At 65.8% G+C, this 41479-nt stretch carries 32 protein-coding genes and 2 tRNA genes; 15 read left to right on the forward strand and 19 right to left on the reverse strand.

What is annotated here, in order from left to right:
• From Q319_RS27875 to trpD, 4 genes are all read left to right on the forward strand, one after another.
• Positions 1-267: hypothetical protein (locus tag Q319_RS27875; protein ID WP_162178643.1), on the forward strand; the 267-nt coding region annotated here is incomplete at its 5' end.
• A 257-nt stretch (positions 268-524) separates the two neighbouring features.
• A complete protein-coding gene (gene trpE / locus Q319_RS0110610) occupies positions 525-1964 on the forward strand; it encodes an anthranilate synthase component I (RefSeq protein ID WP_029482440.1) in 1440 nt (479 codons plus the stop codon).
• Positions 1965-2067: 103 nt separating this feature from the next.
• A complete protein-coding gene (locus Q319_RS0110615; RefSeq protein WP_029482442.1) occupies positions 2068-2685 on the forward strand; it encodes an anthranilate synthase component II in 618 nt (205 codons plus the stop codon).
• Positions 2682-3692 carry an anthranilate phosphoribosyltransferase gene (gene trpD, locus Q319_RS0110620; RefSeq protein ID WP_281173835.1) on the forward strand — a complete coding sequence of 337 codons (1011 nt, stop codon included), beginning with the start codon at positions 2682-2684 and terminating at the stop codon, positions 3690-3692. Before Q319_RS0110615 ends, trpD begins: the two co-directional genes overlap by 4 nt.
• Positions 3693-3776: 84 nt before the next feature.
• On the opposite strand, the gene Q319_RS0110625 is transcribed toward trpD, so the two are convergent.
• Positions 3777-5261, reverse strand: a complete 1485-nt coding sequence (locus Q319_RS0110625; RefSeq protein WP_051655284.1) for an NADP-dependent isocitrate dehydrogenase — start codon at positions 5259-5261, stop codon at positions 3777-3779.
• A 152-nt stretch (positions 5262-5413) separates the two neighbouring features.
• Between Q319_RS0110625 and Q319_RS0110630 the strand changes: the two genes are divergently transcribed.
• Positions 5414-5725 (forward strand): helix-turn-helix transcriptional regulator, encoded by a 312-nt coding sequence (locus Q319_RS0110630; RefSeq protein WP_029482448.1) that lies wholly within the window; start codon positions 5414-5416, stop codon positions 5723-5725.
• Here the strand turns inward: Q319_RS0110630 and Q319_RS0110635 are convergent.
• Genes Q319_RS0110635 through Q319_RS0110645 form a run of 3 tightly spaced genes read right to left on the reverse strand, consistent with a single transcriptional unit; the run spans position 5722 to position 7219 of the window.
• Positions 5722-6126: a DUF6915 family protein gene (locus Q319_RS0110635; RefSeq protein ID WP_029482449.1), complete on the reverse strand. Its 405-nt coding sequence runs from the start codon at positions 6124-6126 to the stop codon at positions 5722-5724. The genes Q319_RS0110630 and Q319_RS0110635 overlap by 4 nt on opposite strands.
• Before the next feature lie 11 nt (positions 6127-6137).
• Positions 6138-6734: a hypothetical protein gene (locus Q319_RS0110640; protein ID WP_029482451.1), complete on the reverse strand. Its 597-nt coding sequence runs from the start codon at positions 6732-6734 to the stop codon at positions 6138-6140.
• Positions 6731-7219, reverse strand: coding sequence for an Lrp/AsnC family transcriptional regulator (locus Q319_RS0110645; RefSeq protein ID WP_029482453.1), 489 nt, complete (start codon positions 7217-7219; stop codon positions 6731-6733). The genes Q319_RS0110640 and Q319_RS0110645 overlap by 4 nt, the downstream gene beginning before the upstream one ends.
• Positions 7220-7390: 171 nt before the next feature.
• On the opposite strand from Q319_RS0110645, the gene Q319_RS0110650 reads away from it, so the two are divergent.
• From Q319_RS0110650 to Q319_RS0110660, 3 genes are read left to right on the forward strand one after another with little or no spacing between them, the layout of a single operon-like run.
• Positions 7391-8827, forward strand: a complete 1437-nt coding sequence (locus tag Q319_RS0110650; RefSeq protein WP_029482455.1) for a KamA family radical SAM protein — start codon at positions 7391-7393, stop codon at positions 8825-8827.
• 8 nt (positions 8828-8835) lie between these two features.
• A complete protein-coding gene (locus Q319_RS0110655; RefSeq protein ID WP_029482456.1) occupies positions 8836-9369 on the forward strand; it encodes a DUF4274 domain-containing protein in 534 nt (177 codons plus the stop codon).
• 18 nt (positions 9370-9387) lie between these two features.
• Complete coding sequence (locus tag Q319_RS0110660) at positions 9388-10776, forward strand: acetyl ornithine aminotransferase family protein (protein WP_029482457.1); 1389 nt, start codon at positions 9388-9390, stop codon at positions 10774-10776.
• 76 nt (positions 10777-10852) lie between these two features.
• On the opposite strand, the gene Q319_RS0110665 is transcribed toward Q319_RS0110660, so the two are convergent.
• From Q319_RS0110665 to Q319_RS0110685, 5 genes are read right to left on the reverse strand one after another with little or no spacing between them, the layout of a single operon-like run.
• Entirely contained in the window at positions 10853-11437 is a 585-nt protein-coding gene (locus Q319_RS0110665; RefSeq protein WP_029482458.1) for a Uma2 family endonuclease, read from the reverse strand.
• A 19-nt stretch (positions 11438-11456) separates the two neighbouring features.
• On the reverse strand, positions 11457-11942 hold the full coding sequence (gene rraA / locus Q319_RS0110670; protein ID WP_029482459.1) for a ribonuclease E activity regulator RraA: 486 nt from the start codon (positions 11940-11942) through the stop codon (positions 11457-11459).
• A 35-nt stretch (positions 11943-11977) separates the two neighbouring features.
• Positions 11978-13108 (reverse strand): XdhC family protein, encoded by a 1131-nt coding sequence (locus Q319_RS0110675; RefSeq protein WP_029482460.1) that lies wholly within the window; start codon positions 13106-13108, stop codon positions 11978-11980.
• Entirely contained in the window at positions 13105-14319 is a 1215-nt protein-coding gene (locus tag Q319_RS0110680; RefSeq protein WP_029482461.1) for an MFS transporter, read from the reverse strand. The genes Q319_RS0110675 and Q319_RS0110680 overlap by 4 nt, the downstream gene beginning before the upstream one ends.
• 33 nt (positions 14320-14352) lie before the next feature.
• Positions 14353-14775 carry a cobalamin B12-binding domain-containing protein gene (locus tag Q319_RS0110685; RefSeq protein ID WP_029482462.1) on the reverse strand — a complete coding sequence of 141 codons (423 nt, stop codon included), beginning with the start codon at positions 14773-14775 and terminating at the stop codon, positions 14353-14355.
• A gap of 203 nt (positions 14776-14978) precedes the next feature.
• Between Q319_RS0110685 and cmk the strand changes: the two genes are divergently transcribed.
• Positions 14979-15614: a (d)CMP kinase gene (gene cmk / locus Q319_RS0110690; protein ID WP_029482464.1), complete on the forward strand. Its 636-nt coding sequence runs from the start codon at positions 14979-14981 to the stop codon at positions 15612-15614.
• Positions 15615-15795: 181 nt separating this feature from the next.
• On the opposite strand, the gene Q319_RS0110700 is transcribed toward cmk, so the two are convergent.
• From Q319_RS0110700 to Q319_RS24450, 4 genes are all read right to left on the reverse strand, one after another.
• The gene (locus tag Q319_RS0110700) at positions 15796-18495 is read right to left on the reverse strand and encodes a S8 family serine peptidase (protein WP_029482466.1); all 2700 of its coding nucleotides are present in this window, start codon (positions 18493-18495) and stop codon (positions 15796-15798) included.
• Positions 18492-18977, reverse strand: coding sequence for a PPC domain-containing protein (locus Q319_RS24445; RefSeq protein WP_029482469.1), 486 nt, complete (start codon positions 18975-18977; stop codon positions 18492-18494). The genes Q319_RS0110700 and Q319_RS24445 overlap by 4 nt, the downstream gene beginning before the upstream one ends.
• Before the next feature lie 112 nt (positions 18978-19089).
• Positions 19090-21210 (reverse strand): S8 family serine peptidase, encoded by a 2121-nt coding sequence (locus Q319_RS0110710; protein WP_029482471.1) that lies wholly within the window; start codon positions 21208-21210, stop codon positions 19090-19092.
• 164 nt (positions 21211-21374) lie between these two features.
• The gene (locus Q319_RS24450) at positions 21375-23414 is read right to left on the reverse strand and encodes a carboxypeptidase regulatory-like domain-containing protein (protein ID WP_051655285.1); all 2040 of its coding nucleotides are present in this window, start codon (positions 23412-23414) and stop codon (positions 21375-21377) included.
• Positions 23415-23764: 350 nt separating this feature from the next.
• Here Q319_RS24450 and Q319_RS0110720 point away from each other — a divergent pair, with 350 nt between their 5' ends.
• From Q319_RS0110720 to Q319_RS0110740, 5 genes are all read left to right on the forward strand, one after another.
• The gene (locus tag Q319_RS0110720; RefSeq protein ID WP_029482474.1) at positions 23765-24310 is read left to right on the forward strand and encodes a hypothetical protein; all 546 of its coding nucleotides are present in this window, start codon (positions 23765-23767) and stop codon (positions 24308-24310) included.
• Between the two features lie 88 nt (positions 24311-24398).
• Complete coding sequence (locus tag Q319_RS0110725; RefSeq protein WP_029482476.1) at positions 24399-25388, forward strand: alpha/beta hydrolase family protein; 990 nt, start codon at positions 24399-24401, stop codon at positions 25386-25388.
• A 4-nt stretch (positions 25389-25392) separates the two neighbouring features.
• A complete protein-coding gene (locus Q319_RS0110730) occupies positions 25393-26460 on the forward strand; it encodes an alpha/beta hydrolase family protein (protein ID WP_029482477.1) in 1068 nt (355 codons plus the stop codon).
• Positions 26461-26697: 237 nt separating this feature from the next.
• Positions 26698-26772: transfer RNA gene (locus tag Q319_RS0110735), tRNA-Glu, on the forward strand.
• Between the two features lie 159 nt (positions 26773-26931).
• Positions 26932-27008, forward strand: a tRNA-Ile gene (locus Q319_RS0110740).
• Positions 27009-27172: 164 nt separating this feature from the next.
• Here the strand turns inward: Q319_RS0110740 and Q319_RS0110745 are convergent.
• The 5 genes from Q319_RS0110745 to Q319_RS0110765 form a co-directional block, all read right to left on the reverse strand.
• A complete protein-coding gene (locus Q319_RS0110745) occupies positions 27173-28639 on the reverse strand; it encodes a glutamate synthase subunit beta (RefSeq protein WP_029482478.1) in 1467 nt (488 codons plus the stop codon).
• Positions 28640-28776: 137 nt separating this feature from the next.
• Complete coding sequence (locus Q319_RS0110750; protein WP_081845987.1) at positions 28777-33621, reverse strand: glutamate synthase-related protein; 4845 nt, start codon at positions 33619-33621, stop codon at positions 28777-28779.
• Between the two features lie 307 nt (positions 33622-33928).
• Complete coding sequence (locus tag Q319_RS0110755) at positions 33929-35050, reverse strand: hypothetical protein (protein ID WP_051655286.1); 1122 nt, start codon at positions 35048-35050, stop codon at positions 33929-33931.
• A gap of 159 nt (positions 35051-35209) precedes the next feature.
• The gene (locus Q319_RS0110760) at positions 35210-38080 is read right to left on the reverse strand and encodes an LPS-assembly protein LptD (RefSeq protein WP_342667886.1); all 2871 of its coding nucleotides are present in this window, start codon (positions 38078-38080) and stop codon (positions 35210-35212) included.
• Positions 38077-39858, reverse strand: coding sequence for a SpoIID/LytB domain-containing protein (locus Q319_RS0110765; RefSeq protein WP_342667887.1), 1782 nt, complete (start codon positions 39856-39858; stop codon positions 38077-38079). Before Q319_RS0110765 ends, Q319_RS0110760 begins: the two co-directional genes overlap by 4 nt.
• Positions 39859-39948: 90 nt before the next feature.
• Here Q319_RS0110765 and Q319_RS0110770 point away from each other — a divergent pair, with 90 nt between their 5' ends.
• Complete coding sequence (locus Q319_RS0110770; RefSeq protein ID WP_029482484.1) at positions 39949-41154, forward strand: FAD-dependent oxidoreductase; 1206 nt, start codon at positions 39949-39951, stop codon at positions 41152-41154.
• A gap of 20 nt (positions 41155-41174) precedes the next feature.
• Here the strand turns inward: Q319_RS0110770 and Q319_RS27880 are convergent.
• Positions 41175-41479 (reverse strand): hypothetical protein (locus tag Q319_RS27880; protein ID WP_211252346.1); only part of this gene is annotated, 305 nt, incomplete at its 5' end.

The following is a 41479-nucleotide window of genomic DNA, read 5'->3' on the forward strand; positions in this document are numbered from 1 at the left end:
CGGGCTTGGAAAGCCCGCTGGGGGATCGAAGTCATTCACCGCCTTGTTAAACAGAACTTGAGTTTCGGCCAGTGCCGTTACCGTGACATCCAGGCACACCGAAACTGGGCCTTTCTGGTGGTTCAAGCCTTTCATGCCGTCCTGGAGGTCAGAAAACGAGATCCCGAACTCACATGGCGTGCTGCACAGCATCTGGCGGCCCAAGAACACCGTAAGTTCGTCCTGACCGCACTTTTTCCTGGTTCACCACTGTTGGAGGCTGTTTGAGACGCAGTGTGGCACAGGACTGGAAACTCTTGGTTAACCGTGGGAGCCGTTCATCAAACAGGACGTCTGTTCTCCACTCACTTTCCCCCCGCCTCCCGCGCTATGCTTTTGCCCATGACCGTTCCCCGCGCGTGGTGGTGGCCCAGTTTCGCCTGGGTCTAACGCGCTGCTATTCTTTTTTTGCCGTGTCCGACGCGCCCAGGTGGTTTCCAGACCGCCGGGCGCTTTTTTTGGCCCCGTTCCCCAGCAGGAGTGCAATGACCCAGACTGCCCAACCCAGACCGATGTCCGCCGTGGCCGTGCAGGAGCTGAACGCTGACCTGGACACCCCGGTCAGCGCCTACCTGAAAGTGACCGACGGCGCGAAGAAACTCAGCTTCCTGCTGGAAAGCGTGGAGGGCGGCGAGCGGCAGGCCCGCTACTCGTTCATCGGCGTGGGCGAGGTGGGACGATTCACCCTGCATGGACGCACCGCCACCCTGAGCGGCGTGCTGGGCGATGAGATACTGGAAACCGACGATCCGCTGGACGTACTTTACAGCCGGGTTTTGCGGCCTGTGAAGCTGCCCGCCGAGAAATTCAACGGCCTGCCCCCCTTCTTCGGCGGCGCGGTGGGTTACGCGGCTTACGACATCATTCGCGTGTACGAGAAGTTGCCCGACAACAACCCCGACGAGCTGAACATCCCTGACGCCCTGTTTATCGTCCCCGAAGGCCTCGTCATTTTTGACCATCTGCGGCACAAGCTCTATGCCGTCGCCATCTCTGAAACGCAGGCGGAGGCCGAGCGCATCGTGGCCGCGCTGGAGGCTGATCTGCGCGGCCCGTTGCCGGATGTACCGGGGCGCGAGAAGGCCGAGCCGATGACCTTTTCCAGCAACTTCACGCCCCAGGGGTATCAGGCTGCCGTGAGCCGCTGCATTGAATACATCCATGCCGGGGACGTCTTTCAGGTGGTGCCGTCCCAGCGCTTCTCGGCAGACCTGACCGTGGAGCCGTTCGCGCTGTACCGGGCGCTGCGTGGCATCAACCCCAGTCCGTATCTGGGTTTCCTGAATCTGGGCGAGGTGACGCTGGTGGCCAGCAGCCCAGAGAGTCTGCTGCGAAGCGACGGCGTGAGCATCGTGACCCGCCCAATCGCCGGCACCCGTCCGCGCGGCAAGACCCCCGCCGAGGACAATGCGCTGGCCGCCGAACTGCTGGCCGACGAGAAGGAACGCGCCGAACACCTGATGCTGGTGGACCTGGGCCGCAATGACATTGGCCGGGTGGCCGAGTACGGCAGCGTGACCGTGGAGGACGCCTTCACCATTGAGCGCTACAGCCATGTCATGCACATCGTCAGCGGCGTGCGCGGCAAGTTGCGCGGGGGGCAGACGCCACTGCACGCCCTCGCCAGCGCCCTCCCGATGGGAACTGTATCGGGCGCACCCAAAATCCGCGCGATGGAAATTATTGACGAGGTGGAACCCGTGCGGCGCGGGCCTTATGGCGGCAGCTTTGGCTATATCGCTTTTGATGGCAGTTTGGATATGGCCCTGACCCTGCGGACAATGGTGATCGCGGGCGGCAGACTGCACATTCAGGCCGGGGCAGGCATCGTGGCCGACTCTGATCCGGTGGCAGAAGAAGAGGAGACGCGGAATAAGGCGGCGGCATTGATGCGGGCGGCGGAAAAGGCGGCGGCGGGACTGTGACGGGGCGCAAGAGCCAGATTGAAGCCATGCTTGCCTCTGAAAATCCTCTGCTTCACCTGAGTGTCGGAATCGCCTCCCAATCTGCGCTGCCTGGAGACCACCAATGACGCACATCCTCCTGATCGATAACTACGACTCCTTCACCTACAACCTCGTTCAGTACTTCGGTGAGCTGGGCTGTGAACTGACGGTGTGGCGCAACGACGCCTTTACCTTGGAAGAAGTGGAGAAGCTCAATCCCGATGCCATCGTCGTTTCTCCCGGCCCCTGCACGCCGCTGGAAGCGGGAATGAGCGTAGAAGTGATTCAAGCCTTCGCGCCCAGATACCCGCTGCTGGGCGTCTGCCTGGGTCACCAGAGCATCGGGGAGGCATTTGGGGCCACCGTCAAACGTGCGCCGATCCCGGTGCATGGCAAGACGAGCAAGGTGGCGCACGATGGCCAGGACCTGTTCGCCGGAATCGTGGGAGACGCCAGTGTGACCCGCTACCACAGCCTGATCGTGGAGGACCTGCCGCCTGAACTCGTGGCTACAGCGTGGACAACAGACCAGACCCCGGCAGGCGAATACCGCGCCCTGATGGCCCTGCGCCACCGCGATTACCCGGTCTTTGGCGTGCAATTCCACCCCGAGAGCATCGCCACCGAGGACGGCAAAACGATGATCCGCAACTTCGTGGACTTGGTGCGCGAGGGTCAGGCCGTGCGGGAGAGCGCGTGACCCCTCCCATTCATGCCCGGTTGATGAACGGTGAAATCCTGTCCCAGTCGGAAGCAGCGGCGTTTATGCGCGAGGTCATGGCCGGGGAGATGAGCGGTGTGCGGATGGCGGCGGCGCTGGCTGCATTGCGCGTGCGCGGCGAGACGGCGGACGAGATTGCCGGATTTGCCCAGGCCATGCGCGAGAACGCCGTGCGCGTCAATGTCCGCCCACGCGAGGTCCTGCTGGATGTGGTGGGAACCGGGGGCGACGGGGCGCACACCTTCAACATCAGCACCACGACGGCGTTTGTGGTGGCCGGGGCGGGCGTGCCTGTCGCCAAGCACGGCAACCGCGCTGCCAGCAGCCGCGCTGGAAGTGCGGACGTGCTGGAAGCGCTGGGAGTGAATCTGGACGCCCCCCCGGAAGTGATTGAAAACGCTGTGAACACGCTGGGGGTGGGCTTTATGTTTGCCCGCAACTACCACCCGGCGCTGCGCCACGCCGCCCCTGTCCGCTCCGATCTGGCGGCCCGCACGGTCTTTAACATCCTGGGGCCATTGAGCAATCCGGCGGGGGCCACGCATCTGGTGGTGGGCGTGTTCAAGCCGGGGCTGACGCGCACGCTGGCCGAGGTGCTGCGGCTGCTGGGTGCCAAGGGAGCCACCGTGGTCTATGGCGATGGTCTGGACGAGTTCACCGTCTGCGGCGTCAACACGGTGTCTGGCCTGCGGGGCGGCGAGATCATTGACCGCACCCTCCACCCGGAGGAGGTGGGGCTGGCCCTGCACCCGCGCGAATCCCTCGTGGGGGGCACGCCTGCCGACAACGCTGAGATCACTCGCGCCCTGCTGACGGGCGGCGGCACGGAGGCCCAGCGCGACATCGTGGCCCTCAACTCTGGGGCGGCACTGCGGACGGCGGGCCGCGTGGACAGCATTCGCGAAGGCGTGGCCCAGGCCCGCGAGGTCATGAATGCGGGCCTGGGCTGGGACGTGTTGCAAAAGTACGCGGCGCTGACGCGGTAGCCAAAGAACCCCTCTACCCTTGCAGGAGAGGGGCCTTGCGAAAGCTTGGGGGTGGCTGGTACAGCTCGGTATGAGAGGGGTCCCTTACTGCCCCTGCCCCAGCGAATACCCTGGCTCGCCGTCAAAGGTGTAGAGGTGTTCGGTTTTAATAAAGTCCAGCCCCTTGTCGTGAACGCGAATCAGTAGGGCCAGCAGATCGCCGTGCTTGACCGGGGTGTCGGACTGGAAGCGGCAGCGCCAGTGATCGGATTTGAAGGTCTCGGGTAGGCCGCCGGGCCAGACCTTGACGCCCCGGTTGGTGATCATCTTCAGCGGGATGTTGCGGAGTTGCGCTTCTTGCAAGATGGCCGCCAGCACATCGGGGTCACGCCCTGCGTCGGTCCACTCGAAGAACACATCGGTGCCGACGAGCTGTTTGTCGATGTAAGCGGGTTCCACGGGCTGCCGGACGGGCATTTCCTTTGCCTGTGCATCGGCGGTGACGGCGGGCAGATGCTGCGGCATGTTGCCCAGGCGCTCGATCACGGCGTCGGCAAAAGCCTGCGTTCCCAGCACCTCCTTCGTGTGTGGCCCGGCGATGTCCTGGGTGTGCATGCCGTCTTCCAGCGCGCACAGCAGGGCATTCTGAATCTTTGCGGCCACCTCATGCTGGCCCAGATGCCCCAGCATCAGCGCCGCCGCTGAGATCAGCCCGCCGGGGTTGGCCGCGTCCTGTCCGGCCAGATCGGGGGCCGAGCCGTGAATGGCCTCGAACATGGCAAACGTATCGCCAATATTCGCGCTGCCCGCCAGCCCCACCGAACCGGCCACCTCGGCGGCCACGTCAGAGATGATGTCGCCGTACAGATTGAGGGTCACGATCACGTCGTATGCCTCGGGCCGCGCCGCCACCCGCGCCGTGCCGATGTCGATGATCTGGTGTTCGGCTTTAATGTCCGGGTACTCAGCGCTGATCTCATTGAAAACCGTGTGAAACAGCCCGTCGCACATCTTCATGATGTTGTCTTTGGTCAGCGCCGTGACCTTCTTGCGGCCATTGGCGCGGGCGTATTCAAAGGCGTAGCGCACGATTTTCTCGCAGCCTGGGCGGGTGATCAGTTTCAGGCACTGCATCACCTCGCGGGTCTGGCGGTGTTCGATGCCCGCGTACAGGTCTTCCTCGTTCTCGCGGATGATGACCAGATTCATCTCTGGGTGGTGCGTCGGCACATACGGCGCGTAGGCGCGGCAGGGGCGCACGTTGGCGTACAGCCCCAGCGTCTTGCGCAGGGTCACGTTCAGGCTCTTGTACCCCCCGCCCTGCGGCGTGGTGATCGGGGCCTTGAGCATGATTCCGGTCTGCCGCAGGCTGTCCCAGGCGTCGGGCGCGAAGCCGGAGGTGTGACCTGCCTTGTACAGCGCCTCGCCCATGCCGACTTCCTGCGGGGCGATTCGCGCGCCCGCCGCCGCCAGAATCCGCAGGGTGGCGTCCATGATCTCCGGGCCGATGCCGTCGCCGTACACGACAGAAACGGGAACGAGGGCGGTCTGGGCGTCGGCAGTCTGGGCAGGCTCTTTGAGGGCAGTCATGGCGGTCTCCTGGGATTGAGGGGTTAACATACGAACTATGTTTCGCATATTAGGGTTCGTATATCGGGAATGCAAGCACCCCGCCGCTCTCACCATCTGGAGGTCTAGCCATGTTTGCCCCGCGGTCTCGGCTACACTCGGCTCAACCCGCCATGACCCAGCCCCCACATGCACCCTCGTGGACGTTTCTGTCCAACCACAGCCGCGTGCTGCTGTGCCTGAAGCGCCAGCCGGACGCCACGTTGCGTCAGGTGGCCGCCGACGTGGGCATCACCGAACGCGCCGTGCAGCGCATCGTCCGTGATCTGGAGGACGCCGGAATCCTGATCCGCCAGCGCGTGGGCCGCCGCAACACCTACCAGGTCGAGGCCAACCGTCCGTTGCGGCATCCACTGGACGCGCACCGCAATGTCAACGAATTGCTGGAGCTGCTGCTGGCGGGCAGACAGGATTCGGAGGGTTAGTCGGGCCGCTCCCCGTTTCCCGGCAACTCGTCTTCCAGTGGCCCGGCAGTGTCCATATTCAGGCGGCTCAGCGGTGCGGCGTTCTGGAGCATCCAGCCCTGAAGGGGCAAATCGCCCAGCCAGTCCTGCACGCTGGGAATGCGGCCCAGGTCTTCCAGCACATGTTGTTCGCCCACCAGTCGGGTGGGAACATGCTGGCCGTCGCTGGCGCGTTTGAAGGTGGGGCCGAAGAACTGCTCGCACAGGAAGATGCCGAAACTGCTGTGCAGCACGGCGCGGTGGCGGGCGTCGGCCCAGTGACTTTTGGTCTGGTCAAACCAGCCGTGGACGGCCAGATAATCGTCTGGCACGCCGCCAAATCGTCGGGCGCTGCTGCGAGCGTGGTGCCAGGCGTGGGCCATAAAATCAGCGCCTAGAGGGGCAGGCCATTGGCGTAGCGCCGCCCGAATAATTGCGTCACCCGGTTGAGCCGTGCCACCACCGGATCGTCACTTTCCTGAATGGTCTGCTGGGGATGCTCGCCGTCCTCATCCTCCTCTTCGTAACACAATTCCAGGCCAATAAAGGGCCGTTGTGGGGTCAGAATCAGCGCGGCCTGGGCCACCTGCCGCTTCCCGTCGTCCATCTCTGTTTCCAGAATGTGGTACAGGCAGATTCCGGCCTGCTCGATCAGCGTGTCCAGTTGCACGTCGCTCAGATTGGCGGGCAGCGGTTTTGCGCGGCTCACGAATCCGGGCAGGCTGGACCGCAGTATGGGACTCAGTTTGTCAGACTGTTTCAGCAACTCGGCCAGCCTGTAGTCGGTTTCCTCATCCAGTTGCAAATCGTCAAACGTCGCGCCGCGCATGGCCCGGCGGGTCAGGGCGCGGATGGCAAATTCAGCCCCCTCCCGCGTGGCATACAGTCCGGCGGGATTGACGCCTTCCAGCGTGACCGTGTAGTCGTGATACCACTCGTCGGTGAACTGCGCCAGTTTATGAACTACGAGGTAAGCGGGGCGGGCGGTCATGATTCAACCCGGCCCATCGCCCGTTCCTTCGGCGGCAGCAGCAATTTCCCCTCCAGCGGCGTACTCAGCACGATGCTGGTGTCGCAGGTAAAGCCCATCCCGATCAGGTCACCCAGCATGGTTTCCAGCGCCCCGACGTCCGGCACGGCCACCTTCAGGATGCAGGAGTTGTCCCCGGTGACGCTGTGGCATTCCAGCACGCCATCGTGCGCCGTGGCCCAGCGCACCAGGGTGGGATCGTTGCGCCCGCTGTCCTGCACGCCGATAAACGCGGTAATGGTGCGCCCCAGCGGTTTGCTGGCAACGCGCACGCCGTAGCCCAGGATCACGCCCGCGTCCTCCAGCCGCCGCACGCGCTCGGTCACGGCGGGGGCCGAGAGTCCCACGCGGCGGCCAAGTTCGCGCATCGAGAGCCGCGAATCGGTCTGGAGTTCTTGTAAGATCCGGTGATCCAGCGAATCGAGAGAGCCGCCCATCTGTCGCATAACCAGAGTTTAGCACCGCAGTTGGCATATGCAAGGTCAGGCGTGGCATTTGCCAGAGAAACGGCCACCTGACCCCACCAATCTGCTGGCCTGCGCGCCTTCCAATGGTGGGGGCAAAACGTGAAGAATAAAGGTCAAGCAATTCACGTTTCTCTCTCCCAGGAGGCTTCAATGTCCCACGCCCCCCTACACCCGCAGGCCACGGTCCGCAGCCAGCAGATGCTGCCCCGTGGTCACCGCGCCCCCAAATGGGCCGATGTTCCCGACGAAAAGTGGTTTGACTGGAAATGGCAGCTCAAGAACCGCATCAACTCCGTTTCCGAACTGGAAGAGGTCATTCGCCTGACCGAGAGCGAACACGCCGGGGCCAGTGCCGAGGGTATCTTCCGGCTGGACATCACGCCGTATTTCGCCTCCCTCATGGACGCCGACGATCCCACCTGCCCGGTGCGCCGTCAGGTCATTCCCACGCATCACGAGTTAGAGCCGTTCATGTCCATGATGGAAGACTCTCTAGCCGAGGACAAGCACAGCCCCGTCCCTGGCCTCGTCCACCGCTACCCGGACCGCGTGCTGATGCTGGTGACGACGCAGTGCGCCAGCTATTGCCGCTACTGCACCCGCAGCCGTATCGTGGGCGATCCCACCGAAACGTTCAATCCCGCCGAGTACGAGGCGCAACTGAACTACCTGCGGAACACGCCCCAGGTGCGCGACGTGCTGCTGTCCGGCGGCGATCCGCTGACCCTCGCGCCCAAGGTGCTGGGCCGGCTGCTGGCCGAACTCCGCAAGATTGAGCATATTGAAATCATCCGCATCGGCACGCGCGTCCCGGTGTTCATGCCCATGCGCGTGACCGAGGAACTGTGCGACGTGCTGGCGGAAAATCACCCGCTGTGGATGAACATTCACGTCAACCACCCCAAGGAAATCACCCCCGAAGTGGCCGACGCTTGTGATCGCCTGACCCGCGCGGGCATCCCGCTGGGCAACCAGAGCGTGCTGCTGCGCGGCATCAACGATCACCCGGTCATCATGCAAAAGCTGCTGCGCGAGCTGGTCAAGATTCGCGTGCGCCCGTACTACATCTACCAGTGCGACCTCGTTCACGGCGCGGGCCATCTGCGGACCACCGTCAGCAAGGGGCTGGAGATCATGGAAAGCCTGCGCGGGCATACCTCCGGCTACAGCATTCCCACCTACGTGGTGGACGCGCCCGGCGGCGGCGGCAAGATTCCGGTTGCGCCCAATTACGTCCTCTCGCACAGCCCCGACAAGCTGATTCTGCGGAACTTTGAGGGCTATATTGCCGCGTACACCGAACCCACCGATTATGTGGGGCCGGACATGATGGTTCCTGATGACTGGGAGCGCAAGGAACCCGGCCAGAGCGGCATCTACGGCCTGATGCAAGGGGAGCGCATCTCCATTGAACCTGCCGGATTCAGCGACACGCACCACCGCCCCGGCGGGGTCAGCCACCGCCTGAACAGCCGGGAGGACAAGTGGGCGGCGTATGGCGTGGGCGCACCGAACCCGGCCAGTGTCAGCGACACCTCGCCGGACGGCAAAGTGAATGTGCCAATTCCGGTGCATGGCGGCGACTGAGGGCGAGAATGGAAGAGATGGAAACCTATGCCAAGCTAATGATTGATTTTCTGCCCACCGCCCCAGATGACGCCTGGCTGTGGTTTGCCTGTGATTCCAACTATGACGGCAATGGCGAATTGATCAGTTGGATGATTGAGCAGCCAAGCTGCCCGGAAGCCGCTGCTCTGGCGATCTACTGGTATTCGGGGGCCGGGTATTACGCCCAGTATCAGACGCGGGAGCAGGTGCCGAAATTCGGTCAGGTCACCTTCGATGTTCTCCAAACCCTTCAGCAGAGGTTGCTCGGAGGATTCTACCGCAAGACTGCCGTGGGGTTTGACCCCAGCAATGACCCCACGCCAATTGGGAGCCTGATTGGTCCCGGCTATGACTGGGTGGCCGCCAAACCCGCATCTCAGTCACTGCCCTCTGGCGTCAGGGACGCTGTGCCGGGGACCAACTTCGGTGCGATGAACATGCCTGAAGGCTGGGTTGAAGGAATGCCTCCAGAGATTGACGCTGTTCTTGAACAGGAATACACGGAAGAAGAAGAAATCTGAATGCACCCCGGAGGATTTATGACCACCGCCACCAAACCCCGCCAACCCATCCTTAAAACCGCCCTCCCCGGCCCCAAAACAAAGGCCATCATGGAGCGCGACGCCCAGCACCTGTCCACGTCTTACGTGCGCCCTTACGCCTTCGTGCCGGACCACGGCGAGGGCGTGTGGCTTAGTGACCCGGACGGCAACACCATGCTGGATTTCTTCGCGGGCATCGCCGTGTCCACCACCGGCCACGCCCACCCGCATGTCGTGAAGGCCGTGCAGGAGCAGGTCACCAAGTTCACGCACGTCTGCCTGAGCGACTACCCGCAGGAAATCACCACCAGTCTGGCCGAGCGGCTGGTCAAGCATGTGGAGCGGCCCCTGCCCGATGGAAGTACAGAAAAATGGCGCGTCTTCTTCGGCAACTCCGGCGCGGAGGCGGTGGAGGCCGCCGTCAAGCTGGCGCGCAACCACACCGGGCGGGCGCACATCATCTCCACGATGGGCAGCTTTCATGGGCGCACCTACGGCGCGATCACGCTGACGGGTAGCAAGACCAAGTACAAGCGTGGCTTCGGCCCTTTGCTGCCCGCCGTGTCGCATGTGCCGTACCCCAACCCCTTCCGCCCGCCGCTGGGGTCCACCCCCGAAGCCTGCGGTCAGGCCGTGCTGAACCACATCCGCGAGCTGTTCGTGGGCGTCATTCCCGCCGATGAAGTCGCCGCGATCATCGTGGAACCCATGCAGGGCGAGGGCGGGTACATCGTGCCGCCCGCCGATTTCCTGCCAGGACTGCGGGCGCTGTGCGACGAACACGGCATCATGCTCATCTACGACGAGGTTCAGGCCGGAATGGGCCGCACCGGGAAGATGTTCTCGTACCAGCACTTTGGCATTTACGGCGAGGTGCAGCCCGACATGATCACGGTGGCAAAGGGGATCGCTTCGGGGATGCCCATTTCCGCGCTGATGGCGAAGGAATCGGTGATGACCTGGCCCGTCGGCTCGCACGGCAGCACCTACGGCGGCAACCCGGTGGCGGCGGCGGCAGCTCACGCTACCCTGGACCTGATTGAAGGTGTGGTCAAGCACCCCGGCTGCGGCGAGAGCCTGATGAAGAATGCCGCCGATGTGGGCGCATACCTGCTGTCCGAACTGAAGGCCATGCAGTCCGATTTCCCTTTCCTGGGCGACGTGCGCGGCGAGGGTCTGTTCATTGGCCTGGAATTTGTCAAGCCTGACGGCAGCCCCGACGGCAAGTTGCGGGACCGCGCCAGCACCGCCATCTTCGAGCGCGGCCTGCTGAATCTGGACTGCGGCGAGGCCGTGATCCGCGTCAGCCCTCCGCTGATCCTGACCCGCGAGGACGCGGAGACCGGACTGGAAATTATGCGGGAAGCGTTGCGGGGCCTGAGCTAAGCGACTGTCAACAGCCTACTCGTCCTCTCCTCTGGTGATTTAGAGAGTTGGGCGAGTGGGTTTTTAATTCTCTACTTTAGAAAACTCCGTCGTATACGTCATCTAGCGTTAGCATTGCGCCCAGATAGGGCAATTCAATCTCGCCCGTGTCGCTTAATTCGCGTTCGCTCCAACTGTCGTCTGGCTGACGTTCAATGGCCCGGACAAGGCGGGTATCAGCTTCCACGATCAGGTAAGTCTGCAAGCTTGCCAAACTGGTGTAGGCCCAGATTTTGTCGGTCAGGTCCGTGTGGCGGGTGCGCGGGCTTAGGACTTCCACGATCAGACTGGGGGCGCTGATGCTGGCCGCCTTGCCGTCTACCCGTTCGCAGGTGGCGACAACATCCGGGTAGTAATAGACCCGTTTCCCCACGGGCGTGGTGCAGTTCACGCGCATATCTGAAGCGTAAACTTTGCAGTGTTTTTTGCGGGCCAGGGGCTGCAAGTTGCCTGCGATATTCAAAGTGATCTCACCGTGCCGACTGCTGGCCCCCGCCTGTGCCAGCGTGTCGCCGTGTAGCGCGTACACGTAACCGCCGACATACTCCCGCTTGACCGGGCTGAGTTCCTCGCTCGCCAGATAGTCTTCCTCGGTCATGTGCTGGTACGCAGGCTCGCTCATGGGGCCAGTTTAGCGGTGATTACAGGTTTAATCCTGGAGCCAGCACGCAGATGCCGTCCTCGTCCGCATGAATCATGTCGCCGGGCTGCACTGTGACGCCTGCGAAGGTCAGCACTATATCCCGCTCTCCCACGTTCGCCTTGCCGCTGCGACGGGGATGGGCGGCCAGTGCCCGGATGCCGATGGGCATGGTGCGAAGCTGCGCCGTGTCGCGCACGCAGCCGTGAACGATGATGCCTGCCCAGCCGTTCTCCACGCCCAGCCCGGCCAGTTGATCGCCCACCAAAGCGCAGTTCAGGTTGCCGCCGCCGTCTACCACCAGCACGCGGCCCTCGCCCGGCGTTTCCAGCGTGGCGCGCACCAGCGTGTTGTTCTCATAGACACGCAGGGTCAGGGCGGGGCCGCTGAACCGCGCCTGCCCTCCGAAATCCCGAAAAAGCGGCGCGAAGACCTGAGCTTCCGGGTGGGCGTCGCACAGGTCAGAGGTGGGGGTGAAGGGGGTCATGCTGTATTGAACCCGTTGAGAGGACCAGAAGGCGGTTACTGCTCCGGGGACGCCCCCAGCGCCGGGCTGGCCGCGTGCGTGTGGGCGTCGTGGATGCGCCCGGCATGGCCGCTCAGGAAGCCGCCGTCGTAGCCGCGGCGCCACGCCATCAGCTCGGCCAAGATGCTCAGAGCCACTTCCTCTGGGGCCTCCGCACCCAGGCGCAGGCCCACAGGGGCACGCAGGCGGGCCAGCTCCGCGTCACTGAAGGTCACGCCTTCGGCCTCCAGCTCGTCCAGCAGACCCTGGGCGCGGCTCAGCGGCCCCAGCACGCCCACGTAGGGTGCGCCAGAATTCAGCGCGTGCTGCAAGCAGATGCGGTCCCGGTCCAGATGGTGGTTCATGATCAGCAGGCTGGCGCGGGCGGGCGGCGTGAACTGCTCCAGTTCCTCCGGTGCGAGGTCATGCAGGATGGCCCCCGGAAAACGCCCAGGCGTCAGGTACGCGCCGCGCGGGTCGATCACATGGACCTCGTAGCCCAGATCGTGCGCCCCACGCGCCAGCGGCATGGCGTCGTGGCCCGCGCCGTACAGCACCAGCACCGGCGGCGGCGTGCTGATGTCAATGAAGAGGGGCGTGCCGTCCGGTGCGGCCAGCGTGACGGCGCGCGGTTCCAACTGGTTCAGACGTTCCCGCGCGGCCTGAACGGCAAAATCCCGCAGCGGGGCGGGGGAGAGGTGACCCTGGGTTTCCCCGTCCGCCGTGATCAGGAGGCGGCCCTCGCCCTTCAGCGGCACAGCCAGCGCCGCCAGTTCCCCCTTTTCCAGCGCCGCAAGCCACGCGCCCATCACGGGGTCATCCCCATCCACCCGCTCCACGCGCACGTCCACGCTGCCGCCGCAGCCGATGCCCAGGCCCCAGGTGGCGTCCTCCGACAGATCGTAATGGGTGATGGCAGGCGTACCGCTGCGGATCGCTTCCAGCGCCACCTCCACCACCTCCGCTTCCAGGCAGCCGCCGGAGAGCATGCAGACCTGCGCGCCGTCGTCCAGCACCAGCATGCGCGTGCCCTCGCGGCGGTAGGCGCTGCCCTGTACGCCCACGACGGTGGCGATGGCGGCCCGCTGACCCCGCGCCGTGGCGGCGTTCAGGGCGTCCAGCAGGGCGCGGGTCTCGGCGGCGTTCATGCGGCCTTGCCTGCGGGCGCAGCCGATTTTCCGGCCCGCCACGCGCTGAACAGAGGCAGCACGGCCAGCGCGGCGCAGGTGTAGGCCAGTGCCGGGAAGCCCGCGCGGGCGATCAGGAAACCGCCCAGCAGCGTGCCCGCGCCCGCCGTGATGTAACCCAGGCCATCGGTGACGCCCTGCACGGCGGGAAAGTGGGTCAGCGCCTTGCTGCCCGACACGAAAGCCAGGTTCCAGCCCAGCCCCAGCAGGAACATGCTCAGGCCCAGCGCCCCCGTTCCCGGCTGGGCAGCGGTCAGGGCCGCCGCACACAGCAGCGCCGCGCCGCCCACATAGCCCACGCGCACGCCCAGGCGGTCAATCAGCGGCCCGGTCAGCCAGCCGAAGCCGAACATGCCCAGAATATGCCCGCTGATCAGCGCGGCAATACTGGTGTGGTCCATGCCCATGTTGTGCGCCCGCAGCGGCGTGAGGCTCATCAGCGTGACCATCAGGCCCTGTGCGGTGGCCAGCGCCAGCGCGGTGCTGCGAACGCCGGGAACGCGGAACGCCTCCGAAAAAGAAGGGGTCTTGCGCGTCGCTCCGGCGACTGTCGCCGCGACTGGCTCGCGCACTGGTGTCCAGAACAGCATCAGCAGCGCGGCCACGCCCAGCAGGCTGCCGCCCACCAGCCAGCCGACGATCTCCGGGGTGGTTCCAAAGGTAACGGCCAGCCGTTCAATGGGACGCGAGAAACCGGTCATCAGGAATGATCCCAGTACGCTCATCAGCATCAGTGCGCCCAGCGCCGTGCCACGCCGGTTGTCGGGCACGCTCTCGGCGGCGGCGTAGCGGGCCTGCTGGTAGCCGCCCTGCGCCGCGCCCATCATGGACGCCCCCACCAGAAACAGCGGCGTGAGGCCCAGCTTGCCACCAAAAAACCCCAGCACTGCTCCCAGCGTGCCCAGCGCGAAGGCCAGCCCCAGCCCCAGCCTGCGCCCGGAGCGCAGCATCAGCGCACCAAAAAAGCCGGCCGACAACGCCGCCGACACGCTGATCAGCGTGCTGGGCAGGCCTGAGAGCGTGCCCAGGCCCAGCGTGCCCATGATGATGCTCGCAAGGATGGTGCTGACCGTCGTGGCCCCTGTCGCCAGGGCCTGCGCGGCGTACAGCGGCACCAGACGGCCAAGCTGGATGCGGGACATGGACTGGGGGGCGGGGGCAGCTTTACTCATGGCCAGGACGACACAGGGAGGAAAGAGCCATGCTCACCCCTCCCCCTGCGCCCGCCAGCGCTCGGTGACCGCTTCCTGAAGGTAGCTGGCGGCGTCCCCGGTGTTCGCGCCGGGCGTGAAGACCTTGCCCACACCTAATTCCTTGAGCTTGGGCAGATCCTGATCGGGGATGATGCCGCCGCCGAACACAATGATGTCGGTGGCGTCCTTCTCCTTGAGCAGCGCCATCACGTCGCGGAAATAGTGCATGTGCGCCCCCGAAAGCACGCTGAGGCCGATGGCGTCCACGTCCTCCTGTACGGCGGCGTTCACGATCATCTCGGCGGTCTGGCGCAGCCCGGTGTAGATCACTTCCATCCCGGCGTCGCGCAGGGCGCGGGCCACCACTTTCGCGCCCCGGTCATGGCCGTCCATGCCCGGCTTGGCGATCAGCACCCGTATCCGGCGGTCTGACATTTCTTCATTGTTGCGGTCCATACGGGCCTCCTAACGGGCGTTTGTTTTGATTCTAGGGCATCGGCTGGTGGGCAGCGGTGTGGTGGACGCGTGGAGTGTGCCGTCTGAGGTGCCGCTGTCCCGCTCTGAAAGACCTTTTTGCGGCCAGTTGTCCTGAAGTCCTGCCTCCAGCGTCAGCCCGCCTCCTGTACACTGCCCAGTTGATGATCGTGACCATTGACGGCGTGGCGGCCAGCGGCAAATCCAGCGTGTCGGGGGGCGTGGCGCGGGCGCTGGGCGTGCCATATGTCAGCAGCGGCCTGCTGTACCGCGCCGCGACATTGCTGGGCTTGGAGGCTGGGCTGGACCTGCATGACCCCCGCGCTCTGCTGGCCCACTTGCAGACCCGTCCCCTGCGTCTGGAACCGCTGGCCGAGGGCAACCGCGTGTGGCAGGGCGGGCGCGAGCTGACGGGCGAACTGCATTCCACCCGCGTGGACCGGGGGGTGAGCGTGGTGGCCGCGCTCCCCGAGGTGCGGGCCTGGGTGGACGCCCAGCTCCGCGTGCTGCCCTCTCCCTTCGTGGCCGAGGGGCGCGACATGGGGACCAACGTTTTCCCTCAAGCCGGGGCCAAGTTCTACCTGACGGCCAGTCCCCACATCCGCGCCGTGCGCCGTGCCCAGGAACGCGCGGAAGACGTTCCTGCCATTGAGGCCGCTCTGATCCGCCGCGATGAGCTGGACCGCGTGCAGAGTGCGCCCGCCCCCGACGCCGTGGTCATCGACACCGGCCCGCTGACGCTGGACGGCGTGATCCAGACCATTCTGGCTCAGTTGCCAGAGCAAGTGACCTCCGCCTGATCCATGCCCTCATCCCCGGCTGTCTTCAGTGATTCAAGGGTGCGCGAGATGCGTCGTGGTTTACGGTGGCGGCGATCTGGAAAACCTACCGCGCGGCCTGACCCAGCGCTGGAAAAACACGGTGGGCGTGCTGTAGGCACCCTGGAATAGCAGCGGGGCGTAATCCTGGCCCCGTCTCCTATCAGCGCACCACCGTGAATTTCTGACTCAGATACGTCTCGGTGTCGGCAGCGACGTCAGGGTTGCCCAGCGCCTTCAGCACCTTCAGGCGCAGTTGATACGTCCCGGCGGGGGCGGGTTGCCCGCCTGCCAGCGTGCCGTCCCAGCCCACGAAACTGAAGGCGTCGCTGTTCGGGTCCGTATAAACGTTGGTGGCGCTGCGCCCGAGATATTCCTGGGTAAATACGGTGCCCAGGCTTGTGCCGCCCCCGTCCAGCACCTCCAGCGTCAGGCGGCGGGCCTGATGACCGAAATGGATCAGCAGTTGTGGCGCGTCCAGCACCGTAATTTTCTGGCCGTTGTCGTCGAAGACCTGCACGTCTTTGAGGGTGTAGGCGGGCGGCGCGGCGATGTTCAGTCCTTCCGGGTAGAACTCGAAGGTTTTGGGATCGTACAGCGCCGGGAAATTCCTGAAGGTCCGGCCCCCGTCGAAGCTCACGTCGCCCAGCACGGTCAGGGCCTGGTAGTTGCCCACGAACCCGCTGTAGGGAATGGTCATGCGGCGTCCACTGGCGCTGCTCAGGACGACAGCGCCGCCGTACTGCCCCTGGCTGGGGCGGGCAGGAGGGGTGATCAGCACATTCAATTCGGCCTCGCCCCCGGCTGGGACGGTCACGCTGACCGCACCGCCGTCCACGTTCTGGCCGTTGATGGTCATGCTGATAGGCCCAGGTGGGACGACGTTGCCCAGGGTGTCCAGCGATTGGGCCAGAACGTGGGTTGCCGTGAAGGTCTCTGCCTGCGCGCCGCTGTTCCTCAGCACGATGACCTTGCTACGGGAGCCAAAGGTCTGGCTGGCCCCCAGACTCAGTTTGGCGGGGGTGGCGGTGACCGGGTTGCCGTAAGCCGTCAGCACGTTCACCAGTCCCGCGCCCTGCTGCTGCACCGGGGCAGGCCCGCTTCCGTCCGGGCCAGGGCGAAGGGCGGAGTTGTTCATCAGCAGCGCCGCCATCTCTCTGGCCTGAAGATTGGGCCGTCCCTGAAGCAGCAGCGCGGCGATCCCGGCCACCTGCGGCGCGGCCAGCCCGCTGCCGCTGAGAACCGCGTACCCGCCGGAACCCGTCTTCAGCGGCGTGGTGGTGCGGACCCAGCCCCCCGGCGCGGCCAGATCGGGCTTGGGTTCCAGATCGGGGGACGCGCCGAAAGCCGAGAAGGTGCTGAGGCTATTGCCGCCCGGATTGTCGAAGGTCCGGGCTTCCGCGTTGAAGGTCAGCCGCACGCCCCCCGCGATCCGGGCGTCGGTCCTGATGCCGTCGGCGGCCAGCACCGAGACGACGGGAATGTTAATAGGTCTGCTGTCGCCGGGGCTGGCAGGGGCGGCGGTCACGGAGGCAAAGGCGGACTGGTTGTTGTACAGGACCACGGCCCGTGCCCCGGCGTTCTGGGCGTTGATGACCTTCTCGCGGGCCGTGCAGTTGCCCAGCCGGATCAGCGCGGCCTGTCCGCTCAGGCTGCCTGCCGCGTAGGGATTCAGGCCGTCGATGGAGCAGCCGTCATTGTCTGTGCCGGGTGTACTGGAAGGCAGCTTGCCCACGGGTAGATTCAGGCCGATGGGCGCACTGGGCGAGCCGCTGACCGCGCGGAAGCCGATGGTGGTGGCCCCGTCCCCGTCACCCGGCGTTTCAGAACTCAGGGTGACGTTGCCCAGTTGCACCCGTGTATTTTCCACCGACGCCACCGCCAGCACGTTCTCGCCCAGGGCCGGTGCGCCCACGCTGTACGGTCCATCCTGCCCGCTGTCCCCGGCGGCGGCGCTGACCACCACCCCTGCCTTGACCAGCCGACTGGCGGCCCGCGCGGTGGGGTACTGCGGCCACTGGAAAGGCACGCCCAGGCTGATGTTCAGCACCTGCATTCCGTCGGCCTGGGCGCGTTCCATCGCCGAAAGCAGGGTGGCGCTGTCGGTGGTTCCCTGGCACCCGAAGACCTTGTAGATGCCGAGGCTGACGCCGGGGGCCACGCCCACGAAACCGCCTGCCGGGTCGTCGCCCCCCAGAATGCCTGCCACGTTGGTTCCGTTGCCCTGGCAGTCGTCGGGGCTGGGGTCTGGCATGGGAACTGAACCCGCTCTGGAGGCGTCGTAGCTGTCGCCCACGAAGTCGTATCCGGTGATCACACGCCCCCGAAACGCCGGGTGGCCCAGGTCCAGCCCGGTGTCGATGATGCCCACCCGCACGCCCCTGCCGCTCAGACCCAGTTGCGACTGGGCGAGGTCTGTACCCGTCATTGCCAGCGCGCTCTGCACGTCCGGGCTGAGCGCCTGGGCATTCAGCCCTGGATTCGAGATTCTGTGCGGCCTGATCTGCTGCACCGGGTACACGCCGGTCACCCCTGGCAGGCGCGACAGGCGGCCCAGTTCCGCCGGACTGGCCTGCACCGCAAAGCCGTTGAACAGCGTGCGGTAGCTGGCCGTTTCCCGGTACTGGACCCCGCTGGCGCTGGCCTGCGCGCGGAAACTGGCCTGCTGCGCGCCCAGGCTCTGGGCGTTCAGGCCCGTGGGATCGCCCGCCAGTTCTATAAACCATCCTGTGCTGGCAGGGGCCGCCGCAGAGGGGAGTTTGAGACCTGCCCCGGTTGCGGCGGGGGGCGGGGCTCTACCAGGGCCGCAGGCCACCAGCAGAACAGTCAGCCCCAGCAGTGAGAGACCAGATGACCCCTTCATCGGCGGACCAGGGCAAGTTGATAGGTGTTGGTGGCCCGGTCATCGCCCGCCCGCTCGTCGTCGTGAATCCTGAAACTGGTCACGGTCACCACATAGGTGCCCGGCTGCGTCACGTTGAAACGCAGTTCGGATTCCAGGCCCGCACCGCCGTCGTCATCCTTTTCCAGCACCGTGAAGCCGTCGGGCAGCCGCACCTGCACGTAGGGGTCCAGGGTGCTTTGCGGGTCCACGCTCAGGCTCCTGACCGTCAGTTTCAACCTCTCACCCGCCTCTGCGCTGAACTTGTAAAAGTCCGTGTCACGCGGCTGTCCGGCAATCTTGCCACTGAGCGGCGTGCCGATGCTCAGGGCGTTGGCGCTGTCGGCGCTGTCGTTCGGCTCGGTTTCGCTGCCCAGGGTGGGGGGCGGCGGGGCATCGGTGCAGGCGGCCAGCACGCCACTCAGGGCCAGTAATAGCAGGGAGGACAGAGGCTGGGTGGGCACGCTCCCGATTGTAGGGGCAGCATGTGAGGGCGGCTGCCGATCAGGGCAGTGAACTGCAAAAAGAGCGCACCCGAACCGTTGCAGGTTGGGGTGCGCTCCTACGGGAGATAGCTTAGTTGGTTTTGGCGAGTTTCAACTGGTACTTGTTGAAGGGGCCGCCATCGTCGCCCGTATCGGCGGCGATGTTGTAACTGGTCACGGCCAGGTAGTAGGTGCCTGCCGCCGGAATCGTGAAGGCAAATTCGGAATCAGAGTCGATGCGGGGGTCACCCCGGTCATCGTTGTCGGCCAGCGTCTTGCCGTCCGGGCCAAGCAGGAAGAGGTAGGAATCGAGCGATCCACCTATGCGTCCGGCGGCCAGCACATCGGCCTGGATCTTGTCGCCAGCGGCAGCGGTGAACTTGAAGACGTCAAAGTCGTTGGGCGTGCCGTAGATGTAAGCAGTCAGTGTGGTCTGACCGTAGGCGATGGCCTTGGCAGTGGCCAGCGAGTCGTTAGGCTCGTAGGGGTCCACCGGATTGAAGTTCGGCGAAGCTGCCGTCAGGGTCACGTCCTTCATATCTGGATTGACCCGCGTGGACCCCGAAGTTGCGGTCAGGCTCCCGATAAAAGTGCCACGGTCTTCCAGCAGGCCGCCGGTAATGTTCAGGTCGGCCCCGGCCACGTACAGGTCGTATTCACCCGGCGCGATCTCGGCGAAGTTGGCGTTCCCCTGGGCGTCGGTGGTGGACAGGTACAGCGGCGTGGGGTCGTCGGTGGCCCCGGCGCGCATGCCCTTGCCGCGCAGGATCACGTCGCCCAGCACGCCGGGCTTCTTGCCGCTGCTGTCGACGTAGGCCACGTTGATTCTGACATTGGCTCCCTTGGCGGGCAGCTTGTCGCAGGAGGTCAGGGTCTTGGCGATGTTTCCAGCATTCAGTGCGCCCCAGCCGGTGTCGCGGTCAAAGCCGGTGGGGTTGGAGCCGATGGTGTTGTTGGCCGTGGTTTCCAGCACGCGGCGCACCTGGAAGGGGGTGGCTGCCGGGCACTTCTGGTACACCAGCGCGGCGACACCGGCGGTGTAGGGGCTGGAGAACGAGGTGCCGGAGATCAGCGCGTGGCCGCCGCCTAGCCAGGTGGGGTTGGCCAGCATGGTGTCCTGACCGGGGGCCGAGGACGAGATATGACGGCCCATGGTCGAGAAGGTCACCCTGCGGTTGCTGCCGTCCAGCGCGCCCGAAGCCATCACGCCGGGCAGGGCGGCGGGGTACTGGAACTCGTCGTAGTAGCTGTTGCCCATCGAGGCCACCACGGCTGTGCCGTTGCTCATGGCGTAGTCGAAGGCGTCCTTGACCGCCCCGAAGCTGATGCCGCCGCCCCAGGAGTTGTTCAGAACCCGCGCGCCGTTATTGCTGGCCCACACGGCCCCAAGCGCGATATAGAACGAGGAATAGAACTCGTTGGTCTGGTTGAATGCCGGGTTGATGACCACCGGAATGAATTTGGCCCCCGGCGCGACGCCGACGATGCCCTTGCCGTCGTCGGCAGCCACGATGCTGGACGCCACGAAGGTGCCGTGCGAGGCGAATTTGCTGGTGGAGTCCTTGACCCACTCGGCGGCGTTCGTGTACACCTTGTTCAGGAAGGGGTTGTACGCCTTGCCCGCCCAGTTGGCAGCCAGATCGGGGTGTGACACGTCGCCGGGATCGTCCAGCACGGCCACCACCACGCCGGTCCCGTCCAGGCCAGCGTCCCAGGCGGCCTTGGCGTTCAGGTGGCGTGGGTCCAGGGCGTACTGCGGCAGCTCGTCGAACTTCTGGTCGTCGGACGCGGCCTGGGCATTCAGATTCCCCTGACCCTGCGGCGCGGACGGCTCTTCACCCCTGACGATCTGGTTGGGCTGGGCGTAACGCAGCCCCGGCAGGCGGAAGGCCTGTGAGCTGACCTTCATACTGTCGCCCTGCACGCGCAGCAGCGCCACCCGGATCTCGGGGATGGTTGCCACCACAGTCGCTTTCAGAGTGGACACGGCTCGGCTCAGGCTGGCGTCGTCGGTGTAGCCCACCATCAGCTCGTTCTGGACATACTTGAGCTTGCCGCTCTGGGCCACTGTGGCGTGTTCGCTGAGATCGTTCCTGGGCGTGGCCGCCACCGAGGTGGTTCCAGGGGTCTGCTGTCCGCAGGCAGCCAGGAGGGCGGTGAGGGCCACCACTCCGAGGGTGCAGTTGAGGTTGTGCCGGGAGGGTTTGTGCATGAATGCTCCTTGAAAGCGCGGGAAAGCGCCGGAAGTAGGAATGCGTTAAAAGACGGGGCACATTTTGAGTCTGTCCTGAGGGTGGTTCTGGTGACCAGCTCTGGTGTTGTGGACCGTGCGGTGGGCTTGGGTCCAGGTTCACCCGGCGCTGGTCACCCTGGCGCTTATTTCTGACCCGTGACGAAGTCGAAGTTCTGGTTCAGGGCGCGGGTGGCCGGAATCGGCTGGAGGGCGCTGCTGGGCCATGCGTACACCGAGTAGGCGCTGACGCGGTTTCCCTCGCTGGGCAGGTACTTGTAGGCGTAGCCCGCGTACATCTGCCACTTGTAGGGGCGCAGCGGTTGCAGGGCGGGAATGCCCAGTTCGCTCAGCGGGATGCTGACGCTGTGGGCAGCGCTGTCTACCGGAAGCCGCTTGGGCTTGTCCTTGTCGAGCAGCCCAGCCGTATCGGTGTAGACGGTGTTCTTGGCTAGGCCCGAGGTGTAGACCAGGGTCTGCCCCACGGCGACGCCGTTGCCTGCGTCTCCGGTGCCCTCTTCCACCCGGAACAGGCCGAGGGTACCAGCCGCTGCCGGATTGCCGGGCATGTTGTAGCCGCTGCCGCTGAACAGGTCACGCAGTTGCAGGTTGTAGCCCGCGCCGTCCGCGCCGATGGCCAGTTGCGGGTGACCGATCACGAAGGTGGGGTTCAGTGCGACGCCCACTGTTTCGTCGCCGGGGGCCAGCAGTTTGGGCATGAACGCGGCCAGCGGGGTGGTCTGGGTGGTGTTGCTGGCGGCGGTGTTCGCGCCGCGCGCCACGACCCGGTAGGTAAAGGTCTTGCCCACGCTCAGATCGGCGCTGTTGTCACGGTAGAAGAAGGGACGCGCGAGCTGGTTGGCCGGGCATGACGCGCTCGTGCCGCCCGCCACAGTGCCCACCTTGCTGAAGGTGCTGCCGTCTGCCGCACGCTCGATGTCGAAGGCGAAGGGCGCGGCGTCGGTGTTGCACCAGCGCAGTTCCACGAAGACGCCCGATCCGTTGGGGGCCGCGTCGCCCACAGGCGCAGTCGCGTCTGCGCCGGGCAGGCTGTACGGCTGGGTCCAGGAGCCTTCCTGTTTGAGGGTATAGGCCACGGCGGCGGCATTCTTGGGGGCCGTCACGGTTGCGCTGGCCTCCTTGGCCGTGTTCTTCAGGGTGATCGGCACGAGGTACAACGAGTAGTTGTAGTTGTAATCGACAACCAGGACTTCCAGATTGAGCTTTTCGCCGGCGGCGCTGCCGAAGCCCTTGATGAAGTTGGGGGTTCCGGCGTTGGGCAGCGTCACGGCCCCGGACGTGGGCGGCGTCAACAGGTCCTGCTGCGGCGTGAAGAACCATTTGCCGTCCAGCGACGATCCTGCCACGCTGCCGGAGCCGGGCGTGCGGCCCAACTGGGCGTACATCACGCGCACCGGTCCCACGTGATTGGAGTCCGCAGCCCCGGTGATCTTAAAGTCCACGGTGTCGGTGAAGGTGGTGTCTGCCAGCGGCGTCTTGCCGTCTGCGCGCGTCAGCACCAGCTTGGCCCCGTCGGTTGTGGCGCTGGTCTCGAAGGCCGGGGGCTGGATCATGCGCACCTTGATGGTCCCGTCGGTCACCACTAGGCCGTGCAGATCGAAGCCCGCCAGCCCTGCCTTGCGCGCCTGAAGAGCGTAGGTTCCGGCGGGCAACTGCGGCGCGGTGAATGTGCCGTCGGCCCCGCTGGTTACGGTGCTGTACGTCTTGCCGCCAGACATCACCGTGATGGTGCTGCCTGCCACCGGCGCGCCGATGTTCTGATCAACGACGATGCCCTGGATCACGCCCTTGCCCAGCGGAACACTGCTCACGCTGACCGTGGCGGTGGCCTCGGCGGTGTTGCCTGCCGCGTCGCTGGCCACCGCGCGGTAGGTCAGGGAGCCGCTGGCCGCGCTACCCACCGTAGTGGTGGCGGTGTAAGGAACGGTGGTGTCTTCGTCGATCAGCGTGGTGCCCTGATAGAAGCTGACCTTGAACACGTCCACATTGTCTGCGGCGGTGGCGGTCAGGGTCACGGTGCTGCCCGGCTGCACGCTGCTGGGAGACGCCGTCAGACTGACGGTGGGCTTGGTGGTATCGCCTGTCTGGGGCGTTTCCGGGCTTCCGCAAGCGGTGAGAAGCAGCCCGGTGAGGGCCAGAAATGCGAGGGGTGAGGACCTCTTCATGTGATCTCCTTTAAACCAGTCGGTGGACGGCCTGAGCGGTCAGGTGGGGCGCTCATGTGCAATGGGAGGTGAACACAGGCCAACGAACGCCTAGAGGCGTTTCTCTGGGGCTGTGGCGCTCGATGTCGGTATCAAGCTGCTTGTGGGACGGGTGAAAGATAGCGCGTGATGCTCAGGTGAGCAAGCGCTCTGCAAAGTCTCATCTGGAAAGGTCTGAGTGGCTGAAGGCAAATGTGCGGGGCAGTGTCTGAAAACTTTACAGACGCCAGCTTCTGGCCGCCCGAAAGCGAGAGGACGGATTCATGAAGCCGCAGCCCGGTTCTCACCTGCCTGCGGCTTACTCTGTACACATGCGTTCTCTTCTGCTTGCCGCTCTGTTGCTTCCCCTGACGCTGGCCGCCTGCGGTCAACAGGGGGTCAAAGTTCCCTCCGACTACGCCCTGAGCGGCAGCCTCGGCGGCGACTGGGGCACGTCGCCGAAGCTGCGGCTGGCGCTGGTGGGAACTGGTGTGCCGGTGGCCGTGACCAACGACAGCACCATTGCCCAGAATGTGGTCAGTACAGCGGCGAATTCCTGGCAGTACGGCTTTGATCTGCCGAACATTCCCGGTGTGGCCGGGGTGTATCAGGTGGTGGCCTACGACGACGCCAACAACGACGCGCGCCTGAGTCTGGGCGAGACGGTGGCGCGCAACCGCCTGTGGCTGGTCTTCAGCCCGGCGGGCGGCACGTTCGGCCCCTTCGAGCTGCCCGACAACTGGCCCGGCGGCGGAACCGAACTGCTGCCCCAGATGACGGTCTCGCGCGGCTGGAACCTGTATGACCGCTCGCAGGCTCTGGGCGACGCCAACCCGCGTGCCGTCGGCAGGATCACGGGCTACGACATCAGCCGCTAAGCCACCGGGCCAGACCGTAAGTCTGTCTCAAGGCCCTAACGTCGGTCCTGACGCTTTTGCAGGGCGGCTCCCCCTCTAGCCTGGGAAGATGAAACCAGCTCTTTTCCTCACGTTGCCCATGCTCCTCGGCGCATCCGTTCTGGGCGCGCAGGCCGGGGCACAGTCCGCCGCCGCCCTCGCAAAAGTGGATGTGGCAGACATGGGCATCCAGACGGCCCGCGAGAAAAAATATCCCGGCAGCGCCCTGAAAGTGCTGACCAATCTGCGTGCGGGGGGCAACTACTCGCGTCAGGTGGTGTCGTATCAGTCGGGCGGACTGACCATCCGCGCCCTGCTGACCGTTCCCAGTGGCACGCCGCCAAAGGGGGGCTGGCCGGCCATCGTGTTCAACCACGGTTACGTTCCGCCCAATGTCTACCGCACCACCGAGCGCTACGTGGCGTATCAGGACGCCTTTGCCCGCGCGGGCTTCATCACCCTCAAGAGCGATTACCGGGGCCACGGCAGCAGCCAGGGTGAGGCACTGGGTGGCTACTACTCCCCTGGCTACACCGACGACGTGATGAACGCGCTGGGCAGCCTCAAGCGCGACGGGCGGGTGAATGCGGCGCGCATCGGCATGTGGGGCCATAGCATGGGCGGCTTCCTGACCCTGCGGGCGATGGTCATTGATCCCGGCAGCGTCAAGGCCGGGGTGATCTGGGCCGGGGTGGTGGGCGATTACAACGACATGATGACCAGGTGGAACAGCAAAACGCCCGCCAGCATTCCGCAGGGCGTGCTGAACCTGCGCAAGACGGCGGTGGCGAAGTACGGCACCCCGGCCAGCAATCCCAAATTCTGGAATTCATTGAGCGCCAACAGCTACCTGGGAGACCTGAACGGCCCCATCCAGCTTCACATCGGTACGGCGGACGAGGATGTGCCGGTGGTCTTTCACACCACGCTGAGCCGGGACCTGAAGGCCATCGGAAAGCCAGTGGCCAGTTACGTCTATCCCGGCGACAACCACAACCTCAGCGGCAACCTGCAAACGGCCCTGAACCGCAGCGTGCAGTTCTTCAAAGAGCATCTCTGAACGTATGAGGCGACTGATCAATTTCGTGGTGTTGCTGCTGGTGCTGGGCGCGGGCTTTGTCGCCGTGACGCAGCCGGAGAATCTGCCGTTCAGGGTGCCCTGGCAGACGCAGACGGGGGTCCCAGCGCCTGACCCGCCCCCGATGCCTGATGTGCAGCCAGACAACACCGTGCAGGCAGGGCCACTGGGCGAGATCACCGACGCGGCCATCACGGCTCTGGTGGCCCGGCAGCCCGTCAGCATCCAGGCACTGCGGGCGCGCGAGTATCCGGGCAGCAAGCTGAGTGTGGTCCGCAGCCTCAACCCCGGCAGCAACTACAGCCGACAGGTGGTGTCCTATCAATCCGACGGCCTGAAGATCTTTGCCCTGCTGACTGTTCCCGGTGGCACGCCGCCGAAGGGAGGCTGGCCCACCATCGTGTTCAATCACGGTTACATTCCGCCGGACGAGTACCGCACCACCGAGCGTTACGTGGCGTATCAGGACGCCTTTGCGCGGGCCGGGTATGTCACCCTCAAAAGCGATTACCGGGGCCACGGCGACTCCGAGGGCACGGCCCTGGGCGGCTACAACGATCCCGGCTACACCGTGGACGTGCTGAACGCCGCCGCCAGCCTCAAGGCGGACCCGCGCGTGGACCGGGGGCGCATGGGCCTGTGGGGCCACAGCATGGGCGGGCAACTGAGTCTGCGGGCCATGCTGGTGGACCCGGACCTGAAAGCCGCCTCGCTGTGGGCCGGGGTGATGGCCAGTTACGACATTCTGGCCACCGATTGGAATCCGCCAAGTGGGGAGCAGAAGCCCACGCTGGACAACCTCAACCGCCGCTACCTGCGCGCCCTGAGTCCCAACGCCTACCTGCAAGACCTGGACGGACGGCCCATCCAGCTTCATCAGGGCACCGCCGACAAGGATGTGCCCTACAGCTTTCAGAAGGATTTTGCAGACGATCTGCGCGCTGCACAGCAGCCCTTCACGGCCTACAGGTATCCCGGCGACAACCACAACCTGAGCGGCAATCTACGGCTGGCCCTGGACCGCAGTGTGGCGTTCTTCAAGGACAACCTGTGACGTGGTGGCCCCTGCGCGCCGTCCTGGAGGGCTGAAATGCCTGCGCTGCGGCGACATTCAGGCCCCTGCCAGTTCAGACGCCTGATAGACGCGCCGCTTCATCTGATGCCGGAGGATGCCCGGACGACGTGTGCCCATTGACGTATCACCTGTGCTGGGCTATGATTCACGCCGTGCTGAAAAGCACCCCTTGAAAGGGCGGCGGACACACTGAAAAAAGTGAATGCTGAAAGGTGTGGCCCCATCGTCTAACGGTTAGGACACTACCCTTTCAAGGTAGCGATACGGGTTCGAATCCCGTTGGGGTCACCAACTTGAGCCTCCGCCTCGGCGGGGGTTTTTGCTTTGTCTGTGGCACCCGGTGCAGATGCTGTCTATCGCGGATTTCTGTACCCGCATTGACACCCCGCCGCCCCCTTGCTACATTGACTGCCGCCTGTCCGGTCACGGACGTGCGGAAAGAAGCGGTGCGCGGGTGTAGCTCAGTTGGTTAGAGCGCACGCCTGATAAGCGTGAGGTCCCCAGTTCAAGTCTGGGCATCCGCACCAAACAGTAGAGAACCCCGTCCAGTACGGGGTTTTTTCGTTTTCGGAAATCTAGCCCGAACCTCGAAAAACGTCTGCATACTGGCAAGGAGCGTGGGGCTATATGCACGGTGGGAGAGGAGAAGCCGTCCTCCACTTCTCCTCCCCCACGGTTCTATCTCTTGCTGCTACCTCGGCAGCACGCTCGTGCCCATCAAATACTGATCCATCGCCCGCGCCGCCTGCCGCCCTTCGCGGATGGCCCAGACCACCAGACTCTGCCCGCGCCGCATGTCTCCCGCCGCAAACACACCGGGGAGATTGGTGACGTAGCCGCCCTCCTCCTCCGTTCCGGCCAGGGCGTTGCCGCGCGTGTCCTTGTTGATGCCGAACGCCTCCAAGACACTGCCCACCGGGCTGACAAAGCCCATCGCCAGCAGCACCAGTTCCGCCGGGTGGATTTCCTCGCTGCCCTCAATTTCCCTGAGGTGGCCGTCCACCAGTTCGATGCGGACCGTCTTGACCCCGGTGAGCTTGCCACCCTGGCCTACAAATTCCTTGGTGGCAATCGCAAATTCTCGGGTGACGCCTTCCTCATGGCTGGAGCTGGTGCGCAGCTTGAGGGGCCAGTACGGCCAGACGAGGGGTTTGTTCTCGTGTTCGGGCGGCTGGGGCATCACCTCGAACTGGGTCACCCCTGCCGCGCCGTGGCGGTTGCTGGTGCCGACGCAATCGCTGCCGGTGTCGCCGCCGCCGATCACCACGACGTGTTTGCCGTCTGCGCGCAGTTGTTTCTTGAGTTTGTCGCCCGCATTCACGCGGTTCTGGCCCGGCAGGAATTCCATCGCGTAATGCACGCCGTCCAGCTCGCGCCCTGGCACGGGCAAGTCACGGGGCTGTTCCGCACCGCCGCACAGCAACACGGCGTCGAATTCGGCGCGCAGCTCGTCGGGGGTCACGGTGACTTTGGCGAGGTTGGTCACCGTGCTTTTCCTATCCCACGTGCCCACCAACACGCCAGTTTTGAAGGTTACGCCCTCGGCCTCCATCTGATGGACACGGCGGTCAATGTGGTGCTTTTCCATCTTGAAGTCAGGGATGCCGTAGCGCAGCAGGCCGCCCACGCGGTCATTTTTCTCGAACACGGTGACGGCATGTCCGGCGCGGGCCAGTTGTTGCGCCGCCGCCAGTCCCGCCGGGCCGCTGCCGATCACGGCCACCGTTTTCCCGGTCTTGACCTGCGGCGGCTGTGGCCTGACCCACCCTTCCTGCCACGCGCGCTCGATGATCGCCAGCTCGATGGACTTGATGCCCACTGGATCGTCGTTGATGTTCAGGGTGCAGGCGGCCTCGCAGGGAGCTGGGCAGATGCGCCCGGTGAACTCCGGGAAATTGTTGGTGCTGTGCAGGGTTTCGATGGCCGAGAGCCAGTCGTTCTCGTACACCAGATTGTTGAAATCGGGAATGATGTTGCCCACCGGGCAGCCGTTGTTGCAGAACGGGATGCCGCAGTCCATGCAGCGCACGGCCTGTTTCTGGGCCGATTCGCCCGCCAGTGGCAGCACGAATTCGGCGTAATTTTTCAGGCGGGCATCGACAGGCTGATACTTCTCTTTGACGCGGGGCTGTTCGAGAAAGCCGGTGATCTTGCTCATGGGTGCCCTCCAGAGGGTCTGGGCTGTGAAGCGTGTGGAAAGTGGACGGTCTGGTCTTTCCCCTCATGGGAAGGGTGGAGCCGCGCCGCAACGAGAGGGCCGTTCAGGTCAGCACCGAAGCCGCCAGCCCCTCCCTGTTACCTCGTCAACGTGCCCTGTCCGCCTTTGCGGCTCGCCCCGGCCCGCATGTCCGTCGTGTCGGCGGCCTGCACGGTTCCGGCTTCCGGCTGGGCGGCGCGTTCTTTCAGTGCCCGCTGGTATTCCAGGGGAAAGACCTTGACGAAGCGTTTGCAGGCGTTGTCCCAGTCGTCGAGAATCTCGCTGGCGATGGCCGAACCCGTCCAGCGGTGGTGGCTCTCGATCAGCGTGCGGAGCTGGGTTTCATCGGCCTCGCCGCCGTGCAGGCTGGCCACATCGGCGCTCTGCATCTGCTCGTCGGCGGGCTGAACCCGGTGCAGGCTGACCATGCTGTGGTTGCACTTCTTCTCGAAACTGCCGTCCTCGTCGTAGACGTAGGCCACGCCGCCGCTCATGCCCGCCGCAAAGTTGCGCCCGGTCTGGCCCAGCACCACCACCGTGCCGCCGGTCATGTACTCGCAGCCGTGGTCTCCCGTGCCTTCCACCACCGCCCGCGCACCGCTCAGGCGCACGGCAAAGCGTTCCCCGGCCACGCCGCGCAGAAACGCCTCGCCCGCCGTTGCGCCGTACAGGGCGGTATTGCCGGTGATGATGTTCTGCCGCGCGTCGCCCCGGAACTCGATTGAGGGACGCACCACCATGCGCCCGCCGCTGAGGCCCTTGCCCGCGTAGTCGTTGGCGTCGCCGATCAGGTAGAGGGTCAGACCCGGAGCCAGGAACGCGCCGAAGCTCTGGCCTCCGGTGCCTTCCATCTGGATAAACACCGTCTGATCGGGCAAGCCCTCCGGGCGCACGCGAATCAGCTCGCCGGAGAGCATCGCGCCCACCGAGCGGTTGACGTTCCGCACGTCCTGAAGGAAATGCACGCGCTCGCCCTTCTCGATGGCGGGGCGGCACTTCTCGATCAGGATGCGGTCCAGCGCTCCCTCCAGGCCGTGGTCCTGCGTCCCGGTGTGGCGGTGGCCCACGTCGGGCAGGTCAGCGCGGAAGAACAATCGGCTGAAGTCCAGGCCCTGCGCCTTCCAGTGATCGATTCCGGCGCGGGTGTCCAGCAGGTCAGAGCGCCCGATCAGTTCATCGAAGCTGCGGATGCCCAGCGAGGCCATAATGGCGCGCACTTCCTCGGCCACGAAGAAGAAATAGTTGATGACGTGTTCGGGCTTGCCAGTGAAGCGGGCGCGCAGCACCGGATCCTGCGTCGCCACCCCTACCGGGCAGGTGTTCAGGTGGCACTTGCGCATCATGATGCAGCCCTGAACCACCAGCGGCGCGGTGGCGAAACCGAACTCGTCCGCGCCCAGCAGGGCGGCCACCACCACGTCGCGCCCGGTCTTGAGCTGCCCGTCGGTCTGCACCCGCACGCGGTCTCGCAGGCGGTTCAGCACTAGCGTTTGCTGCGTTTCTGCCAGCCCCATTTCCCAGGGCGTCCCGGCGTGCTTGATGCTGCTCCAGGGGGAAGCCCCGGTGCCGCCGTCATGCCCGGCGATGACGATGTGATCGGCCTTGCACTTGGCGACGCCCGCCGCAATCGTGCCGACGCCCACCTCCGACACCAGCTTGACGGAGATGTCGGCGCGCGGGTTGACGTTCTTGAGATCGTGGATGAGCTGTTTGAGATCCTCGATGGAATAGATGTCGTGGTGCGGCGGCGGGCTGATCAGGCCCACACCGGGAACGCTGTGGCGCAGGTAGCCGATATAATCCGTGACCTTGCCGCCGGGAAGCTGGCCGCCCTCGCCGGGTTTCGCGCCCTGCGCCATCTTGATCTGGATTTGATCGGCGCTGCCCAGGTAGCCGGTGGTGACGCCGAAGCGCCCGGAGGCCACCTGTTTGATCTTGGAACGCAGCGAGTCGCCGGGTTCCAGCGGGTAATCCACCTCCACGCGGCTGGCTCCCAGAATGCCGGCCAGGGTTTCGCCCTCGCCGATGACCTCGCCGCGCAGTTCTCGCTCGTAGCGGGCCGGGTCTTCGCCGCCCTCCCCGGTGTTGGATTTGCCGCCAATGCGGTTCATGGCGACGGCCAGCGTGGTGTGCGCCTCTGTGGAGATGCTGCCCAGGCTCATCGCGCCGGTGGCAAAGCGCTTGACGATCTCGGCGGCGCTCTCCACCTCCTCAATCGGTACGGGCGTCGCCTCTGCCGTTTTGAATTCGAAAAGGCCACGCAGGGTCATGTGGCGCTTGCTCTGATCGTTGATGATGCGGGCGTATTCCTCGTAGGTGGACGCCGAACCGCTGCGGGTGGCGTGTTGCAGCTTGGCAATCGCGTCCGGGGTCCACATGTGTTCCTCGCCGCGCACGCGCCACGCGTACTCGCCGCCCGCATCCAGCCCGCGCGCCAGCAGCGGGTCTGCCCCGAAGGCTGCCGCGTGCGTGCGCAGGGCTTCCTCGGCCACCTCGAAGATGCCGATGCCGCCGATCTGCGTGGCGGTACCCCGGAAATACTTCTCCACGAAGTCGGTTTGCAGGCCCATCGCCTCGAAGAGCTGCGCGCCGCAGTACGACATGTAGGTGCTGACGCCCATCTTGGACATGATCTTGCTCAGGCCCTTGCCAATGGCCTTGATGTAGTTGCGCGTGGCCTTGACCGGGCCGATGTCACTAAGGCTGGGCATGCCGGGGATTTCGGTATGCAGGTTGATCAGCGTTTCCAGCGCCAGATACGGGTGAATGGCCTCCGCACCGTAGCCTGCCAGCGCGGCGAAGTGGTGGACCTCGCGGGCGTCCCCGGTTTCCACCACCAGCCCGACTTTCATCCGCAGGCCCGCCTTGACCAGATGGTGATGCACGCTGGAGAGGGCCAGCAGCGCCGGAATCGCCACCCTTTCCCGGTCCACCCGGCGGTCAGAGATGATGATGATGTTGTGGCCGTTGTCAATCGCGTCCACCGCCCAGGCGTTGATCGTGGCGATCTTGGCCTCGATCCCTGCTGCGCCCCAGTCGGCGGGGTAAGTGATGTCCAGCTCGTAGGCGCTGAACTTGCCGCGCGTGTGTTCGCTGATGGAGCGGACGCGGGCCATGTCGTCGAAATCCAGGATGGGCTGCGCGACTTCCAGGCGCATCTGCGGGTTGACCGCGTTGATGTCCAGCAGGTTGGGGCGTGGCCCGACGAAGGAGCGCAGGCTCATGACCACCGATTCGCGGATCGGGTCAATCGGGGGGTTGGTCACCTGCGCGAACAGTTGCCGGAAGTACGAGTACAGCGGCTTGCTGCGCGCCGATAGCACGGCCAGCGGCGAGTCGTTGCCCATCGAACCCAGGCCCTCCTCGCCGGACTTTGCCATCGGCCCCATTAAGAACTTGAGGTCTTCCTGGCTGTAGCCGAACGCCTGCTGCCGGTCTAACAGCGACTCAGAGAACTGGCCCACGGTGCCAGCGTCCTCGGCGTCGGCCAGCGGGACGCGGGTGTTGTCCACCCACTGGCGGTACGGCTTGGCCGAGGCGTACTGGTTTTTCAGCTCCTCGTCCTCCACGATGCGCCCGGCTTCCAGGTCCACCATGAACATCTTTCCGGGCTGGAGCCGCCATTTCTTGACGATCCGGCTCTCTGGAATCGGCAGCACCCCCGACTCGGAGGCCAGGATCACCAGATCGTCGCGGGTCTGGATGTAACGCGCCGGGCGCAGGCCGTTGCGGTCCAGCATCGCGCCCACCTGCCGCCCGTCGGTGAAGACCATCGCGGCGGGGCCGTCCCAGGGTTCCATAAGTGCGGCGTGGTACTCGTAGAAGGCGCGGCGGCGGTCATCGATCAGGGGGTTGTCCTCCCACGCCTCGGGAATCATCATCATGGCGGCCTGGGCCATCGGATAGCCCGCCAGGGTCAGCAGTTCCAGCGCGTTGTCGAAGGTGGCGGTGTCGGACTCGCCCTCGAAGGACACCGGGTAGATCTTCTTCAGATCGTCGCCCAGCACCGGAGAGGACATCACGCCCTCGCGCGCGCGCATCCAGTTGAAGTTGCCCTTGACGGTGTTGATCTCGCCGTTGTGGGCCACCATGCGGTACGGGTGCGCCAGTTGCCACTCGGGAAAGGTATTGGTGGAAAAGCGCTGATGCACCAGGGCCAGGGCCGAGACGACACTCTGATCCTGCAAATCCAGGTAATACTCGCCCACCTGGGTTGCCAGCAGCAGGCCCTTATAAATCACCGTGCGGCACGACATGCTGGGCACGTAGTACTCGGCCCCATGCGTGAAATTCAGCGCGCGAATGGCGTTGCTGGCGCGGCGGCGAACCACGTACAGCTTGCGCTCCAGCGCGTCGGGCACCAGCGTATCCGGCCCGGCCCCGATGAAGATCTGGCGGATCACCGGCTCCTTCTCGCGCACGGTGGGACTCATGGGCATCTCGCGGTTGACCGGCACGTCGCGCCAGCCGAGGACCAACTGCCCCTCCGCCGCTACGGCCCGCTCCAGCTCCTGCTCGCAGGCGCGGCGTGAGGCGATCTCCTTGGGCAGAAAGATCATGCCCACGCCGTAGTCCCCGGCGGGGGGCAGCGTCACGTTCTGCAAGGCCATCTGGGCGCGGTAGAACTCGTCGGGAATCTGAATCAGCAGGCCCGCGCCGTCGCCCATCAGGGGGTCAGCGCCCACCGCGCCCCGGTGATCCAGGTTTTCCAGAATCTTCAGCCCCTGCTCGATGATCGAGTGCCCCTTGAGACCCTTGATGTGCGCCACGAAGCCCACCCCACAGGCATCATGTTCGCGGCCTGCATACAGCCCGTGCTGCCTTGTGGCCTCGATCTCTTCACGGGAGGGCGGCAGTGAAGGGGGCACGCCCTGGAGGGAAGTCCGTGCTTTTCCCTGGGGTTGAAGCTGGCCCGGAAGGTTCGGGTCGGTGTTGTTCGGCATAGGCACGCTCCTGTGGCTGGGAATGACAGCCCACCCGCTGTGGGCGAGGCTTCATGGAAATCACCATACAGTCGGGTGCATGTTCATGCAGGACGTTGTTTATAACGCGCCCAGCATACATTTGGCCTGTCGGATGTCAGGCGGAGGCCAATTCAGGCATTCTGTCTGGCAGGAATGGGGAATCTGGCGCGATTCTGGAGACGCCGGGTCGGAAGCAAATTCTGTCTGCGGTCTCAGCGGCAGGGGTTCCCGGCGGCGTCTGGAAACAGACCGGGCCGGTCCTCTGGCTGCGGCTCTCCTTTGAAGCTCAGTTCGCGGCGGGAACTGCGGCGGGCACCAGCCAGATCACGGCGCGGGCGTCATTCAGACCCGTCAGCAGCACGCGGGGGGTGAAGTTGCCCGATTGCAGGCCCAGCGCCGTGTTGTAGTGGGTCAGGCTGGTGGCGGTCAGGGTGTACAGGTTGCCGTCGGGGGCCAGGGTGATGTCGCGCAGGTCTGCCACGGACGCCACGGTGGACGCCGCGCGGCTGGCGTTGCCGTCCCAGACCAGCAGCGGCTGGGCATTCAGGTTGCTCAGGACGTTGCTGCGCCATGCGGCCAGCAGATTCTGGCTTCCGGCGGTGCCGCTCCACAGGCGGTCAAAGCGCCGCGCACCGAAAGCGGCCAGGGCTGCGCCGTCTGGAACGCCCGTGGCAGACAGCTTCTGCACCCCGGTATCGGTGGCGGCCAGAAGATCAGCGTTGTAGGCCACCAGATCGCGGATGGCGGGGGTAGGAAGCGGAACACTGACCACGGCCACCGTGTCACCCGTGTTCTGGAGCGCGGCACGCAGAACCTCGCTGCCGCCGCCCAGGCGCGGGCGGGCCACCACGCCCACGTCCCCGCTCACGGCCAGCCGCACGGGCGGCACATCGGTTCCCGGTGCGGGTGGCAGAAAGGTGGGCAGCGCGGCGGTCCAGATCAGGGTGCCAGCCGCGCTGTACAGCGCCAGTTGCTGCGGGCCGTTGTCGCACTGGCTCAGGGTCAGCAGGCGGTCCCGCGTAGCGCTGCTGGCTGTCTGGGTCAGACAGATGGGTGTGAACGGCAGCGTGGCGAAGGACTGGGGATCGGCCAGGGCGCTGCTCCGACTCTCGATTCCGGTTTTCAGCGTCAGGGCCAGCCGCTGACCGCTGGGGAGCGAGTTGAGAGTCACGCCGCCAGTGACCGGGACGGTTTGATCGGCGTTGACTGGCGCGGAACTGCTGTCGGCGTTGGGCGTCACGCTCCGCAGCGTCGCGCCGCCGTCCGTGAGCAGCGCCACGCGCAGGGCCACCTGGGCTTCCTCGGTGCCGGTGCAGGCCACCAGCAGGGCGGGGGTCAGGAACAGGGCGGTCAGGTGGGCCAGTGGTCTGGACAGTGATTCAGTCGAAGATTTGGTCGGGGATTTCATGGATTGGACCTCTGATTTGGAGGAGCGCCGCGTTGGCAGGCGAGGCTGGCAGGCGAGGCTGGCAGGCGAGGCGAAGAGCAAGAGGCTGGATCAGGCCAACGGGTTCAGAGGGTTCTTCTCTTCCTGTCCTCCCAGTCCCTGTCTCCCGGACTGAGCGGGTTACGGTGTGCTGGGACCCAGCAGCGGCACCTTGGCCCCGTCCGGCGTCAGGTCAAACAGGGGGTACTGGGTCTGGCCGGGCAGGCCCACCGACAGGCGGTAACGCCGCAGGCCCAGATCGGCCTCGGCCTGGATGGCCCAGCAGCAGCGGTCGATGGTCAACCCGATCACCGGGGACAGCGGCGTGGGGTTCTGGGGCACCCCATCGAGCCAGATAAAGGTCTGGCGCAGGCTGGCGGTGACGTATGCGCCCGGAACCTGATCCTTGCGGCCAATCCCCAGGCTGACCCGCAGCGGGCTGAGACTCAGGAAATCGGTGGCTTTGTCGTCCGGGTACAGGCCGCTGCGGCTGCGGGAATACTGCACGTTGCCCGACAGCGCCGCGCGGCTGCCGAACTGAACGTTGGCGTCCAGTTGCGCCTGGGCCAGCTCGGTGCGGAACTGATCCAGGCCGGGGGTGTTGACGGTGGCCGACAGCGCCAGCCGCTGTCCGGGCCGGGTCACGCTCAGGCTGCCGGAGACGGTTGGACGGGTAAAGCCGCCCCGCACCAGATCGTAGGGGCCGCCGTAGGTCAGTTGCCAGTCGTTGGCGCTGCCGTTTACCGTGCCGACGCTGAAACTCACGTTGCCGCTGTTCGGAGAGCTGCCGGGGGCCGGGTTGGGGTCCACCGGGCGGTTCAGGAGCAGGTCATGCGCGGTAGACAGCCGGTAGCGCGCCCGCCACGTCAGGCTGGCGTTGCCCACGACGCGCCCGGTGGGCGGGTACAGCGTCTCGCTTGCCGAGAAAGTGATGGGATTGAGAACCGCGTCGCGCCCCACGGAGGCGTTGATGGTGGCCCCCACCTCGTCGATCTGCGGCTTTTCGATGTTGTGGGTGGCGTAAACGCTGATCGAGTCCGCGCGGGTGGCCCCGGTCACGGTGGCGCGCAGCGTAAAGGGCGCGTACCCGTTGATGCGCGAGTAGCTGCCCGAGGCGGTCAGGGTCAGGTCCGGTGCGGGCCACGCGCTGCTGCGCCGCAGGTAGGCGGGCCGGGCGGGGACGGCGGGGCCAAATTCGCTGGCCTCGCGGGCAGGCTGCGCGGCCACCGGGGTCAGCGTGCCGGAACCCGGATCGCCCACCGTCGCGTTGTAAGAGAAGGTTTCCAGCTCTTTCGTGAACGGCTGGTAGCCCAGTTGCGCGCTCAGGCTCAGCGGCAGGCGGTTCACGTTGACGCTGAAGACGGCGGGGGCCTGCAAGTCGGGGGCCAGGAACAGGTCGCGCTGGAGCAGCACCCCGAAACTCACGTCCTTGACCGGCACGGTACTCAGGTTTAGGGTCAGTGGGGCGCTCAGCAGGCGTCCGTTCACCGCGTCGAAGGAAAAGGGACTGGTGCCCTCGCGCCGCAGGTAGCCCACGCCGAAGGCCACGGTGTTGGTGGTGTTGAAGCGCTGGGTGAGCCGGGCGTTCAGGTTCAGGTCCACGGTCCTGGCCCCGGTGCCATAATAGCGCCCGGTGAAGGTGTTGCCCAGCGCCAGATCGGCCCCTTCCCACGGCTGGGCGGTATAGGCCAGCGCGTGCTGTTCCTCCAGGCGGGTGGTGGTGATGTTCTTGCCCTGCGCTGTGGCGCTGGGAGACAGCGGGTTGCTCTGGGCGGTATAGCGGCCCGCCGTCAGGCGCGTGTCGGCGCTGAACGTTCCGTTGGTGTAGGGCTTGGGATCCAGGACCACCTCGGTCTTGCGGTACGGCGAATAGATGCCGTCCGTCGGCTCCGGCCCGAAGCGGTCCAGGTAAGAGAATTCCGCCGAGAACAGGGGGTATTCCACCTTGGCCCCAAAATCTACCCGCGTCACGCCGCGCTCAGTGCTGCTCTGGGACAGGCCGATGTCCTTGCGGGTCACGTTCAGGCGGTAATCCAGATCGCGCACGGCCAGCGACAGCGGAACGCGGCCCGTCACCCCGAAATTGATGTCGATGTCGTAGCCGGGGTTCGCGGTGCCGTCCGGGTTCAGGGGTTTGGGGTCCGCCAGCGTGTACAGGTTGAGGCGGTCCACGAAGGGCAGCGGCGCGTACGAACGCAGGGCCACGCCCGCGCCCACGCTGGGGCTGCGGTTCTGGTAGTAGCGCAGCAAGGTAGTGCCCAGCGTGCTGCTGCCCACCGAGAACGGCAGATCGGCTTCCACGGTGTAGCCGTCCACCGAACCCCGCCCGATCAGCAGGCGGGGCTGGCGTTCGGGATCGTTCAGCGGAATCACGATCACGGGCAGAAACAGCACTGGCACGTCGGCCAGGAGCAGTTGCGCGCGGTAGGCCACCAGCCGGTCACCGGGGTAAACGATCAGGCGTTCGGCGCGGAAGGCGTAGTCGTTGGGAGTGCGGCCACATTTGGCGCAGGTGGTGAAGTAGCCCCCGGTGGCGCGCAGTTGACCTGGAATGCGCTCCACCTCCTGCCCCCGGATTTCCAGATCGGCGTCGCTGATCAGCACGTCCTGTCCGGTGACCTGCTCGTCGCCCAGTTCCACCACCAGATTCTCGCCGCTGAGGTCCTGGCCGTCCTTGGCGCTGCGGTAACTGGCCGCGCCCACCAGCGTCAGCGTGCGGCGGGTGCGGTTGTACTCCACCCGTTTGGCCCGCACCACGTCGTCGTCCACGCGCAGTTCCACGTTCGCGCCGCTGATGATCACCAGTTCCTGGCCGTCCACCTGCCGCAGTTCCAGCGTGTCCGCCGAGATGATCTTGACCGTGCGCGCCTCTGCGCCGCCCAGCACGGCGGCCCCCAGCAGCCCCAGCGTGAGGGCGGTGTTGCGGGCCAGCCGCTGAAGGCTGTTCTTATGCGGCTGACGCTGAGACGGCTGACTCGGTTTGCCCGGCCCCGTCCGGCTTCCGAAGCTCACTGGACAGCCCCATTGGCGTGGGGGGCCAGATTTGCAGGAGAGGCCAGATGAGGGGGAGAGGCCAGATGGGAGGACACGGCCAGGGGTTGCCTCACGGAAGGCAGCGGGAAGGTGTCCGCCAGCACCGCCCCCCCCGACTCTGTGTTCCCGGCCAGCACGCCCAGGCTGGTGCCGGGGTAGTAAAAGCCCAGGATTTTCAGGTGGTCCTGTCCGGCTTTCGCCAGCCCCAGCGCGCCGTACTGGGACAGGCCCACGCCGTGCCCCGCACCACTGCCGCTGAGGACCAGTGCCCCCTGTCCACCGCTGAGGCCGCTCAGGGTGACGCGCGTGCCTGGCGCACCCAGCGAGCGCACGAAACCGCCCGCGTTCGCCCCTGTGATGCGCGCCGTGCCGCCGTCCCCCCTGACCGTGATTTCTTCCGGCCTGCCCGACGGACTCAGGCGCGTGATGGTCACGGCCCTCAGGCTGCCGACGCGTGCGCCGTAGCGGGCGGCAGTGGTCTGGACCTGCGCCGCCGTGACCTCGATGCGCCACCCGGCACGCGGACTGCCTGCCGAATACGGATCGGCCTGCGCCCGCAGGTAGGGCAGCGCCGTGCCCCAGACCTCGGCGCTGGAGGCGGTAAAGCCCCCGGAGTCGCTGCTGAAATAGGTGCTGGCGGGCCGCCCCGCGTAGGCGATCACCTGCGCGCGGGTGGCCGCGATGGCCGCCGTCGCCTCGGCTTTCTCGGCTTTCAGTCCGGGGTAGACCTGACAGCTCTCGGTGGCGCAGGTGTCGTAGGGGGCCGCCGGATTGATGCGGGCGGCCACGTAGGTCCGCGCGATCACCGCCTGGGCATTCAGCGCGGCGGCGGGCCACGAGGCGGGCATCTCGGCGGGCACCACGCCGCGCAGGTAATCCTCGATGTCCACCACGTTCACTCCCTGCACGCCGCCGTCCTGAACCCGCAGCAGCACGCCGCCCCGGTAGGGCTTGCCCGCGATTTCTACCATGCTGCCGGGGCTGGGCGGCAGATAGAGCGTGGAGTTGCCTGCCCCCCGCCCGTTCAGCGTGAGCTGCCCGCCGGATACCCCCACCGTCCAGGTGGTAATCGGCGACGGGGCTGCTGGCGAGAGGGGAGCAGGCTGCCCCAGCGGTGTGCCAGCGCCTGGCCCGGTCCCGGCCTGGGTCACGCGCACCGTCAAGCGTGGGGCGGCAGCCACCAGCACCCGCACATTCAGCGCGGTGGCCGGGGTGACGGCAGTGGGCGCAGTGGGCGCGGTGGCAACAGGCGCGGCAGCGATGGGCGCAGGGGGAGTGGGGGGGTTCACGGCAGGCGCGGGCGCAGATGCTGTGGGCGCAGGCGCAACAGGTCTGGGTGCCTTGACGATAGGAGCGGGGACAACAGGAGCGGGGGCCGTGGGCACAGTGACAACGGGGACGGGTGCGGCAGGAGGGGTGATGGTGGGGGCGGGTGCAGTCACTCTGGGCGCGGGGGCAACAGGAGTGGGCGCAACAGGTGCAGGAATGGCGCGGACAGGGACGACGGGCGCGGGCGCGGCAGGGACTGCCACCGTGGGCGCAGGCGCAGTAGCCGTGGGGACAGCGGCTGTGGGTGCAGCGGCTATGGGTGCAGCGCGGTAAACCGGGGCGCAGGAGTTCAGGACGCCAAGGGACAGCGCCGCGCCCACGCCCAGCAGCACGGACCGCCGCCGCAGCCCGTGCTGGGCCGTCTGGAGCTGGGCCATCTGCAACTGGGCCAGCCGGGAGGTCAGGAGGGGAAGGGAGGACTTGGACATCGTTGATGCCGAGTATAAACACCCCGCATGTGCGCCCCCGCCAGGGCGGCGTGAGAAGCCTCCGGTCAACGGTGGGCGGCGCGCGGCATCATGGCGGGTATGAACACTGCCGCTCCATCCCCGGAACCGGGTCAGGTCTGGGCGCACGTCGGTCAGCCCTTCACGCCCCGCCCCTACGACGTGGTGGTGCTGGGCGCGGGCCGCATGGGATCGGCCTTTGCCTTTTACCTGCGCCAATTGGCTCCCCACCTCTCTCTGCTGCTGCTGGAAGAAGGCGGGTTGCCTAACGAGGACGGCGCGACGCTGCTGGCCCCCGGCGTGTGGACCGCGTGGGGGGTGCCGGGGGACCGGCTGGCACAGGCGCGGTGGACCCGCGATCAACTGGAGACGGCGTTCGGGAACATCAGCTTCCAGACCCGCCCGCTGATCGAACTGTTCGCACAGGCTGGAGAGGACAGAGTCTCTTCCGCTGATGCGCTGGCCCCCCACCCGGACGCCCTGGCGATGGTGGACGTGTCCGCCCTGCCCTTCGCGCGGGTGGACGCTGGGGCCGCCACCTACCGCCCCGGCGCGCTGGCGCTGGCCGCCGCGCAGACCGCCGTGAAAGCGGGCGCGGACCTGATGCTCAATGCCCGTGCCCACGCCGTCCCTGACAATGAAGCGGGCGGCAGCGTGGTCATCGAACGCCTGAGCGTGACCAACACCCACCAGATCGTCGTCCACGAAACTCACCGCCTGCGCGCCGAAACGCTGGTGCTGGCGCTGGGCGCGGACGGCCCGCACGCGGCGGAACACGATCTGGGCGTCCACACCACCCACGCCCGCGCCTACCGCCAGACGCCGCGCCTGAACGTCCCCAGCAGAGACGACACGCCCACCCTGCGCGCCGCTGGCCTGACCCTGCGCCCTCAGAACGGCGGTTTCACCCTGATTCCGGCGGTTCACCACCGCGATCCGCACGGCTACGTGCCCACGGGCGGCCACCTGACGGGCGTGCCCACGGGCCTGCGCCGCGAGACGCTGGAGGATCTGGTGGCCCTGATGGACGCCCTGCCGCCGCTGGGCACCGGGGCGTTGGGTCTGGGCCGCAGCATCAGCGACATTCCCGGCGCGTGGCTGGCGTTGCCGGGCGGGCGGGCGGACGGGTTGCCGCTGCATCAGACGCTTTCGGGCGGCGTTCATCTGCTGCTAGGCGGCCCGCACGCCGATACGCTGGGACTGGTGGTGGCCCACGATCTGGCGGCGGCGGTGGCCGGGGTGGCGGAGAGGCCGTGGGTGGGCGGCGCGTCCGTCTAAGTTCGACTTTGTCCATTTTTTCAGGCGGCGCTGAGAGAAATCTCAGCGCCGCCTGAAACCATTTGGAGATGTTCAAAGTCCCAAAATGGTTCACCGATGTTATCGCCCCTTTTGCCGAGATGTTTACCCAGCCCACCTGGATCACTGCTCAAACCTTGCTTGTCGGGTCCATCCTTGCCACCCGCAAGCGCACCATCTCTGCCCTCCTGACCTTGCTCGGCCTGAGTGATGAAACCGGATTCTCCAGATTCCATCACTTTCTCAGCCGGGCCATCTGGTTTCCATTGCAGGGCAGCCGCATTCTCTTGAGTCAATTGCTGGAAGC

The organism is Deinococcus marmoris DSM 12784, assembly GCF_000701405.1.
Classification (GTDB): Bacteria; Deinococcota; Deinococci; order Deinococcales; family Deinococcaceae; genus Deinococcus; species Deinococcus marmoris.

What these genes read in the sequence shown, in the direction of transcription:
- trpE (WP_029482440.1), top strand. Translation starts at nt 525, where the DNA reads ATGACCCAGACTGCCCAACCCAGACCGATGTCCGCCGTGGCCGTGCAG.
- Q319_RS0110615 (WP_029482442.1), top strand. Translation starts at nt 2,068, where the DNA reads ATGACGCACATCCTCCTGATCGATAACTACGACTCCTTCACCTACAAC.
- Q319_RS0110625 (WP_051655284.1), bottom strand. Translation starts at nt 5,261, where the DNA reads ATGACTGCCCTCAAAGAGCCTGCCCAGACTGCCGACGCCCAGACCGCC.
- Q319_RS0110630 (WP_029482448.1), top strand. Translation starts at nt 5,414, where the DNA reads ATGACCCAGCCCCCACATGCACCCTCGTGGACGTTTCTGTCCAACCAC.
- Q319_RS0110635 (WP_029482449.1), bottom strand. Translation starts at nt 6,126, where the DNA reads ATGGCCCACGCCTGGCACCACGCTCGCAGCAGCGCCCGACGATTTGGC.
- Q319_RS0110640 (WP_029482451.1), bottom strand. Translation starts at nt 6,734, where the DNA reads ATGACCGCCCGCCCCGCTTACCTCGTAGTTCATAAACTGGCGCAGTTC.
- Q319_RS0110645 (WP_029482453.1), bottom strand. Translation starts at nt 7,219, where the DNA reads ATGCGACAGATGGGCGGCTCTCTCGATTCGCTGGATCACCGGATCTTA.
- Q319_RS0110650 (WP_029482455.1), top strand. Translation starts at nt 7,391, where the DNA reads ATGTCCCACGCCCCCCTACACCCGCAGGCCACGGTCCGCAGCCAGCAG.
- Q319_RS0110655 (WP_029482456.1), top strand. Translation starts at nt 8,836, where the DNA reads ATGGAAGAGATGGAAACCTATGCCAAGCTAATGATTGATTTTCTGCCC.
- Q319_RS0110660 (WP_029482457.1), top strand. Translation starts at nt 9,388, where the DNA reads ATGACCACCGCCACCAAACCCCGCCAACCCATCCTTAAAACCGCCCTC.
- Q319_RS0110665 (WP_029482458.1), bottom strand. Translation starts at nt 11,437, where the DNA reads ATGAGCGAGCCTGCGTACCAGCACATGACCGAGGAAGACTATCTGGCG.
- rraA (WP_029482459.1), bottom strand. Translation starts at nt 11,942, where the DNA reads ATGACCCCCTTCACCCCCACCTCTGACCTGTGCGACGCCCACCCGGAA.
- Q319_RS0110675 (WP_029482460.1), bottom strand. Translation starts at nt 13,108, where the DNA reads ATGAACGCCGCCGAGACCCGCGCCCTGCTGGACGCCCTGAACGCCGCC.
- Q319_RS0110680 (WP_029482461.1), bottom strand. Translation starts at nt 14,319, where the DNA reads ATGAGTAAAGCTGCCCCCGCCCCCCAGTCCATGTCCCGCATCCAGCTT.
- Q319_RS0110685 (WP_029482462.1), bottom strand. Translation starts at nt 14,775, where the DNA reads ATGTCAGACCGCCGGATACGGGTGCTGATCGCCAAGCCGGGCATGGAC.
- cmk (WP_029482464.1), top strand. Translation starts at nt 14,979, where the DNA reads ATGATCGTGACCATTGACGGCGTGGCGGCCAGCGGCAAATCCAGCGTG.
- Q319_RS0110700 (WP_029482466.1), bottom strand. Translation starts at nt 18,495, where the DNA reads ATGAAGGGGTCATCTGGTCTCTCACTGCTGGGGCTGACTGTTCTGCTG.
- Q319_RS0110710 (WP_029482471.1), bottom strand. Translation starts at nt 21,210, where the DNA reads ATGCACAAACCCTCCCGGCACAACCTCAACTGCACCCTCGGAGTGGTG.
- Q319_RS24450 (WP_051655285.1), bottom strand. Translation starts at nt 23,414, where the DNA reads ATGAAGAGGTCCTCACCCCTCGCATTTCTGGCCCTCACCGGGCTGCTT.
- Q319_RS0110720 (WP_029482474.1), top strand. Translation starts at nt 23,765, where the DNA reads ATGCGTTCTCTTCTGCTTGCCGCTCTGTTGCTTCCCCTGACGCTGGCC.
- Q319_RS0110725 (WP_029482476.1), top strand. Translation starts at nt 24,399, where the DNA reads ATGAAACCAGCTCTTTTCCTCACGTTGCCCATGCTCCTCGGCGCATCC.
- Q319_RS0110730 (WP_029482477.1), top strand. Translation starts at nt 25,393, where the DNA reads ATGAGGCGACTGATCAATTTCGTGGTGTTGCTGCTGGTGCTGGGCGCG.
- Q319_RS0110745 (WP_029482478.1), bottom strand. Translation starts at nt 28,639, where the DNA reads ATGAGCAAGATCACCGGCTTTCTCGAACAGCCCCGCGTCAAAGAGAAG.
- Q319_RS0110750 (WP_081845987.1), bottom strand. Translation starts at nt 33,621, where the DNA reads ATGCCGAACAACACCGACCCGAACCTTCCGGGCCAGCTTCAACCCCAG.
- Q319_RS0110755 (WP_051655286.1), bottom strand. Translation starts at nt 35,050, where the DNA reads ATGAAATCCCCGACCAAATCTTCGACTGAATCACTGTCCAGACCACTG.
- Q319_RS0110765 (WP_342667887.1), bottom strand. Translation starts at nt 39,858, where the DNA reads ATGTCCAAGTCCTCCCTTCCCCTCCTGACCTCCCGGCTGGCCCAGTTG.
- Q319_RS0110770 (WP_029482484.1), top strand. Translation starts at nt 39,949, where the DNA reads ATGGCGGGTATGAACACTGCCGCTCCATCCCCGGAACCGGGTCAGGTC.